The organism is Neorhizobium sp. S3-V5DH (assembly GCF_004343065.1).
GTDB lineage: Bacteria > Pseudomonadota > Alphaproteobacteria > Rhizobiales > Rhizobiaceae > Neorhizobium > Neorhizobium huautlense.
This window is the reverse complement of sequence record NZ_SMCL01000002.1, coordinates 446,350-501,544: the sequence shown is the minus strand read 5'-3', so window position 1 is coordinate 501,544 and position 55,195 is coordinate 446,350. Positions and strand designations below refer to the sequence as shown.

Here is a 55,195-nt window from a genome sequence, read left to right as displayed (position 1 = left end):
CCCCCGGCAGTTCCTTGCCTTCCATCCATTCCAGGAACGCGCCGCCGGCCGTCGAGACATAGGAGAAGTCGTCAGCCACACCGGCATGATTGAGGGCCGCTACCGTATCGCCGCCACCGGCGACCGAGGTGAGCCTGCCGGCCCTGGTTTCGGCGGCGGCATGCTGCGCGGCGGAGACCGTCGCCTTATCGAAGGGTTCGATCTCGAAGGCGCCGAGCGGTCCGTTCCAGACGAGCGTCGCGGCTTTGGAAATCCAGTCGTTCACAGCCGTCACCGACTTCGGCCCGACATCGAGCATCATGGCGTCAGCCGGGATTGCTTCGATGTCCACCACTTCGTTGGCAGCACCGGCCTTGAACTCGCGGGCGACGACGCCGTCGACGGGAAGCACGATCGCGCAATTGGCCGCTTCGGCCGCCTTCATGATTTCCCGTGCGGTTTCTGCAAGGTCATGTTCGCAGAGAGACTTGCCGACACTGATGCCCTTGGCGGCGACAAAGGTGTTGGCCATGCCGCCGCCGATGACCAGCGCATCGACTTTCGTGACCAGGTTCTGGAGGAGATCGATCTTGGTGGAGACTTTTGCGCCGCCGACGATCGCCACCACGGGACGGGCCGGATTGCCGAGGCCCTTTTCCAGCGCCTCAAGCTCTTCCTGCATGGTGCGGCCGGCATAGGCGGGGAGGTGATGGGCCAGGCCTTCGGTGGATGCATGTGCGCGGTGGGCGGCGGAGAAGGCGTCGTTGACGAAGATGTCGCCGTTTTTGGCGAGCGCTTCGGTGAAGCCGGGGTCGTTCTTTTCCTCGCCCTTGTGGAAGCGGGTGTTTTCGAGAAGCAGAATGTCGCCGTTCGCCATCCTGGCGACGGCCTGTTCGGCCTCCGGGCCGATGCAATCGGCGGCAAAGAGGATCTTCTTGCCGAGCACGGCATTGACGGCCGAGACGATCAGCGACAGCGACATCTCGGCGACCGGCTCACCCTTAGGACGGCCGAAATGGGCGAGCAGGATGACTTTGGCGCCCTTGCCGGAAAGTTCCAGGATTGTCGGTGCGACGCGTTCGATCCGGGTCGCATCGGTCACCTTGCCATCGGCGACGGGCACGTTGAGGTCGACGCGCACGAGCACGCGCTTGCCTGCGATATCGGAAAGGTCGTCGAGAGTTTTAAAGGCCGGCATGAGCTGATCCATCTGCTTGGGAAAGTCGCAGCGGACCATACTATGGTTGACCGGTGACGCAAGCGGTTGATCGGCCGGACGTGCATTCCCCGTTAACCGGCGGTCGCCGCCATGGGGCGTCTAGCCCTTTTTCTCCGGCACCGGTCTGCCGCGGTATTTGCGCAGCAGATCGCGAATCCGGTGGGCGATCTCGCGCATGTTGATGAAGATCGGCAGGTTTGTGGCGGGCTCGACCGGCTCCAGCGAAATTCCGATGCTTTTGACATGCTCGTGTTCATCGAGATCGCGGACGATCAGGATGATCGAACCGAAACGGATGCGGTCGGCGTAATCCGCCCGGCCGCCGAGTCGCGAAGTGATAAGGTCGCCGACGGTCATGTTCTGCTCATTGGCGGAGAGCAGGCCCGGGCCATAGGCCGCATCGAGCTCCCTGGCCGGACGGGTCGGTGAGATCGCGAAGGCGCCGAAGAATTCCGCGTCGTCCTCGTCGACCGGCACCTGGCTTGCAAAGATGCGGTCGAGCAGTTTCGAATAGGCCGGCGAGATGAAGAGATAGACCTGGTCGTTCTCCTTCAACCGGCCGGCATATTGGTAACGCATGCTGCGGCCGTCGCGGATGACGAGCGAGGGCATGGCCCAGCGCGGGATGCGCTCGCCGCCCAGGATCGGGCTGTCCTTCATGACGCGGTAGGAGATCAGTTCGTGATGGGCGGTACCCGGCAGGTCGAGCTCGATCTTGTCGACGGCGCCGATACGCGGCGGAATGATGAGGCCGAGCTTCTGGGCGACGGGCTTGATCGTCCAGCCCTGAACCAGGAGAGACACCAGCACGATGATGAATGTGGTATTGAAGAAGATCGAGCCGTTCTCGACGCCGCTCAGGATCGGCATGATGGCGAGCAGAATGGAGACTGCGCCGCGCAGGCCGACCCAGGCGACGAAGCCGGTTTCCTGCTGGGTGAAGTCGTAGGGAAGCAGGCTGAGCCACACCGCGATCGGCCGGGCGACGAAGATCAGGAAAAAGGCAAGGCCGACCGCCGGCAGCAGGATGACCGGGAATTGCGATGGCGTGGCGAGCAGGCCGAGCACCAGGAACATGATGATCTGCGCGAGCCAGGTCAGCCCCTCGTTGAAGCGGACGATCTGCGCCTTGGCAAACATCTTCCGGTTGCCGGAATAGATGCCGGCGACATAAACCGCCAGGAAGCCGCTGCCGCCCATGGCGCCGGTGAAGGAAAAGACCAGCAGCGCCAGCGTCAGCACGAAGATCGGCGCCAGGCCGCGGTCGGAGGTGAAGCGGTTCAGCACCCAGACGATCATCATGCCGCCGAGCAGGCCGAAGAGCACACCAAGGCCCATTTCTTCGATGAACAGCAGCAGAAAATGCGCGTTCAGCCCGGAAAAGCCCTGGCCGGTCGCGACGAGTTCCGCCAGCGCCACCGTCAGGAAGATCGCCATCGGATCGTTGGTGCCGGACTCCACCTCCAGCGTCGAACGCACCTTGTCGCGGATGTTGATGCCGCCGATGCGCAGCAGGAAAAAGACGGCGGCCGCATCCGTGGAGGCGACGATCGCGCCGAGCAGCAGGCCTTCGAGCCATGTGAAGCCGAGAAGCAGGACCGCGCCGATCGAGACGATCCCGGATGTCAGCACGACGCCTGCCGAGGCGAGCGTCAAGGCCGGCGCCGCGGCGATGCGGAACGAATGAACGGGCGTCATGAAGCCGGAATCGAAGAGCACGATCGCCAGAGCAAGCGATCCCAGCATGAAGGTGAAGGAGTAGTTCTCGAACTGGATGCCGAGCCCATCGACACCGGCGGCGAGCCCGATCGCCAGGAAGACAAGCAGCAATGGCGCGCCGAACCGGAAGGCGAGGAGACTCGAAAGGGCGGCCACCAGCACCAGGACCGTGCCGACCAGCAGGATGATGTAGAACGCCTCCACCTATACGGTCCCTTCCTTTACCCCTTGCCCGTCACACGTTCCCCGCCCGCAGCCCCGGAACCGGAACTGTGCCCCGCCGCGAAGCGGCTTCTGAAGAATGAGACAGATCCCGGCTCGACGCCAGGCGAATCGATAGAACACATTGATTAGGCGGGAACAATTCCGGCAAGAGAAGGGCAGGGCGGAAAAAAGACGGATTCGTGCCTTGGTGCCGATGGCTTTTTACTTTTCTGCCCGGCGTCTTGTCCCAAAAACGGGTGCTACTTTTGGGGACGCTGGAGGATCGGAGAGCCCACACGAATGCGGAACCTCAGGTGAGTTTAGTAATGTGGCTCCGCATTCGCGTGGCCTTCGGCGTCTTGTCGAGGCTTCCGGCCTCTACAGGTGATCACCTCGCCTCGCTGCGTGGCTTTGTTCGCGATTTCCTTTCGGGAAACCTCACCACTTGCACGGCTCAACCGAACCTGGCCCGGCGGCCAGGGGGAGGCTTGATAGGGTTCGGGTTGCCCCTTGCCCATGGCTTTCACCTCTTCCACCGTCCCCGCACGTTACGGTTTTGATGAAAGCGCCGGCCCCGCCTGCCCGCGAACGTCTCGCGAAACACTCCGGTGGTGGGAGCGGGAGGATTGTAGGCATGGGTTGGAGGGGTGGGGAAATGGGAGGGTGAAAAAATCTGAGGGAGAGGTGCGGGGCGGGGCTTTGAAGCCTTCGCTACACGCGTCGAAGCCCTGAATAGGTAGTTATCCATCTGACGCCACACGTTAGATTTCACGGCTAAGCAAGCTTTCTCTCTGCGTGAAGTCGCATTATCGCGCCGATGCTCATTTTCAAATCAGTTTTTGCTATCAGCCGTTCGTCATTGACATTTAGGCCGCTAGCAACCTGATCAAAGACAATAAGCGCTGAAGCTAAAGCGATCACTGTCGGAGAGAGTTTTGGAATGGTCATTTCAGTCACGACATGGCCATGGGCAGCGATTGTCCGTAATTCTAGAATGTTTCGAACAAGAACACGCTGTTCGTTGCTGGATATGAGTGGTGATATGGTGGAGAATATCTCCTTCAATCGAGTAGGCAGAGACCTCTGGTTCAATTGCTTAATAAGGCCCGTAATACGTTCGACAGAGACGTTTAGCCCGAGTAGTTCCGCTTCTTTAAACGCAGCGAGTGTGACTTTTTCGATTGCTTCTTCCGAATAGGCGCTTATTCCCCCCTTTGAAATACTCTCAACCGCTGCGCATAAATCAACAATGTCGCTCAGATTATATCGCGTATGCATCGTGGAAATGACGCCATTGAGCAAAACCCGGAAACGGCGCCTGTCAGGCTCGCCTAGCAGCCAAGACTGCATCAAATCTGATAATTTGCTACGCTCATTCCATTCACGGAAAGGAACGTTTGCTGGTCCAAAATTCCATGGGTTTGGCCTATGTGAAACGCCGATCAAGTTGGGGAGGTACAAGCTTGCTGATACGGTACGCCTTGAGGTGCCATTGGCTCGTACCCCAACTTTAGAAGGTTCTAACTCCTCGCTAGCGATCTGGGAAAAGAATCGCTTCCAAGACCACGCAGCATCCAACGCATCGTCCAAATTTACGAGTTTGCTCCAATATATACGCGCATAAAATCGAGTCTGAAGATGCAAGCTATTGCCACCGAATCCTGACGATCCTGCACTCACTATCTCATAGCGAGCGTCATCTACGGTAAAGCTGATTATCTTTTTGGGACCGTGAGATATGTAGACCATATCAGGACTAAAAAAGTCATGCGTCCGCACGTAATCTTGGTATTGATTGATCTTATCGGCAGCCGATCTGATCTGCATAAGCTTGTTGAGGATATTTTTTGGAGCTTTATAAAGAGAATGAGATTCTATAAAGTCGTAGCGGAAGAAATCCCCAAATTTATCAATGCTGAATACGATCGGATTTACTTTATTCTGTTTCGATAAAGCCTCGGCGTCAACGCAGACAATGTTAGGAAATATAGTTTCCGTGATTTTTTCGGAATGTATTTGTGATTTCTGAAATCCCATATTTATGCAGTTATGCAAAAAGATCTTTCTTCCGTTTTCTGCTGTGGTCGAAAAAGAAAAAAAGCCCTGACTGTTACTGTATGACCGCGCAGGCTGATGCGAGGTTATCCGTACCAAAGTATCTTTACCCGAAACCGTGAGGGTTCCGGTAGCGTTTGGGTCACGATGATGACCGTGTAAAAGCGTGCCCGAGAAGTCTTTCGCGATTTCGTCAAAGGTCTGCATATTATACCCAGTTTTCAACCAGTTTGAAATTGTCACCCTCGCCAGTGCTTGCGGCAAGGTCAAACACAGCGTTCACTCGAATGTATTTCAGGCCATATTAAAATTGGTGATGCCGAAAACGGCAACGTCCTCTTGTGGCGCTATGGGTGCTTCACGTCTGCTGCGCACAGTTCCCGACGCATTTTATCGCGGCCATCGCCCTCTCCGCCACCCACAAACAAAAACCCCCTCCCTTGCGGGGAGGGGGCGATATCCTGCCGGTGCCGCCCGAAGGCGGCCACTCTAATCCTTAGATCAGCTTGGCGAATGCCACGGCCGTATCCGACATGCGGTTGGAGAAGCCCCATTCGTTGTCGTACCAGGAGAGGATGCGGACGAAATTGCCTTCGAGCACCTTGGTCTGGTCGATCGCGAAGATCGAGGAGTGGCTATCGTGGTTGAAGTCGCGGCTGACGAGCGGTTCGTCGGTGTAGCCGAGGATGCCCTTGAGCTTGCCGTTCGAAGCGGCCTTGATCGCTTCGTTGATTTCGGCGGCCGAGGTCGTCTTCTTGGCGACGAACTTGAAGTCGACGACGGAGACGTTCGGGGTCGGAACGCGGATCGAGGTGCCGTCGAGCTTGCCCTTCAGATGCGGCAGGACGAGTCCGACGGCCTTGGCGGCACCCGTCGAGGTCGGGATCATCGACAGCGCGGCTGCGCGGGCGCGGTAGAGATCCTTGTGCATCGTGTCGAGCGTCGGCTGGTCGCCTGTATAGGAATGGATCGTGGTCATGAAGCCATGATCGATGCCGACGGCGTCGTCGAGGACCTTGACGACCGGAACCAGGCAGTTGGTCGTGCAGGACGCGTTGGAGATGACCAGGTGATCCTTGGTCAGCTGGTCGTGGTTGACACCGTAGACGACGGTCAGGTCGGCGCCGTCGGCAGGCGCCGAGACGATGACGCGCTTGGCGCCGGCCGTCAGGTGGGCGGCGGCCTTGTCGCGGGCGGTGAAGATGCCCGTGCATTCGAGAGCGATGTCGACGCCGAGTTCCTTGTGGGGGAGGGTGGCCGGATCCTTGACGGCGGTGACCTTGATCGGCTTGCCGCCGCCGACGATGATCGTGTCGCCTTCGACCTTCACCTCGGCCGGGAACTTGTTGTGGATCGAATCGTAACGCAGCAGGTGGGCGTTGGTCTCAACCGGGCCGAGATCGTTGATGGCCACGACTTCGATGTCGGTGCGGCCCGATTCCACGATGGCGCGCAGAACGTTGCGGCCGATGCGGCCGAACCCGTTGATGGCAACCTTGACAGTCATTTTACATACTCCCGCTTTTGGCTTGTCTTCGAATGAATGGTTTGGCTCAGGCGAGCTCTTTCTCGGCCGCAGCGACGACCGCTTCGGCGGTGATGCCGAAGTGCTTGTAGAGGTCCTTGGCCGGACCGGAAGCGCCGAAGGACTTCATGCCGATAAAGGTGCCCTTCGGGCCGATGAAATGATCCCAACCTTCGCGCACCGCCGCTTCGACCGCGATCTTGACGGGCGAATTGCCGATGATCGCCTGCTGATAGTCTTCCGACTGGTCCATGAAGAGCTCGACGCAGGGAACCGAAACGACACGGGTGGAGATGCCCTTGCCGTCCAGGATGGCCTGCGCCTTGAGGGCGATTTCCACTTCCGAACCGGACGCGAAGATCGTCACCCTGGCATCGGCCGACGAAACGAGCTCGTAAGCGCCATTGGCGCAGAGGTTCTTCTCTTCGTAGGTCTTGCGGGCCGGCGCCAGGTTCTGGCGGGTCAGCGCCAGGCCCGACGGGCGATGCTTTTCCTTGAGCGCCAGCTGCCAGCACTCGGCGGTTTCGGTCTCGTCGGCCGGGCGGAAGACGAGCAGGTTCGGGATGGCGCGCAGTGCTGCAAGATGTTCGACCGGCTGGTGGGTCGGGCCGTCTTCGCCGACGCCGATCGAGTCATGCGTCCAGACATGCACGACGCGGATGCCCATCAGGGCCGCAAGGCGAACGGAGGGGCGGCAATAATCGGAAAAGATCAGGAAGCCGCCGGAATAGGGGATGAGGCCGCCGTGAAGCGCAATGCCGTTCATCGCCGCGGCGGTCGCATGTTCGCGGATGCCCCAGTGCATGTAGCGGCCGGAGAAGTCGGCGGGCGTGATCGCCTTCATCTGGCTCGTCTTGGTGTTGTTCGACGGCGTCAGGTCGGCGGAGCCGCCGAGCGTTTCCGGAACAAGGCCGTTGATGACTTCGAGCGCGTCTTCGGAGGCCTTGCGGGTCGCGACCGTCGGGTTGTTTTCGGCGATCTTCTTCTTGAAGGCGTCGATGGCGCTGTCGAAACTGCCCGGCAGATCGCCGGCGAAGCGGCGCACGAACTCGGCCTTCTTTTCCGACGGAGTCTGGGCAAGACGGTCTTCCCATTCCTTGCGGGTCTTGGTGGAGCGCAGGCCCGCAAGACGCCAGGCATCGAGCACGTCTGCCGGGACGACGAAGGCTTCCGCTTCCCAGTTGAGCGCCTTGCGGGTGGCGGCGATTTCTTTGGCGCCGAGCGGCGAGCCGTGAACCTTGTGGGTGCCGGCCTTGTTCGGGGCGCCGAAGCCGATGATGGTCTTGGCGGCGATGAAGGTCGGGCGGTCGGACTTCTGCGCGGCTTCGATCGCGGCTGCGATCTGGTCGGTGTCGTGGCCGTCGATCTCGATCGTGTTCCAGTGGGCCGCCTTGAAGCGCATGATCTGGTCGGTGGAGTCCGACAGGCTGACCGGGCCGTCGATGGTGATGTTGTTATTGTCCCAGAAGAGAACGAGCTTGTTGAGCTTCAGGTGGCCGGCGAGCGCAATCGCTTCCTGGCTGATGCCTTCCATCAAGCAGCCGTCGCCGCAGAGCGCGTAGGTGAAGTGGCTCTGCAGGTCGGAGCCGAATTCCAGCTCGAGCTTCTTTTCGGCGATCGCCATGCCGACGGCATTGGCGATGCCCTGGCCGAGCGGGCCGGTGGTGGTTTCGATGCCGGAGGCATGGCCGTATTCCGGATGGCCGGCTGTTTTGGAACCGAGCTGGCGGAACTGCTTGATGTCCTCGATCGTCATGTCCTCGTAGCCCGTCAGGTAGAGGAGCGCGTAGAGCAGCATGGAGCCATGGCCGGCGGAGAGGACGAAACGGTCGCGATCCGGCCACAGCGGGTTCTTCGGATCGAATTTGAGGTAGCGGGTAAAGAGCACGGTCGCGATGTCGGCAGCGCCCATCGGCAGGCCGGGATGGCCGGAATTGGCCTTCTCCACAGCATCCATGGCAAGGAATCGGATCGCATTCGCCATCCGGTTATGTTTGTCGCGAGAGATCATGGCTTATCCGCTTTTTACGGGTGTCGATCACGGTCCCGGTATGGACCGTCTGAGAGCGGGTGATCCTTAGCAGGTGCAACGCGCAAGTCAACAAAAGCGGGGCTTGAACCAAGGCGGAATGGGCAAGTTTCCCGCATACTGCCTCCGCATTGTGCAACGGCATCTTTAAAGCGGGGACATCATCGGCGATCCACAGTTAGGACATGTTCGGGGCGCTTGGATTGATTGACCGCCTCGCGGACGGTGAATAGTCTGCGGAGCTTGTTGGAGAGGTGAACTGTTTCGATTCGGTCCACCTTGCGTATCGACGGAAGGCGTTTCATGCCGGGGGAAAAAACGATCGAAATGGTGATTTCGGAACTCAGGGCTGCCATCGGCGGCCTGGAGAGCGCCGTCGATGCCCGCATCGAGCGCCAGCGGGAAGCCCAGGACGTCGAAGGCGAGGTCCGCCGTGTCCATGCGGATCGTGCGCGCCTTGCCCAGGAGCTCGACCAGTCGCAATTCCGTGCCAACCGCCTTGAAGAGGTCAATCGCGAGGTCTCCCGGCGCCTGGTGACGGCGATGGAAACCATTCGCGCCGTTCTGGATCGCTGACGCCAGAGAACAAAGGGAAGCCCATGGCCCAGGTAACGGTAACGATCGACGGCAAGGCCTATCGCATGGCCTGCGAAGAAGGACAGGAAGACCACCTGACCGATCTCGCCGAGCGTTTCGACCGCTATGTCGGGCATCTGAAGAGCCAGTTCGGCGAAATCGGCGATCTCAGGATCACGGTCATGGCCGGAATCATGATCATGGACGAATTGTCCGAGACGAACCGTCGCATCGCCGCCCTCGAAGCGGAGGTCGCGTCGCTCAAGACGAACAGCGACGGCGTTCTGGAAAATCAGCGCCAAAACGAACAGGTCGTCGTCTCGGCGCTCGGCGAACTCGCCACGCGGCTGGAAAGTCTTACCGCCAAGCTGAACGGACGGGCGCCCGCCTCGGTCAATTGAGATTCGATAAAAAGCTCCGGGACGCCACTGGCGCGGAGTGAAGTCAGGCCTTATATTGCGGCTGCGATCTGCGCCTCTCGACAGGAACCACAATCCCTGGGGCCATACTCGATCCAAAGGGAGCTGTCCCTGACCAGGCCCGTGGGCTTGGTCACACGGTGCCCACCTACGTTTGTAGGCGCCCAGGATCGTAAATCTCCATCGGTTGCCGCGGATCGCACTCTTTCCCAAGCTGTTTTCGGTTTTTCAGGCGCGATACCGAGCCTCTGTTTGAGCGTTCCGGCGGTGCCGATCCCGCTGATTTTGTTCCAGCCATTGCAAAGGGTCGAACCGGACCCTATGATTTCCCGGTGCGAGCGAAGGTGCATAGCTCCGAGAACCGGGCTCCGGTTTTCCGATCTGTGCGCGAGACTTTGCCGATGCGGCGTTCCGGCGCCATCTTCTGGCGAGGCCGTTCTCGAGACGGCTTCTTTGTTTTGCGTGCAGGAATAGTGTCCTAGCTGATGAGCTCCCTTTGTTAACCGAAATCCTCATCGTCATTGCACTCACCGTTCTGAACGGTGTCCTGGCAATGTCGGAACTCGCCGTCGTTTCCTCCCGCCCGGTGCGCCTCAGGGTGATGGCCGAGGCGGGCAATCGCGGAGCGGCGAAGGCGATCGAGCTCGCCGAAGACCCTGGCCGCTTCCTCTCCACGGTCCAGATCGGCATTACCCTTGTCGGCGTGCTGTCGGGTGCGTTTTCCGGCGCCACGCTTGGCGCGCGCTTCACCATCTGGCTGCAAAGCCAAGGATTGACCGAAAATCTTGCCGGCTGGCTCGGGGTTGGCACGGTGGTCGTCGCCATCACCTATCTCTCGCTGATCGTCGGCGAACTGGTGCCGAAGCAGATCGCCTTACGTGCACCGGAAACCGTTGCCGCACGCGTCGCGCCGGCCATGATGCTGCTTTCGAAAGTCGGCGCGCCGCTCGTCTGGTTTCTCGATGTATCCGGCCGCCTGTTGCTGAGCCTGCTCGGCCAGAGGGGCGAATCCAGCGACCGCGTCACCGACGAGGAAATCCGCACAGTGCTTGCGGAAGCCCAGAGCGCCGGCGTGATCGAGACGGAGGAATCCGCCATGATCTCCGGCGTGATGCGGCTTGCGGACCGCACCGCCCGCGGCCTCATGACCCCGCGCCGCGAGGTCGAGGTGATCGATATCGAGGATGACCTCAACGAGATCCGCGCACAGCTGCGCGCCACCCCCCGTTCACGTCTGCCCGTGCGCAACGGCAGTTCCGACGAGATTCTCGGCGTCCTCTTCGTCAAGGACCTTTATGCCTTCATGGCTGGAGACAAACAGTTCGACGTAAAGGCGATCATGCGGGACGCTCCTGTTGTCTCCGACCTCACGGGAGCGCTGGACGTCATCCAGGCGTTGCGGCGGGCGCCCGCGCATATGGTGCTCGTTTATGATGAGTATGGCCATTTCGAAGGTATCATCACCTCCGGCGACATCCTGGAGGCGATAACGGGTGTCTTCCAGGAGGACGAGAAGGAGGAGCCGGCGATCGTTGCGCGCGACGATGGCTCGTTCCTTATTGCCGGTTGGATGCCGGTCGACGAGTTCGCCGACCAGATGGGCCTGCCCATCGGAGACGATCCCGGTTACGAGACCGTTGCCGGTTTCGTGCTCGATGAACTGAAGCACCTGCCGGAACTGGGCGAGAGCTTCACCACCCATGGCTGGACATTCGAGGTGATAGACCTCGACGGCCGTCGCATCGACAAGCTGCTCGTCAGCCGGGCGCTGGAAAAGGCGTGATGTCGAGCGGCCGAGTGAAAGCGCTGCTGCGCAGCGAACGGCTGGCGGCCCGGGATGCCGTACCGCCGGAGGAACGCATCGAAAAAAGCCTTTCGATCGCCTCCCACGGAGCGGCAGCCATCTCTCCGGAGCCTGGCGCCATCGTATCGGGTTTCCTGCCGATCCGATCCGAGGTTGACCTGCGGCCCCTCATGGCGCTTTTGAGGGACAAGGGAGCCAGGCTTTGCGTGCCGGTCATCCTCGACAAACAGACGATCGTGTTCCGCGAACTCGTCAAGGGCGCGGAGCTGGTCGCTGGAACTTTCGGAACCTTCGGGCCGGGCCCGGAGGCGGAAGAACTCGATCCCGACATGATGCTGGTGCCGCTCTCGGCCTTCGATGTGGTTGGTCACCGGATCGGCTACGGCGGCGGTTATTACGATCGGGCCATTCACCGGCTGCAGCAAAAAGGCCTGGACCCGACGCTGATCGGCGTTGCCTTCGACTGCCAGGAAGTGGCATCTGTTCCCGCTGAAACTCACGATATCAGACTTCACGCGATCCTGACGGAGAGCGGCTACCGGCCTTTCGGATAGGCAGGCCAGACAGAGATTGGACAAGAATGCGCCTTTTGTTTCTCGGTGACATGGTGGGCAAGACCGGACGTACGGCGGTCTGGGAAAAGCTACCCGGCCTCGTCTCCGACCTGAAGCTCGACTTCGTCATCGTCAACGGCGAGAATGCCGCCGGCGGCTTCGGCATCACCGAAGATATCTTCCTCGAGACGATCAATGCCGGCGCTGATGTGGTGACGACCGGCAACCATGTCTGGGACCAGAAGGACGCGGTCGGTTTTGCGGGCCGTCACGACCAATTCCTCAGGCCCGCCAACTATCCGGCCGGCACGCCGGGCAGGGGTTCCGGCCTTTATTACGGCCGGAACGGCGCTCGGGTGCTCGTCGCCAACATCATGGGTCGGGTGTTCATGCATCCGGAACTCGACGATCCGTTCAAAAGTGCCGAAGCTATTCTTGCCGCCTGTCCCCTCAAGGAACAGGCGGACGCGATCGTCTTCGATTTCCATGCGGAAGCGACCAGCGAAAAACAGTGTTTCGGCCATTTCGTCGATGGCCGCGCCAGCCTTGTCGTGGGTACGCATACGCATGTCCCGACGGCCGACTGCCAGATCCTGAACGGCGGCACGGGCTACATGTCGGATGCCGGCATGTGCGGGGACTACGACTCCTCGCTTGGCATGGACAAGGAGGAACCGCTCAACCGCTTCATCTCGAAGATGCCGAAAGGCCGGTTCGAGGCGGCAACCGGGCCGGCCACGATCTGCGGCCTCGGCATCGACATCTCCGATTCCACCGGTCTTGCCGAAAGGATCGCGCCCTTGCGGATCGGCCCGCGGCTGGCCGAGACGGTTCCGTCTTTCTGGAATTAAAGGGCTGTAATTGAGGGATGGTCTAAGGCCCAGCCCCCGACCTGAATGTGGGAATGCTTTCAAAATCTCTGTCGCGAAACTTTGACTTTCGCGACAGGATTTTCCGAAAGGATCAGCCACCCCGTTTTTGTCGGAGAAGTTAGGAGTTGCGCAACCTGACGGCCATAGGCTGGCCGTGTGGGAAGCTGACAACCTGCTCTGGTAAAGGCCAATCCGCGATGGCTTCCGGCTCGTCCTCCCCATCAACAGTGGCGGTCTCGAGCCGTGAAGCGAGATGATCTAGCATCGTCCTTGCCTGATGCGACAATTCGGTTGAAACGGGGGAGAGGTCCTTTGATAGACCCCAGTAATCCCACGGTTTCAGTTCCAGTTTACGCAGGGCTGCGATTTCTCGAAGCAGGCTTCCCACGACGAACCATCCTCCGCCAAGGCCGAGGCTCGACACGCCAAATCGCGAGGCGATCTCCGGCTCGTCTTTGACCCGAAACCATGCCTCGCTTGCCGTCAGAAACCGCTCGCGTGGCACATCCAGAGGATCGAAAGAAACTCCTCCTATAGCTGCAAACTCCACATCAAGCCTTTTCCAACGCTCGCCGTCATGCCACTCGCAAAGCCAATGATCCTCCCAATGGTCTTGAACCAGATAATCCGCGAACCCGACACGGAGGCGAGCTGGAGTGCCGCACTCACGAAATCTGCTGACAGCCAGAAGAGCAAAATCCCGACATACACCGCCAACCTTGAGCCGGGAATCGCTTTCGAGGACGTCGCGTTCTACAGCAACAGACAGAATCTCTGCCACGGAACGAAGCTCCAGATCGGCGGCCTGTTCAGGTGTGAAGCCTCGTTCTTCGGATTCGGCCCCGCGAGGATGCTGCATGAATGAGCCAATCCAACGGGCATTAAATCCGGTTCACTACCACCGCGCATCAACGTTTCGCGATAGGGCCCGGGTTCGGAATAGATGCTATGGGAAGCATAGAAGGTTTTGCGCATTGTCGTCCCTTTCCAGTTGAGGATTGAGACACGACAAGGAGGGCAAATTTTCAAAAATTGTCAATCAGGCGCTGGTCGCAAATCCCGCCTAAAGCGACTGTTTCGCGATTGGGTTCTGCGGCGTCGCTAGGATGGATATCCCGTGACAGTGAGCGGAATGTGTCACGAAGATAATTCGGAAGATGCCCCACCTGAGACAGCCGCGCCGCAAGCGGACTCGGTATCGACATCCGCTTGAATTCCATATTTCTGTGAGGGGCGGTCCGAGCCGCCGCCTCTTTTCCTTTCGTGACTTCGGAAAGCGCCCTTAACTTTCGTCCCCGGTCTCCAGCGGCGCACCTGGAAGATAGAGCATAATCGGGCGTATTTCATATACGGCTGTCGGATTGGCGCGTCGCAGTTCGCGGGCGGCGGCGACGGCGTCGTCCAGCGTGGGGAAGTCAACGACATAAAGGCCAAGCAACTGCTCCTTGGTTTCGGCGAAAGGACCGTCGATGACCAGGCCGTCGCCCGGCCCTCTTAAAGTCACGGCGCCCTGCGTGGGGCCGAGTCTTGCGGCGGGTCCGAGATGCTTCTCGCGAACGAGGCGATCGTTGATCCGCAGCAGCTCCGTCATCAGCGCGTCGTCCTCCTCCTTGCTCCAGGATGAGACCACGCCTTCTTCGTGATAGGCGAGAATGGCATAATACATGGAATTCTTCCTCCCTCGTGTCCCGTCGGTCCGGCAATCTGTTTGAGATTTATAGCGCTTCCTCAAGCAGCGTCAGCAGGCGCCTGAAATGCCGTTCGGAGCCGGCTCTGTCATAAACATTGTGGTCGGGGACGGTCCAGCCATGCGCCATCCCCGCATAGTTTTCGATCGCGTAGTCAACGCCGCCGATGCGTAGCGCCTCGGCAAGGCGGGCGGACTGTTCGGGCGGGAAGCTGTTGTCGACACCCGCCATGCCTACATAGACGCGTGCCTTGATCTTCTCGGCCAGCCGGTGCGGACTGTCTTCCGCGTCGCTGGCAAGATTGCCGCCATGGAAGCTGGCTGCCGCCTTGATGCGGTCGGGATATAGGGCCGCGGCGGTCAGAGCGCGGGCGCCGCCCATGCAATAGCCGACGACGCCGATCGGGCCTGTGACGCCTTCTGCTTCGAGCGCCTCGATGAAGGCCGCGCCGTCACGGGCGGTGAGTTCCTGGCTGGTCGCCTGCATCATGGAGCGGATCTTCGTTTTGGACCCCTCCTCGCTGAACGCAGTCTTTGCGTCGAACGGTTCGTAGGGGCCCGATCGATAATAGAGATCGGGTACGAGCACGATGTAGCCCGCATCGGCGATCCTCTGGCCCATATCGTAAAGGGCCTGGCGCGGACCGAAGGCGTCCATGTAGATGATGATGCCCTTGTCCGTCCGGCTGCTGCCGTGGGCCCTGATGACCGTGGCCTTGGCAACGCCATCGGCAGTCCTGATCTCAATGTCATGCTTCATCAGAGGCTCCACTCAAGACGTGATGGTTCAAGCGCCGGGCGAGCTACATCCGGCGTGGTTCGGCTTGTCAATAGTCAATTCCAGGTGCCGCACCAATGACAGAATTGTGAGACGTTGCGGGATACTTCGGTCTGGACCGGCCTTCAGCATTGCCGCATCTTTCGCGCGGGAATGAACAGGAACGCAGTCCTTGGGAGTGGCATGATGCTACGGGCTCTCGCATTCGGCCTAGCCGGTTTTTTCCTTTGGGCCTTCGCCGCGCCGGCGCAGGACGGCGGACTGCCCGTCAGCCAGTGCCAGGCGATAGCTCAAAAGCTTCCCGGCGTCATGTTTGCGAGTTTCAAGCCCACTAACATGCAACTCGCCCAAGTACAGAAGAACCTTGCCCTTTCGGAAAGGGAGGAGGTTGAGATCACCTTCGTCGGCCATTCCACCTATTTCATCGAAACGCCTGAAGGCATAGGCATCGCCACGGACTACAGCGGCGTCTACCAGCCGACGCGGCTGCCGGACGTGGTAACAATGAACAAGGCCCATTCCACTCATTATTCCCTCCAGCCGGACCCGCAGATCCCGCATGTCCTGCATGGCTGGAGCGACGTTCCGGGTGAGAAGGCCGAGCATCGGCTGATGGTGGGAGATGCCTATATCCGCAATGTCGTTTCCGACATCCGCTCCTGGGGAGGCGGCGTCGAGGAAAACGCCAATTCGATCTTCATCTTCGAAATCGCCGGTCTTTGCATCGGTCATCTCGGCCATCTGCATTTCGAACTGACCGAGGCCCAATATACCGAGATCGGCAGACTGGATATCCTGATGGTGCCGGTCGATGGCGGCTTGACCATGGGGGCGGACAGCATGAGCCGTGTCGTGCAGCGGCTGCGCTCGTCGCTGATCCTGCCGATGCATCGCTGGGGGCCGCCGCTCGACAATTTCCTCGCCATGTTCGACGGTCGGTTCGATATCGCCTATGCGAGAGAAAAAACCCTCAAGGTCTCGATGCGCAGTCTGCCGAAGAAGCCGACGATCATGGTGCCGCAGGGGCTTTGAGCCCCTGCAGGCGTATTCGGCAGCTCAGTGGAACTGCGGGAAGGCGAGGTGCTGCTTGACGCCGACCTCGGGCATCTTCTCGTCCTGGAGGTTGGCCTTGGCGATCTCCCAGCCGAATTTCAGCGAACTGTCGGTCGATGCCCAGATTTCCGCATCCTCGACCCGCAGGGCGAGCATGGTCAACATCGGATCGTCCTTGCCGTTCTCGTACCAGGCCGCTGTGACGGCGCTCCAGTATTCATCGATCTTGGCGGGGTCCTTTCGGATTTCGAGGGTGCCCATGAGGCAGGCGTGGTAGTCGTGATCCTTGCCGACGACGCAGAAATGCGCCTTGGAGCCTGCGCGGACCGCTCGGGCCAGATGCGTGTCGGTCTTGGTGAAGAACCAGATCGTGTTGGTCTTGCGGTCGACATTCGGCGCCATCGGCTGGAAATGCATATGCGAACCTTCGATGCCGAGCATGCCGGCATGGATATTGCTGATCTCGTCCCAGAGCTGACGTTCCGGCGCTTCGCGGGCTTCGGTAAGGCTGGCCATCGAGTGTCTCCTTGTTGTCTGCCAAGGTGACAAAACGACGAGCTTTTGGCTTTGTTCCGGCATCCAGCAGCGCGAAAAGCCTTCTGATCCGCCGCAAAATGCCTTGAACGGCCAAGGCTTCGAAATTATAAGGCGCCATTCCAAACAAGCTAAAGTGTCAGGGGTGCCATGGCTGGCCATTCACAGTTCAAAAACATCATGCACCGCAAGGGCAAGCAGGACTCGATCCGCTCGAAGATGTTCTCCAAGCTCGCCCGCGAAATCACGGTTGCGGCGAAGGCAGGTCTGCCCGACCCGGCGATGAATGCTGCGCTGCGTCTGGCGATCCAGAACGCCAAGGCGCAGTCGATGCCGAAGGACAATATCGACCGCGCCATCAAGAAGGCATCCGGTGCGGACGCGGAAAACTACGATTCCGTCCGCTACGAGGGTTACGGTCCGGGCGGTACGGCCGTCATCGTCGAGGCGCTGACCGACAACCGCAATCGCACCGCCTCCAACGTCCGCTCGATCTTTACCAAGGCCGGCGGTGCACTTGGCGAAACCGGTTCGGTTTCGTTCTCCTTCGACCATGTGGGCGAGATCACCTACAAGGCGAGCGTCGGTGACGCCGACAAGGTGATGGAAGCGGCGATCGAAGCAGGCGCCGACGACGTAACCTCTGACGAGGAGGGCCACACGATCATCTGCGCTTTCGAAAGCCTCGGCGAAGTGTCGAAGGCACTCGAAGCGACACTCGGCCAAGCCGAGACGGTCAAGGTGATCTGGCGGCCGCAGAACACGATCGAGGTGGACGAGGAGAAGGCGCAGTCGCTGCTGAAGCTGATCGACAACCTGGAAGACGATGACGACGTACAGAGCGTCTATTCGAATTTCGAGGTTTCCGACGAGGTCATGGCCAAACTGTCTGCTTGATCCACCGATGAATTCAGGGCCGGCTTTGACCGGCCCTTTTTCGTTCAGGCCCCGACTTTTTCCATCATCGGCAGGCTCGCGAACAGTTCAACCGAGCGGAGCCGGGCCTCGACGTCGTGGATCGGCATGGAGATGATCAGTTCGTCGGCTTGCGTCTCTTCGAGGAAACCCTTCAGCTTCGCCGTAATCGTCGGCACGGAACCGACTGCGGCATAACGAAGCGTATGCTCGACGCTCATCTTCTCCATCGGCGTCCAGATGCCCTCCATGCTGTCGACGGGCTTGGGGAAACGGGTGCGAACATTCTTGCGCAGGTTTACGAACTGCTGTTGTGACGATGTAAAGAGCCGTTCGGCCTCCTCGTCCGTCTCCGCCGCGACGCCCATGACGCCGACCATGACATAGGGCTTGTCGAGTTGGGCCGAGGGCTGGAAGCGCTCACGATAGATGGCAATTGCATCCAAGAGCATGTCCGGCGCGAAATGCGAGGCGAACGCATAGGGCAGGCCGAGAGCGGCGGCGAGATGCGCGCTGTAAAGACTGGAGCCCAGCAACCAGATCGGCACATGCGCATCCATGCCTGGAACGGCAAGCAACGCCTGGTCATCTTCAGGCGCGCCGAGCAACCGCTGCAGTTCGAGGATGTCGTGCGGGAAGTTTTCCGCGCCTGCGTCGAGATTGCGGCGAAGGGCGCTTGCCGTGCGCATATCGGTACCTGGGGCGCGACCAAGACCCAAGTCGACACGGCCGGGCAGCAGGGCCTCCAGCGTTCCGAACTGTTCGGCGATGACGAGCGGCGAGTGGTTGGGCAGCATGATGCCGCCTGAACCGACACGGATGGTTTTCGTCGCCGCGCCGACATGCGAAATCACCAGAGAGGTGGCAGCACTTGCAATGCCCGGCATGCCGTGGTGCTCGGCAAGCCAGACCCGCTTGTAGCCTTGTTCCTCCGCTTTGATCGCCAGGCGGCGGGACTGCTCAAGCGCGTCACGCACGGAATAACCTTCACCAATCGGTGAAAGATCTAGAATGGAAAAGGGAATCATCGGCACGTCCTGGGAGGCGGGATAAGTGACAATAGGCTCGACTTATCTAGGCAGCCCGATGCGGGAATACGACCCCGCCGATCGAAAATGGAAGCAAGAAAAAAGGGCCGCGTCAGCGGCCCCTCGGGATTACGATTTGACGAGCCTCAGATGAAGGCCCCGCGGACCTGAACCGTGCGGGCCGGAACCATGCGGATCGGGATCGTGCGGCGGCTGGACAATGACCGTGACGCGGGCAAAACGGCTGGCCTTCTGATCGATCTCGGCGATTTGCCGGTCAACTCGGTCAAGTGTCAGCGTCGCCATGTCGGCCTTCAGGCCCACGCTGCGTCGCGATTTTGCGGTCTCGTTCAGGTCATCGTAGATGGAGGAGGCGGCATCAGCCTGGCCTTGTGCCGTCTCCGACAGCGTACCGAGATGGTCGGTCAGGGCGTCCAGGTAGAGGCAAAGGGCGTCCAGTTCCCGGCCGATCTGTTGTGTCGCCGAAGACAGCGCTTCCCTGCTTTCGACGGACATAGGACCGGCTTGATTTTCATCCATTTCCGCGATGAGCTTCAGTGCGGTTTCCACCGCTTCCTTAGGTCTGCGGATGTCGACTTGGGCGTTCTGGGCGATCGCTGCTGCGTGTTGCGCGCGAATCTTCTGTTCACGAAGACGCTGAGTGAGGCTGCCGACGTCGGCGAGCGTCCTGGACAGTTGGCGGGTATGCTCCGCGTCGGTTTCGGCGGCCTGCTTAACCCCTTTTCGCAGCGAATCGGATTCCTCACGGAGAAGGCGGGCATTGCCGACGACCGAGTCCATCGTGCCGTTCAAGGTATTCAGACCGCGATTGAAGTCCCGGCGCATTCCCTCCCATTGAGCGGGAAAAAGAGTATCCAGCGTTGTGCCCAGGTCGCCGGCGGCAAAGCGTCTCAGGCCGCCGTCCAGCGCGTTGACGACGACGCGCATCTGCTGCAGTTCCAGTTCATTCCGATCTCGATCCCGTATCATTCGGGCGGCTCCTTATGCTTCGGCCCCCCTTTCTGACCAAGCAACGCGGTGAAAGAAAGTCGGTTGCCCAATTTGGAGCGGTTCTGCCCAAAAGCTTTTCGATATGGTTAACGACGACAGGGCATCAACGGAGGGCATCGCCGGACCATCTGGGGTCGACATGGCGCCTTCTGCGGCAAGGCGGTAGTGTAGCCGGATGACACAAACGATTCGCATCATCGGCATCGATCCGGGACTTCGCCGAACCGGTTGGGGCATTATCGAAACGCTGGGAAACAGCCTGCGCTTCGTCGCTTCAGGCACGGTCACGTCTGACGGAGACATGGATCTCGCATCCCGCCTCTGCCAGCTGCATGACGGGCTGGCCGAAGTGGTGCATGCCTACAAGCCAGATGAGGCGGCGGTCGAGCAGACTTTTGTCAACAAGGATGCGGTGGCGACCCTGAAACTGGGGCAGGCGAGGGGTGTCGTGATGCTGGTGCCGGCGCGGGCCGGCCTGCCGGTCGCCGAATATGCGCCAAATGCCGTCAAGAAGTCCGTCATCGGGGTTGGCCACGGCGAAAAGCAGCAGATCCACATGATGTTGAAGATCCTGATGCCCAAGGCCGAATTCAAGGGCAATGACGCCGCCGACGCCTTGGCGATCGCCATCTGCCATGCCCACAACCGCGGCGGCCACCGCATGCGCGCCGCGCTTGCCGGGTAAGTTTGTTCTTGACTTGTTCTTGTTTCGCGGATAAGTAATACCGCAGAGGTATTACCATGCGCGTCACTGAAAAAGGCCAGGTTACGATCCCGAAGAATGTCCGCTCCAACCTGGGGATCGAGGCGGGCAGCGAGGTGGAGTTTGTTCTTCGCGAGGGGGAGGCCGTACTTCGGCGCGTCGAGCCGTCAAGGGAGGAAGTCGAGCGCGATATACGCGAGCTTGTTGCTCATCTGAGGCGGCATCAGGGTTCCATGTCTCTTGGCGATATGAGCGGCGAGGAATTCTATCGGCTGCTGAGAGACTGACCCCATGGCAACTCTTGTCGATACGAACATCCTCATCGACGTGTTCCATACCCGGACTGCCTTTACCGAATGGTCGACCGAACAGTTGGCGGCGGCCCGGGCCAAGGGGCTCTTGCTGATAAATCCTTTGATTTATGCGGAAATGGCCGCCGGCTACGCGACGAGCGAGGAACTGGAAGCGGCGCTTGCGCCCAGTCTCTTCCGGCGGGAGGATCTTCCTTGGGAAGCGGCGTATGCAGCCGGCCACGCCTTTCTGCAATATCGCCGCGCTGGCGGGGACAAACGTTCGCCACTTCCCGATTTCTATATCGGTGCCCACGCAGTGGTCAGAGGCTATCGGCTGCTCAGCCGGGATGTTGCCAAATACCGGACCTATTTCCCACTGATCTCCATCATCTCTCCCGAAACTCATCCCTTGTAACCTTAATCGTTGGCGGACTTCTTCCATGATCGGCAAGCTTAAAGGCACCATCGACGAAATCGGCGACGACTACGTGCTCGTCGACGTGCATGGCGTCTGCTACGAGGTCTTCTGTTCGTCGCGGGTGCTGTCGAAGATGGGTTCGGTCGGCGAGGCGGTGGTGCTGTTCATCGAGACCTATGTGCGCGAGGACCAGTTCAAGCTCTTCGGTTTCCTGACGGCGCTGGAGCGGGAATGGTTCAACCTGCTGCAGAGCGTGCAGGGTGTCGGCGCCAAGGTGGCGCTTGCCGTACTTTCCGTTTTGACGCCATCCGAACTCGCCAACGCGATCGCGCTGCAGGACAGGACAACCGTTTCGCGCGCTCCGGGGGTCGGCCCGAAGGTGGCAATGCGCATCGTGACCGAATTGAAGAACAAGGCTCCGGCTTTTGCCGGCGAGGCTTCCGGCAATATCGGCCTCAAGCAGGAGATCGGCGAGGGCGTGGCTTCTGCTCCCGTGGCTGACGCAGTTTCGGCCCTGACCAATCTCGGTTATTCCCGCGACCAGGCTGCGAACGCGGTGGCGGCGGCTCTCAAGAACGGCGGCGAAGGGGCAGACAGCGCCAAACTCATTAGATTGGGGCTGAAGGAATTGGCACGGTAGTGTTGGATGAGCAATTTCTTACTGATATAGTTTGGTAAGAAATGGCAAGAAAGGTAAGAAAAATGGGCGCGCTTACGACCATGACATCCAAGGGACAATTGACCATTCCGAAGGATGTGCGCGAGCAGTTGAAGCTCACGCCCGGTACCCGCTTCTATGTCACTGTCCGCAATGGTGAGGTCGTAGCAATCCCGAAGAACAAAAAGCTTGCGGATCTGGCCGGCATTTTGGGAAATCCCCCTAATGGCAAGGGTTTCACGATCGAGGAGATCGATGAGGCCATCATGGCAGCCGTAGCCGAAGATGACGAACGCATCCGTCGCGAGTGGCAAGAAGGTCAGAAATGATCGGAATTGACACGAATGTCCTGTTGCGATTTCTCGTTCACGATGATCCGGAGCAGGGTGAAAAAGCACGTCAATTCATGACGGAACGCACAGCGGAAGATCCTGCTTATGTCAGCGCGGTGGTGCTGGCTGAAGTCATCTGGTTTCTGCGGCAACGGCTGAATTATTCAAAAGCCCAGATCGTCGATATGCTTCGCCTCCTCATCGCGTCTTCGGAGATAGTCATCGAGCACACGGAAGAACTGGAACTGCTTCTTGCCGGTTCAACATTTCCCGCTGGGGACGTCGCCGACTATCTTGTGGCTTGGAGCGCCGGCAGGGTCGGTTGCCGCAAAGTCATCACCTTTGACCGTAAGGCTGCTCAGGCCGTACCCGGAATGGAACTTCTCGCATGACCGAACCTGCCCGCCTGATAACGCCGGAAAAGCGGGGCGAAGACCTGGATACGACACTGCGTCCGCAGTCGCTGGACGAGTTTACCGGCCAGGCGGAGGCGCGCGCCAACCTCAAAGTCTTCATCGAAGCGGCCAGGAATCGCGGCGAGGCGCTCGACCACGTTCTCTTCGTCGGTCCGCCGGGCCTCGGCAAAACAACGCTCGCCCAGATCATGGCGAAAGAACTTGGTGTGAACTTCCGCTCCACATCCGGCCCCGTCATCGCCAAGGCGGGAGATCTTGCAGCACTGCTGACCAATCTCGAAGAGCGCGACGTGCTGTTCATCGACGAAATTCACCGGCTCAATCCGGCGGTCGAGGAAATCCTCTATCCCGCTATGGAGGATTTCCAGCTCGACCTCATCATCGGCGAAGGACCGGCCGCCCGCTCAGTAAAGATCGACCTGTCGAAATTTACGCTGGTCGCAGCCACCACCCGTCTCGGTCTTCTGACGACACCGCTCCGCGACCGCTTCGGCATTCCGGTACGGCTGGCGTTCTACACGGTCGAGGAACTGGAACTGATCGTCAGGCGCGGCGCGCGGCTGATGAACCTGCCGATGACCGATGACGGTGCGCGCGAAATCGCCCGCCGTGCCCGTGGTACGCCCCGCATCGCCGGCCGGCTGTTGCGGCGGGTGCGCGATTTTGCTGAAGTGGCGAAGGCCGAAGCCGTGACCCGCGAGATTGCCGACGAGGCGCTGACGCGGCTTCTGGTCGACAATATGGGCCTCGACCAGCTCGACAAGCGTTACCTCAACATGATCGCGGTGAATTTCGGCGGCGGGCCTGTCGGCATTGAGACGATTGCGGCTGGGCTTTCCGAGCCCCGAGACGCGATTGAGGATATCATCGAGCCCTATATGATCCAGCAGGGTTTTATCCAGCGCACCCCGCGCGGCCGTGTTTTGACCGCAACGGCGTGGAAACATCTGGGACTTCAGCCGCCCAAGGATCTCGAAGCGGCGCAGTTCAGGATGAATCTCGAGGATGACTGAGTGATTACTCGCCGCGGCTTCTTCAAGACGCTGGGCGCCAGCTTCGCGGCGATGGTGGCGTTTGGTGGTTATGCCGTGGCGGAGCCGCTGGTCCGCCTGCGGGCCACCTATTATGCGCTAACGCCGCCTGAATGGACGCCCGGCCTGAAACTGCGCGTGGTGGCCCTGGCGGATTTCCATGCGTGCCAGCCCTGGATGACTGCCGAGCGGATCGCCGCCATCTGCCGGCAGGCGAATGCGCTTCAGCCGGACGTGATCCTGTTGCTCGGCGACTATGTCTCCGGCATGCGCCTCGTGCTGGACCGAGTGAGCCCCGACCTCTGGGCCAAGGCGCTATCGATCCTGCAGGCGCCGCTCGGCGTGCATGCGGTGCTTGGCAACCACGACTGGTGGGAAGATCCGGAAGTCCAGGCGAATGGCGGCGGCATTCCCTTCGCCCGCCGAGCCTTGGAGGGGGTGGGCATTCCCGTTTACAGCAATCGTTCGGTTCGGCTCGAAAAGGACGGCAGAGCTTTCTGGCTGGCAGGCCTCGAGGATCAGATCGGTCTTCTGCCGGACCGAAAGATCGGCCGCTGGGGGCAGGGCAAACATGATCTTGCCGGCACGCTCGCCCAGGTGAGTGACGACGCGCCGATCATCCTCATGGCGCACGAGCCGGATATCTTCCCGATGGTGCCGGAACGCGTCGCTCTCACCCTTTCCGGCCACACCCATGGTGGCCAGGTGCGGTTGTTCGGCTATGCGCCGGTCGTGCCGTCGCGTTTTGGCGATCGGTATGTTTACGGCCATGTGCAGGAGGGGCGCCGCAATATCATCATCTCCGGTGGGCTTGGCTGTTCCGGCCTGCCGATCCGCGTCGGCGCCCCGCCGGAAATCGTCGTCATTGAGCTCGGGTGATAGCGTGAAGGACAGGATCCTCATTCGCATCGAAACGGATGCTCGTCGTGTTTTCCAGATGCGCGTTGCCGGACTTTGCTTTCGCGATGGCCATGTCCTGGTGCATCGCGCTGTCCATGAAACCTTCTGGACCTTACCCGGCGGACGCGCCGAAATCGGAGAGACTTCGGAAGAGACCCTCAAACGGGAAATGATCGAGGAACTCGGGGTTACTGTCACGGTTGGACGCCTTCTCTGGGCGGTCGAGAATTTCTTTCACTACGAAATCAGGGACTGCCACGAATTAGGGCTTTATTACCTGATGGAGCTACCGCCCTCGTTTCCATTCCATCCGCGCGACATCGTCCATCGGGTCATTGACGGGCACGAGTTGGAGTTCAAGTGGGTGCCGGCGACCACGGCAGCGTTGAGAGCACTCGACATCCTGCCCTATTTCGTCGCGGAAGAGATAGAGCGACTGCCGGAGAGCCCTCGCCATCTGGTCTGGCGCGATAGTGATCTCGATCTTAAGCCGTAATCTCTGGAACATCTGAGCACGGCAGCCCGTTCTTCTGCGCAAGAAGGAGAAGGCCATGCAAGACATCAGCGTCGGACATGAAGTGAAATGGAAATGGGGCCGCGGTGAAGCCGAAGGCAAAGTAACCGAGAAGTTTACCGAGGACGTCGAGCGGAAGATCAAAGGCAAGACGGTCAAGAGAAAAGGGGACAAAAAGGAGCCTGTCTTTCTAATCGAGCGGAAAAGCGGTGATCGTGTGCTGAAAAGCCAGTCCGAGCTGGGGAAGAGCCATGGCTGAGGAACGTCCCGATCGTATCCCCCCGGTGGAGGTCGCGGCTGCCGCCGAGAAGGGCCTGAAATTGCGGGCGCAGTATCGGCGCGGCGGAACGACTGCCGGTATCGCACGTGCCAAGGATCTGAAAAACCGGAAACCGGTTTCGGAGCAGACCATCCGCAAAATGGTCAGCTATTTTTCCCGGCATCGGACCGAAAAACGAGCCGACAATTTCGGCGACGAGGAAAACGCCTCGACTGGCTACATAGCCTGGCTGCTCTGGGGCGGTGACGCCGGAGCGAAATGGGCGGAGCAGCACAAGAAGGCGCTGGATAAAGCCAAAGAGGAGGCGAAGATGCGGCGCTTCAGGCCGCGGCACCAGGAGAATTCGCCAAATCCCTGACGGTCTCCCGCAGAAGTGCCAGCCCGCCCGGCTCCCAGCCCAGTGCATTGATCCTGGCAGTGGACATCACGTTGACCGCCGCGCGATCGCCAGGCGGCGGGAGTGGATGAGGACGGTGCGGCAGGCAGCCGAGGATTTCACGAGTATCGGTGAGGATGTCGGAAACGTTGAAGACCTGCCCGTCGATCACGCCCGCTTCGGTTTCCAGCATCAGGCGCACCGCCGCGGCCACATCGCGGCCGTGAACCTCCGTTCCAGCGCGGGACGGGACGGGTCGACCAGCGAGATAGTCCGCAATCAGCGGGTCCCATTTGTTCGGTTGCCGATTGCCGTAAACGCCGGTCAGCCTCAGGCTTGCGGTCGTAAAGCCCGGTTGGGAAAGAGCCGACAGCGCCCGTTCGCCGTCAAGCTTTATTTCACCGTAAAGACTGTCCGGCTGCAGCAGGAGGTTTTCGGTGAGTTCCGTGCCGGAGGGCAGGCCGTCATAGACGGCGCGGCTGGAGAGAAAGACGGCGCGCCGCGTACCGGCCCGGCGTGCCGTTTCGAAGAGCTTGACGCTGCCGTCGAGGTTCAGCCGGCGGAATTGGACGGGATCGCCTCCTTCGCCGCCGCGGTATTTTCCCGGGACATGATCAAACGCCGCGTGAACGAAAAAATAGGCGTCATCGAAGGCTTCGGTCTGGTCGAGGTCCGGTTCAAGGAAAAGCGGCACGAAGCCGACCGGTTTCGAAAAGGCTTCCGGATCGGGCGGTACGCGGCCACCGACGATCACCTTATATCCGGCGCCAAGCAATCCCTCGACGACATGGCGACCAACCAGGCCTGTTCCTCCCGAGACCAAGACCTTCATGCCGCCCCTCCCGGTTTCGGCAGCGAGCCGAGATCTGGCAAGTCGCGGTCTTCGTAAAAGGCATGCCAGAGGTCGATCAGGGGGCCCAGCCGGTCGGCTTTCGGATGGTGCTTTTCCCAGGGCTTTTCATATTGGTAGTGGAGGACGGCAATGCTCTGCCAATCCCAGAGGGCCGGCATGTTAAACCACACATATTGCAGCATGTTCATGAAGACCGGCAGGCCGTGCCAGTCGGGAAAGAACGTTTCCAAAAAGGTCTGGTCGGTGCGCCGCCAGAAGGCGTCCGGCTGGTCGAGTGCCGCCAGCATTTCGGCAAATGTGTCCGCCGAAGGTTTTGCGACGAAGACGCCGGAATTCAGCCGGTGAAAGTCGGCGAGGCTTTCGTAGACATTCGGAGCGGCGGAAAATTCCGGGTAGGCGAACAGTTTGTCGATGGGTTTCAGCACCAGCGCGTCGGCGTCGATGAAGACCACCTTGTCATACTCGACGAGCTGCCAGAGCCGGAGCTTGCAGAAATTGTCGAGCGGCGTGTGGAAGTCCGGCTTGCGCCCCTTGGTGAAGGGGGCTGATCCGTGCAGCCTGTCTTTGCCGTGGCGTTCGTTGAAGGCGTCCGAGAGCGGCAGGTGGTCGGTTTCGACAAGGCGGCAGCCCAGAGCTTCGAGCGGGGAGAGAGAGGGGCGCTCGACGCCGCCGGTATGGAGGATGACGATATCGGCGCCCGTGCCGGTGCGGCGGATGGAGCGGGCCAGCGCAGTGGCGCCCATGGCATAGTCGGCATTGGTGACGAGGGTGACGAAAGCGTTGGTCATGAAGGGTAGTGCCCCGTTGCGATCCCTCTCCTTCGTCATGCTCGGGACAAGCCCGAGGAATGACGAAAGCTGATGTGATAGATGAGGAGACCTATCGGCGCTCCCTGGTCGAATTTTACGAAACCGATTTCAGCCGCTTGCCTTCGGGATCGTGCTCGACCTTGGTCGCGATATCCCTGGTCCAGGCGGAAACGGCCGGAACGCGAGTCCTGTCAACACGATAGGCGTATTTCTTCGCAACATCGACGATCTCGCCCAATAGTCCTTCGCCAAGCGTGGTGGGCTCGAGGCCGAGGCCCAGAAACTTTTCGTTCTTGACGATCAACTCGTTTTCCGGCGCTTCCTTGCGTGGGTTCGGCAGCCAGGCGATCTTCGAACCGGTCATTTTCGCGATCATTTCGGCCAGGTCGCGGACCCGGTGGGTCTCCGTCATCTGGTTGAAGATCTCGACGCGGCTGCCGCGGGCAGGCGGGTTCTTCAGCGCAATCTCGATGCAGCGGACCGAATCCTGAATGTGGATGAAGGCGCGCGTCTGACCGCCGGTGCCGTGGACGGTGAGGGGATAACCGATCGCCGCCTGGATGAGAAAACGATTCAAGACCGTCCCGTAATCCCCGTCATAATCGAATCTATTGATCAATTGCGTATGGCGTCGGGTCTGTTCGGTGTGGGTGCCCCAGACGATGCCCTGGTGCAAATCGGTGATCCTGAGACCGTCGTTCTTTGCGTAGAACTGGAAGAGCAACTGATCCAGGCATTTGGTCATGTGGTAGATCGAGCCGGGATTGGCGGGGTAGAGGATTTCCTGGGAGACTTCACGTCCGTCCGCCGTCTCGATGCCGACCGGCAGATAGCCTTCCGGGATTGCCGCACCGACCGTCGAATAGCCGTAGACGCCCATGGTTCCGAGATGGACCAGATGCGCATCGAGGTCGAGTTCGACCAGCGCATTCAGAAGATTATGGGTGGCGTTGACGTTGTTGTTGACCGTGTAGTTCTTGTGGCGGTCGCTTTTCATGGAATAGGGCGCCGCACGTTGCTCGGCGAAATGGACGATTGCATCCGGACGATGTTTAGCGAGCCAGCCCTTGAGGAGCTCGTAGTCCCTGGCAAGGTCGATCAGATGGAAGTGGATGCGCCGGCCGGTCTCGGCATGCCAGATCCGGGTGCGCTCCTGGATGGAGTCCATCGGGGTCAGCGACTGGACACCGAGCTCGGTATCGATCCAGCGGCGCGAGAGGTTGTCGAGGATATGGACCTCGTGGCCGCACTCGGACAGGTGGAGCGATGTCGGCCAGCCGACAAAACCGTCGCCGCCCAGGACTGCTATCTTCATGATGGAGTCTCCGCTGGTTTTTGGAACATTTCCTGATAGGGAGGAAGTATGACAGGACTTAGTTCGGTCCACAGAAACTGGAACAGTGCTTGACGTTCATCCAGTGGGTGAACAGGAATTTTTCAAGGCAAGCTTATGCAGGAACACAATTTTTTGCTATCGGGCGAATTGATTGAAGGCGGCCATCGGCTTCTCCAGCGCGTCTATTACGAAGACACCGATTTTTCCGGCCTCGTCTATCATGCCCGTTATCTGCACTTCCTGGAACGCGGCCGCACCGACTATCTGCGCTGCCTCGGCTGCGAGCAGAGCGCGCTTCTTTCCGCCGATGAAGAGGGCCTCGTCTTCGTCGTCCACCGGATGGAGATCGACTTCAAGCAGCCTGCCCGCATGGATGATATCCTGACGATCCAGACGGTGACGGAAAAGGCAGGCGGCGCCAAGATGGTGCTCAACCAGGAAATCAGACGCGGCGAAACGCTGCTGATTGCCGCCAAGGTCGTGATCGCCGTCATCAACAAGCACGGTCGTCCGCGCCGTTTGCCGGAAGCGATCGCGGAGAAGTTTCTGGGGCATCCGGTTTAGCCTGTGAAAGTATAGCAGACCTCCCGCCTGTAACGCATTCTTAACGATAATGATGTCTTACTGGCTTGTGAGGAATTTGTGCAACGCACGCCTTCCTTTGACCAAAATTGAAAGCGAGAAGCCAAGCTGGAAACTCAGGGTATCTTGGGGTTAAGGCGGGCGCACCCGGCGATCAACGACATTCTCGCGAGAGCGCGCTTTTGAACCCGCCCGGTCCTTAAAAGCCGGGCGTTTGGATTCGGGGATAGTAGATGGAACACGAAGTTTTGGCGGCAGCGGCGAGCGACGTCAGCCTCTGGTCGCTGTTCATGCAGGCCGGGCTGGTCGTCAAGCTGGTCATGATCGGTCTGATCGGCGCGTCGGTATGGACCTGGGCGATCGTCATCGACAAGTATGTGAGCTTCGGCAAGGCCAAGCGCCAGTTCGACCAGTTCGAGCAGGTGTTCTGGTCCGGCCAGTCGCTCGAGGAGCTCTACCGCACGCTATCGGAGCGGACGAACAACGGGCTTGCCGCCATCTTCGTCGCCGCCATGCGCGAGTGGAAAAAGAGCTTCGAACGCGGCGCGCGCTCGCCGATCGGCCTTCAGATGCGTATCGACCGGGCAATGGACGTCACCATGGCTCGCGAGGCGGAAACCTATGAAGCCCGCCTCGGTTCGCTTGCAACGATCGGCTCGGCCGGTCCGTTCATCGGACTCTTCGGTACCGTCGTCGGCATCATGACCTCGTTCCAGGCGATCGCCGGTTCGAAATCCACCAATCTTGCGGTCGTGGCGCCCGGTATCGCCGAAGCGCTGCTCGCCACCGCGATCGGCCTCGTCGCCGCTATCCCCGCGGTCATCGCCTACAACAAATTCACTGCCGATGCCGGCAAGCTTTCTGCCCGCATGGAAGGTTTCGCCGACGAATTCTCGGCCATACTGTCGCGTCAGATCGACGAGAAGCTGCAGCCGCGACAGGCGGCGCAATAACGGTTCGGGCCAAGGAGTAATCTCTCATGGGTATGTCGGCCGGAGGAGCAAAGGCATCGGGTGGCGGGCGTCGCAGGCGCGGCGGCCGTCGCGGCGGAGCAATCAGCGAAATCAACGTGACGCCGCTTGTCGACGTCATGCTCGTGCTGCTTATCATCTTCATGGTGGCGGCGCCGATGATGACGGTCGGGGTGCCGATCGACCTGCCTGAAACGCAGGCAAAGGCCATGAATGCGGATACGCAGCCGATCACCGTATCGGTCAATCCGCAGGGCGAAATCTATCTGCAGGAAACGCCGATCGCCATCGACGAGATCGTGCCGAAGCTGCAGGCAATCGCCACCACCGGCTATAACGAGCGCATCTATGTGCGCGGCGATACCACAGCCGCCTACGGCGTCGTCATGAAGGTGATGGCCCGCATTTCTGCAGCAGGTTACAAGAACCTCGGTCTTGTAACTCTGCAGGAACAGGAGAAGTGATCGCGGCGCCATGAAAGGTAGTCTCGGCACATCGCTGATCCTGCATACGCTGGTGCTCGGTGCTGCACTGGTGTCGCTGAGCGCGCCCGCTTCTTTCGAGGTGGCCGATGTCGAAGCCTTGCCGGTCGATATCATACCGGTCGAATCCATTACCCAGATGCAGCAGGGCGACAAGAAGGCGCCCATGTCTGAAAAACCTTCTCCCAAGGAGACCAAGAATCAGAAGGTCGTGGAAAACGCCGAGAATGCCGGCGAGAACGATCTCGATCTGAAGACACCACCGACGCCGGCCAAAAAGCCGACGCCGACGGAGGCTGCCGCGGCGCCGAAGCCCGTCGAACGGCCGATGCCGACGCCGACGCCCGAACAGAACGATGTGAAGGACATCGTTCCGGAAGAGACTGCGCCGAAGCCGACCGAGATGGCCGCGCTGCCGCAGCCGAAGCCGGAGATCGCGCCGACACCTCCAAAGCCCGAGCCGACTCCGCCGCCGAAACCCGAGCCGACGCCTGCGCCCGCCGAAGCGAAGTCCGAAGACATCCCGCTTCCGGATGCGGTGCCGCTGCCGGCCGCCAAGCCGAAGCCGGAACCGCCGAAGGAAGAGGCGAAGCCCGTCGAGAAGCCGGCTGAAAAGCCCGCCGAGAAAAAACCGGAAACGGCAAAGCCGACGGAAACCGCCAAGGCTGCCGAGAAGCCGACGGACAAGAAGGAAGGCAAGAAGCAGGAGACCGCCAAGTCCTCGTCTTCGAAAGCGAGCGACTTCAACGCCGACGAGATTGCCTCGCTGCTCAACAAGCAGGAAGCGTCCGGGGGCGGGGCCAAGCGCTCGTCGTCGCCGGCGTCAACGGGCAGCACCAAGCCCTCGACCGGTGCCAAGCTCAGCCAGAGCGAGATGGACGCGCTGCGCGGCCAGATCCAGAAGAACTGGTCGGTGATTGCCGGCATCGAGGGTGCTGACGGCGTGCTGATCCGCGTGACGATGAGGCTCGATCAGACTGGTGAAATCGTCGGTGAGCCGGAAGTGGAAGCCTCTGGTGGCTCAGACAACGCCCGCCGTACGCTCGAGGCGAGCGCTCTCCGCGCGGTTCGCAGGTCCGCGCCGTTCAAGAACCTGCCTGCCGACAAATACGACGCCTGGAGTGAAGTTGTCGTCAACTTCGATCCGAGCGAATTGCTTTGAAAGGCTTTAGTAACATGATGAAACGTTCTTTCATCCGCCTCGTGCTTGCGCTTGCCGGCATGGCCGTGATGTTTGCCGCGCCCGCACAGGCTCGCGTAGAAATCAACATCAACAAAGGCAATGTCGAGCCGCTGCCGATCGCGGTGACGGACTTCCTGTCGAACAACGAGCTGGGGCCGCAGATCTCCCACGTCATTGCTGCGGACCTTCAGCGTTCCGGCCTTTTTGCGCCGATCAACAAGAGCGCCTTTATCGAGAAGATCTCCGACCCGAACCGGGCGCCGCGTTTCGAGGACTGGAAAGTCATCAACGCGCAGGCGCTGGTGACCGGCCGCATCACCCGTGAAGGCGATGGGCGGCTTCGGGCGGAATTTCGTCTCTGGGACACGTTTTCTGGCCAGCAGATGACCGGCCAGCAGTTCTTCACCCAGCCGGAAAACTGGCGCCGGGTGGCCCACATCATCGCCGACGCGATCTACAAGCAGATCACCGGCGAAAATGGTTATTTCGACACCCGCGTCGTCTTCGTTTCCGAAAGCGGGCCGAAGAATGCCCGCCAGCGCCAGCTTGCGATCATGGACCAGGACGGCTTCAACGTCCGCATGCTCACCAATTCGAAGGACATCGTGCTGACTCCGCGCTTCTCGCCGAGCCGTCAGGAAATCACCTACATGTCCTTCGAAGGCAACCAGCCGCGCGTCTATCTGCTGCAACTGGAGACCGGGCAGCGCGAGGTCGTGGGCAATTTCCCCGGCATGACCTTCTCGCCGCGCTTCTCGCCGGATGGCCAGAAGGTGATCATGAGCCTTCAGCAGGAAGGCAATTCCAACATCTATACGATGGACCTGCGCTCCCGCACCACGACGCGGCTGACCTCCACCCAGGCGATCGACACGTCGCCTTCCTATGCGCCTGATGGTGCGCGGATCGCCTTCGAGAGCGACCGCGGCGGAAGGCCACAGATCTATGTCATGAATGCCGACGGTTCCGGCCAGACCCGCATTTCCTTCGGTGACGGTTCCTATTCGACGCCGGTTTGGTCGCCGCGCGGGGACCTGATCGCCTTTACGAAGCAGTCGGGCGGCAAGTTCTCGATCGGCGTGATGAAGCCGGACGGTTCGGGCGAGCGTATCCTGACGAGCGGCTTCCACAACGAGGGTCCGACATGGGCACCGAACGGTCGCGTGCTGATGTTCTTCCGTCAGAATGCCGGCGCCGGTGGGCCGCAGCTCTATTCGATCGACCTGACCGGTTACAACGAGCAACAGGTCAAGACCCCGTCCTACGCATCCGACCCCGCCTGGTCGCCGCTTCTGGAATAGCGGCAGTTAACGGGAAAGAGGCGGCTTTCCGCCTCTTTCCGGCCTTATTCTGTTGAGAAAGGGCCAATAAAGGGACATCGGAATAATTCGTTAACCATAAGTGTTTGATCGTGGTTAACCGAGCCCGGTTAGAGTCTGGCAACTCTGATAATTAGTGATCAAGGAGAGACCGGCCATGAGCCGCATTGAAATTTCGGCGATGAGCCGCATGCAGACCCTCGCTCGCAACCCCGCCGTCATCGCTCTGACGCTCGCGCTTGCGCTCGCGGGCTGCGCCAACAAGAAGAACCTGCCGAACAGTGCCGGGGAACTCGGCCTTGGCGGGGCTGGTGCCGCGACGCCCGGCTCGAGCCAGGACTTCACCGTCAATGTCGGCGACCGCATCTTCTTCGATACCGACTCGACCTCGATCCGCGCCGACGCCCAGCAGACGCTCGACCGCCAGGCCCAGTGGCTGCAGCGCTATCCGAACTACGCGATCACCGTCGAAGGCCATGCCGACGAACGCGGCACGCGCGAATATAACCTTGCCCTCGGCGCACGTCGTGCTGCTGCCACCAAGGAATATCTCGCTTCCCGCGGCGTACCGGCGAATCGCATGAAGACGATCTCCTACGGCAAGGAACGCCCGGTCGCCGTGTGCGACGACATTTCCTGCTGGTCGCAGAACCGTCGTGCAGTGACGGTTCTCGGCGGCGCCGGCATGTAATGCGGGCCACTCGCCCCAACAAAAGGCGGTCTTCGGGCCGCCTTTTTCTTTTTTCCATAGTTTAGCCCTGTTTTCGGGGATTTTTCATTGGTGACTTGGTTGCTTTTTGGCGGCAGTTGGAAAAATCTCCCCTCGCGCCAAATCGGTGCACACTAGAGAGCAGGACGAACACTCATGAAGAAACTTGTCTTGGCAGTGATGCTGGGGCTCATGGCAACGGGCGGCCCGGCTGGAGCCTTCTCGCTGCCGAAACTTTTTCAGGGCGGCAGTCAGTCTGCTGTAGAACAGCCGCGGGCCGATAATCCGCCGGTTGTTCTCGCACAGGCCAACGAGGCAGTCCGTGTCCAGCAACTCCAGGAAGAGATCCGGCAGTTGAATGGCCGCATCGAGGAAATGAGTTTTCAGCTGCTGCAGATGCAGGAGCAACTGCGCAAGACGCAGGAAGACAACGAGTTCCGTTTCCAGGACCTGGAAAAAAAGAAGAGAAGCGAAGCTGACACCACGGCCGGGGGACCGGCCGTGGCGTCCAACCGCGCTCCGCCTGCGCAAGCTGCTCCTCCGGCTCAATCCTCGGATGACGTTGCCCGCATCATCGGATCGCCTGCCGACAGCGATATCGGCCAGCAGCAGGGGGGCGACAGCCGGACGGCGCCGCCGCCCACGACGCTCGGCTCCATCGATTTTGACCAGAACGGTAATCCCCGCGCCGCCACCCGTAACGACCGCAGCAATTCGGCGGCGCTTCCGGGCGTCGATACCGGCCCCGCACTGCCCGGCAAAACTGCCACCCCAGGCCGGACCGATCCGCAGCAGACCGCATCGCTGGGCAACGAGAACGACGCCTATCAGATTGCCTACAATCACGTGCTGTCCGGCGACTATACGCTCGCGGAAAAGGAATTTTTGGCCTACATCCAGGCTTATCCGAAGGGTGGACGCATTGCCGACGCGAATTTCTGGCTCGGCGAGGCGCAGTATTCGCAGGAAAAATACAACGAAGCGGCAAAGACGTTTCTGAACGCCCACCAGAACTACGGCAAGTCGGCCAAGGCGCCTGAAATGCTGCTGAAGCTCGGCATGTCGCTGGCAGCCCTCGACAACACCGAAACCGCCTGTGCGACGCTCCGCGAAGTGCCGAAGCGCTATCCGAGCGCATCCAAGGCGGTGCTCGCCAAGGTCGGCAGCGAACAGAAGCGGCTGCGCTGCAGCTGACGGCGCCCTCCGTGGCTGCCGCAGCCTTCATCCTGTCGCCGGACGAGGCGATCCAACGCCTTTGTCGCGATCTTGTCAGACCGGCCCGTCTTCTCGTCGCCGTTTCCGGCGGCAGCGATTCGACCGGCCTCCTCGTCAGCCTTTCGAAAGCGGCTCGGGAAGATGCCGGCATTACCCTTTTTGCCGCGACTGTGGACCATGCCCTCCGACCGGAGTCGGCCGATGAGGCAAAGGCGGTGTTGGCCCTTTGTGTGGATCTTGGCATTCCCCATGTGACGCGGCGCTGGGAGGGTGCCAAACCCGCCACCGGAGTTTCCGCCGCCGCGCGTGAGGCGCGTTACCGCCTCCTGTTGGAGGTCGCGGACGAGGTAGACGCCACTGCCATCCTTACCGGTCACACGCTTGACGACCAAGCCGAAACGGTGACGATGCGGGCTGCCCGCAGCGAGGCAGAGGACGGGCGGGGCCTCGCGGGCATGGCGGAAGCGGTGCTTCTCGATCGACGGCGCTGGCTCGTTCGTCCCTTCCTCAGGACCCGCCGCGCCGACATTCGTGCATGGCTGGCGTCGCAGGGTCAGGGGTGGATCGAAGATCCCAGCAATCTCGATTCCCATTACGAGCGGGTGAGGGTGCGCGGAAAGCTGACGGGGCAGGGATCGTTTGATCCGGGCCAGTGGTTGCGGGCGGTGGAGCGGCGAACCAGCTTGTCGGATGCCGCCGCCATGTTCTTGCGCGATCATGTGACGATCCGGCATGGGGTGCTGGCCCGGCTCTCACCGGAAGGGTTGAAGACGGAAGCGGCTTTGCGCCGACACGCGCTCTCCCTGCTCGCCGCGGTTTTAGGAGGCAGAACACACGCACTCGGCGCCGACAGCTTGGAGCGGGTCATGGCCTTTGTCGAGAGCGGGCAGTCGGGGCGCGTGACGGCCGGGCGGGTGATCTTCGATCTTCGTCGGGACGGCCTTTATTTCGTTCGCGAAAACCGCGGCATGCTGCCGCTTCATATTCGGCCGAGTGAGGCCGATATATGGGACGGCCGCTACCGGATCGACAACGGATGCCCTCAAGAGATCGTTGTCGGCCCGACGGCGCCGGATCGGGAGGAGGCATCCACCTTGTTTCCCGATGTACCGCCTGCCATCGCCATGCGGGCCGCCTCGGCCATGCCGCATATCGAAGCGGCCCTGTCATTTCCGCCCGACGAAAGAAACGGGGAGATCGCAGCCAGTTTGTCCGAAAAGACATCTGCAGCCGGCATAGATGTCGAGCCGGTGCTGGCGCCGTTCGACCGTTTTTTGCCGCAGTTTGATCTTAGGCTCGGCAGCGAAATTGCGGTTTTGCTCGGATGCGACGTTTTTCCCCCGCTGCCAATTAAGGATTCTGCGCGGAAAAGCTAGGTGGCGGCTCCGGTTCGCCTTGGCAAGGACTTCCCGCAACCCTATGTTATGCGGCAAGCAAGGCGGCCGCCTTTAGAGTTGGTCGTCACAGTCCGGGGAGTTCAATGAACCCAAACATTCGCAATATCGCCCTCTGGGTCATCATAGCCCTCTTGCTGGTCGCATTGTTCAGCATGTTCCAGACGGCACCGACACAGTCCAACTCGCGTGAGGTTCCTTATTCGCAGTTTCTGCGCGATGTGGATTCGGGGCGGGTGCGGGATGTCGTCGTTACCGGAAACCGGGTGATGGGCACCTACACGGAAAGCGGCTCTGGGTTTCAGACCTATTCGCCCGTCATCGATGATTCGCTGATGGAGAAGCTGCAGGCCAAGAACGTCACCATCGTGGCCCGCCCGGAAACGGACGGGTCTTCCGGTTTCCTGAGCTATATCGGCACGCTTCTGCCGATGCTTCTGATCCTCGGCGTCTGGCTCTTCTTCATGCGGCAGATGCAAGGCGGCTCGCGCGGGGCGATGGGCTTCGGCAAGTCCAAGGCCAAGCTTCTGACCGAGGCGCATGGCCGCGTGACTTTCGAGGACGTCGCAGGCGTCGACGAAGCCAAGCAGGATCTCGAGGAAATCGTCGAATTCCTGCGCGACCCGCAGAAGTTCCAGCGGCTTGGCGGACGAATCCCGCGCGGCGTGCTGCTGGTCGGCCCGCCCGGCACCGGCAAAACGCTGCTCGCCCGCGCCATTGCCGGCGAGGCGAACGTGCCCTTCTTCACCATTTCCGGTTCGGATTTCGTCGAAATGTTCGTCGGCGTCGGTGCAAGCCGTGTCCGCGACATGTTCGAACAGGCCAAGAAGAATGCGCCCTGCATCATCTTCATCGACGAAATCGACGCGGTCGGTCGTCATCGCGGCGCCGGCCTCGGCGGGGGCAATGACGAACGCGAGCAGACGCTCAACCAGTTGCTCGTCGAAATGGACGGCTTCGAAGCCAATGAAGGCATTATCCTGATCGCTGCGACCAACCGTCCGGACGTTCTCGACCCGGCACTGCTGCGTCCCGGCCGCTTCGACCGTCAGGTCGTCGTGCCGAACCCGGACATCATCGGCCGCGAGCGCATTCTCAAGGTGCATGCCCGCAACGTGCCGCTGGCGCCGAATGTCGACCTCAAGGTTCTTGCCCGCGGTACGCCCGGTTTCTCCGGCGCCGACCTCATGAACCTCGTCAACGAAGCAGCCCTGATGGCAGCGCGCCGCAACAAGCGCCTCGTCACCATGAGCGAGTTCGAAGACGCCAAGGACAAGATCATGATGGGCGCCGAGCGCCGCTCTTCGGCCATGACCGAGGCGGAGAAGAAGCTCACCGCCTATCACGAGGCCGGCCACGCGATAACCGCACTCAACGTGCCGGTCGCGGATCCGCTGCACAAGGCGACGATCATTCCGCGCGGCCGTGCGCTTGGCATGGTCATGCAGCTTCCGGAAGGCGACCGCTATTCGATGAGCTACAAGTGGATGGTGTCGCGCCTGGTCATCATGATGGGTGGCCGCGTTGCCGAGGAGCTGACCTTCGGCAAGGAGAACATCACTTCCGGCGCGTCCTCCGACATCGAGCAGGCCACCAAGCTCGCCCGTGCGATGGTCACGCAGTGGGGCTTTTCCGATGTGCTGGGCCAGGTCGCCTATGGCGAAAACCAGCAGGAAGTCTTCCTCGGCCATTCCGTCTCGCAGACGAGAAACGTATCCGAATCGACTGCCCAGAAGATCGATACGGAAGTTCGCCGCCTGATCGACGAGGCCTATACCGAGGCCCGGCGCATCCTGACGGAGAAACACGACGAGTTCGTAACGCTGGCAGAAGGCCTTCTCGAATACGAAACCATGTCCGGCGAGGAGATCAAGGCGCTGCTCAAGGGACACAAACCGTCGCGTGATCTTGGCGACGATGCGCCGCCTGCTCGTGGCTCGGCAGTTCCTGCTACCGGCTCCAAGAAGGATGAGCCGAAGGGCGGGGAGCCGGAAAGCGGGCTTGAGCCTCAGCCCCATTGAAGGCAAGGACAGGGATAGAAGAAGCCGCTGCGGGTAGCTCCGCGGCGGCTTTTGTTTGTGGCCGGCCTGCCGGCAGTCCGTCAGTAACGGGATATAAGCGATTTTGACGCTAATTTATGTGCTTGCGCCCTGGAACTGTGGCATGAGCCAAATGATGAAGGCCGGTCTGGCCGTCGACAGACCCGCGGGTGGGATCCCGCTACAGCGGCTCGCGTCATTTCCGACGCGCAGAAGATGCTGTAAATTTTGGATTTGCGCATAGTCCTTCCTCCAAACCGAGTTCGAAGGGCTGTGCGGCAGACCGCGCCGGGCAGGCGCGACGACAAGGAGCTTATATGACACGCCGCTATTTTGGCACTGATGGCATTCGCGGACAGTCCAACATCTTTCCGATGACGCCGGACCTGGCGATGCGCGTCGGCATTGCCGTCGGCACGATCTTTCGCAACGGCAGCCACCGCCACCGCGTCGTGATCGGCAAGGATACGCGTCTTTCCGGCTACATGCTGGAAAATGCCTTGGTGGCGGGCTTTACCGCTGCCGGTCTGGACGTCTTCCTGCTCGGCCCGATCCCGACGCCGGCTGTGGCCATGCTGACCCGTTCGTTGCGCGCCGATGTGGGCGTGATGATCTCGGCCTCGCACAATCCTTACCAGGACAACGGGATCAAGCTGTTCGGCCCGGATGGCTACAAGCTTTCCGACGAACTGGAGATACGCATAGAGGATCTGCTCGACAGCGATCTGCATGCCCAGCTTGCCAAGTCCGCGGATATCGGCCGGGCGAAGCGCGTCGAGGGTGATATTTACCGCTATATCGAACATGCCAAGCGCACGTTGCCGCGCGACGTCACGCTGCATGGGCTGAGAGTGGCGATCGATTGCGCCAATGGCGCGGCCTACAAGGTGGCTCCGCTCGCACTCTGGGAACTCGGGGCTGAAGTGGTGACGATCGGTAACGAGCCGAACGGCACGAACATCAACCTGGACTGCGGCTCGACGAGCCCCGAGGCGCTTCAGAAGAAGGTGCATGAGGTGCGTGCCGATATCGGTATAGCACTCGACGGCGACGCAGACCGGGTCATCATCGTCGACGAGTGTGGCGAGATCGTCGACGGCGACCAGCTGATGGCGGTGATCGGGGAAAGCTGGGCCGAGGAAGAGAAATTGAGGGGCGGCGGCATCGTCGCTACCGTCATGTCCAATCTCGGTCTCGAGCGCTTTCTGAAGGGCAAGGGCCTTGAACTTGCCCGCACCAAGGTCGGCGACCGTTACGTGGTCGAGCATATGCGTCACAACGATTTCAACGTGGGCGGCGAGCAGTCCGGCCACATCGTCCTTTCGGACTTCGGCACCACCGGTGACGGCCTTGTTGCGGCCCTTCAAATTCTGGCGCGCGTAAAACGCCTCGGGCGGCCGGTGAGCGAGGTTTGCCGCCGATTCGAGCCGGTGCCGCAGCTTCTGAAGAATGTCCGCTTCCAGGGCGGCAAGCCGCTCGAGGACATCATCGTACGTCAGGCCATTGCGGACGCGGAAGCCGAGCTTGCTTCGAAGGGGCGCCTGGTCATTCGTCCGTCCGGCACCGAGCCGCTGATCCGCGTGATGGCGGAAGGCGACGATCGGGCCCAAATCGAGCGGGTCGTAGAAGGGCTCGTCGGCGTCATTGCCAACGCCCGCACCGTCGCCTGAGTTTTCCGCTTGAGAAAAAGCCGGCAGCGATGCCGGCTTTTTTGTTTCGCGGTATGGGAAAGCGGGCGGCAGCTATATCCCTGCTGGGTTCAGGGGCGTGCCTGGCCTGTCAACGAGAAATAGACGAAGGCCGCGATGAAGAAGGCGGCGACCCCAAGGACGATCAGCACGCGCTTCAGCCATGGTGGCGTCTGCCGCGGGGGCTTCGGTTTGGGCGGGCGCTGGAACTTGATAACATTGTCTGACATGCCTGCGTATTTAGAGCATCCGGCTTAAATTTGCACTCGAATCTCTTCGTTCAGGAAAGGATCAACAGTTCCTTTTCTTGGTGGTGTCGAGCCAAATTCGGACGCTTCGAGGAAAACATGCGGTAAACAGGCATGGTTAAGTCGGACTTAACTTTTTTCCTTCATTATCCATCGCGATCAACCCGTTGGCTGCGCGCTTGCCTGCCATACGCGATATGAGCTTTGGAGATGAAGCCATGAAGAAAACCCTGGCCAGTATGTTTGCGCTGGCGCTGACGGTGAGCGCAGCCCAATCGGCAGATCTTTATCAGCCGCAGCCCGAACCGATCCTCGATGCCCCGGAAGTCGCCATTCAGGAGGCGAGCGGCTGGTATCTGCGCGGCGATGTGGGCTATTCCTTCAACGACATGCGCGGCGCGGAATATTTCCAGGGCTCCAACGGCACGCTGGTAGATTTTGATAGCGCGTCGCTCAAGGACAGCTTTCTTCTCGGCGGCGGCGTCGGTTACCAGATCAACAACTACCTGCGTACGGACGTCACCTTCGACTACCTGACCTCAGCGGACTTCCGCGGCTCGACCACGGGTCTTTGCGGCGGGGTGACCTGCACCTCCAGCGACAAGTCCTACATGCATGCCTATTCGCTGATGGCGAACGTCTATGTCGACCTCGGCACCTACGGCTATTTCACGCCCTATGTCGGCGGTGGTATCGGCGGTACCTATGTCAAGTGGGGCAAGCTGCGCAACACCATCTGCGACGACCCGGCGGTGCCCGGCTGCTACTCTACCGACCACAAGGGCGAAAAGAGCTGGCGCTTCAGCTATGCCCTTATGGCCGGCGCGTCCATTGACATCACCTGTAACCTCAAGGCGGATGTGGGCTACCGCTATCGCCATATCGTCGGTGGCGATATGTTCGGCTACAATCTCGGTGGCGGACCCGGCCGGGACAAGGGTTTCGACATGCACGAAGCGCGCGTCGGCGCCCGCTACGTATTCGGTGGCTGCGACACTCCCGTCGCCTACGAGCCGCCGCCGGAGCCCATCGTCTACAAGTAAGTTTCCAATATCTTCCAGCGAAAGCCGCCTTCGAGGCGGCTTTCTGCATTCGGCCGATAGGTGGCGTATTGCGGATTAACGATATATCCGATTTCAATTTCAAAATTCGCGTTTGAGTTGCTATCAAGCGCCCGATGTGACGATGGGGCAGCTCATGGTGCCGGTTTTCAAGATTTCCATCTTCGACAACCTCGACGATCTCTCGCAGGATTGGCCTCGCGGTTCTGCGGCGGAGGGAGCGCATTTCCACGTGTTTCAGAGCGTGACCTTTCTTCAAGTGTGGCTCGCCAGTTTCGGGCGCTCGGGAGAACGCAGCCTGCATTTCGTCGAGGTGCGCGATGCGGAGGATCGGCCGGTCATCTTCATTCCGCTTTGCATCACGCGCCGCAACGGAACTCGAATTCTCGAATTCGTCGACGCCGACGCGGCCGATTACAATGCCCCGATACTTTTTACGACGTCGATCTCCTGGACGCCGGAGCTTGCGGAGCGCCTTTGGCACGAGATCGCCAGTCAGTTGCCGCCGTTCGATCTCCTCATATTCAGTAAGATGCCGGCAGATATCGACGGTCTTGCCAATCCCTTGAGCTTGATGAGTGACCAAGCGAACGAGGCTTCTTGTCACGCCAACGATCTGCGGCGACCCTGGGCGGACATCGAGGCGGCGATCCCGCAACGAAAGACACTCGCCCGCAAGATGCGCAACCTGGAGAAGATCACGCCGCTCGAATTCCGCATTGCCGATGGTGATGAAGAGCGCCGGGAGGCAACTGCCGCATTCCTGCGCCAGAAGCAGTGGCGCTTCGAACAGACCCGCGTGCCCGGCTTCGATGTCGATACCGACAAGCACGATTTCTTTCGCGATGGCACGGAAATCTTCGCGAAAGAGCAGATGCTGAAGCTCTTCTACCTCCAGTCCGGTGACAGGATCATCGCGACGATCTGGGGGCTGACGGCCGGCAGACGGTATTACGCGATCATGCTCTCTTTCGAGGCAGGGGAATGGGCGAAATTTTCACCGGGCAGCGTACTTTACTACCGTACGCTGCAATGGCTTCACGGCAACGGATATGAGTGGCTGGATCTCGGCATCGGCGATGAGGCGTGGAAGATCGAAAGCTGCGAGACGACGTTTCCACTGACGGCGAAACAGGCAGCTCTGACACTTCGAGGGCAGGTCTATCTGTTGCGGCAAAGGTCGGTCGCTGCGCTTCGCTCCACCAGACTGTGGCGATCACTCCGGCCGCTCAAATGGGTAATCCGGCGCCGGTTGCGGCAGACGATGATGACGATATCAAGCTATGGTGCGGTATCCGAGCTTCTTTTGCCAATGATGGCAATCGCTTGAGCGAAACAAGCGGCGTAAGCGCATCGGGTCTGCGGCAAAAATTTGTCTTTGCGCGACGCAATCCTCTTGACTGTAAAGGCGGAGAAGAATACCCACAGCGGCGGGACACCTCTCCCCAACGAGAGGCCATCTATCTGGAAGGATAGCACAATGGCGGATACCGCAAAGCCGGACGTACGTCCGAACAATACCCATTTTTCTTCTGGCCCTTGCTCGAAGCGCCCCGGTTGGACGCTCGAAGCGCTTTCCGATGCCCCGCTCGGTCGTTCGCACCGCGCCAAGGTCGGCAAGGCAAAGCTCAAGCAGGCCATCGATCTTACCCGTGAAATTCTGAACGTGCCGGCGGATTACCGCATCGGCATCGTGCCGGCCTCCGATACCGGCGCCGTCGAAATGGCGCTCTGGTCGCTGCTCGGCGAGCGCGGCGTGGACATGCTGTCCTGGGAAAGCTTCGGTGCCGGCTGGGTCACCGATGTCGTCAAGCAACTGAAGCTCAAGGATGTGCGCAAGTTCGAGGCCGATTACGGCCTGCTGCCGAACCTCTCCGAAGTCGATTTCGACCGCGACGTGGTCTTCACCTGGAACGGCACCACCTCCGGCGTCCGCGTCCCGAACGCCGACTTCATCCCGGCCGACCGCAAGGGCCTGACGATCTGCGACGCCACCTCCGCGGCGTTTGCGCAGGACATGGATTTTACCAAGCTCGATGTCGTCACCTTCTCCTGGCAGAAGGTGTTGGGCGGCGAGGGCGGTCATGGCATGCTGATCCTGTCGCCGCGCGCCGTTGCGCGTCTGGAGAGCTACACGCCCGCCTGGCCGCTGCCGAAGATCTTCCGCATGACCAAGGGCGGCAAGCTGATCGAAGGCATCTTCACCGGCGAGACGATCAACACGCCCTCGATGCTCTGCGTCGAGGATTATATCGATGCGCTCAACTGGGCGAAGTCGGTCGGCGGCCTGAAGGCGCTGATGGCGCGCGCCGACGCCAATGCAAAGGTGATCTTCGATTTCGTCGACGCCAATGACTGGATCGACAATCTTGCCGTCGAGCCGGCGACGCGTTCCAACACTTCGGTCTGCCTCAAGATCGTCGATCCCGCCGTCACCGCGCTCGATGCGGATGCCCAGGCGGCCTTCGCCAAGGGAATCGTCTCGATTCTCGAGAAAGAGGGCGTGGCGCTCGATATCGGCGCCTACCGCGACGCTCCTTCAGGCCTTCGCATCTGGGCTGGCGCCACGATCGATGCAGCCGACATGAAGGCTCTGATGCCTTGGCTTTCTTACGCCTTCAATACCCAGAAGGCCGCGCTCGCCAAGGCTGCCGCCTGATCGCCGCATATCGGCTCCGCTCCTGAAGCGGGGCCTCTTCCAATCCCAGACAGAACCCCTTTTTAGGAGCCCGTGACCCATGGCACCTCGCGTTCTCGTATCCGACGAACTCTCGGAAACCGCCGTCCAGATCTTCCGCGATCGCGGCGTTGAAGTCGATTTCCAGCCGAAGCTCGGCAAAGACAAGGAGAAACTCCTTGAAATCATCGGCAATTACGATGGCCTTGCCATCCGTTCCGCCACCAAGGCGACGGAAAAGCTGATCGCTGCAGCGACCAATCTCAAGGTCATCGGCCGCGCCGGCATCGGCGTCGACAATGTCGATATCCCGGCAGCCTCGCGCCGCGGCATCATCGTCATGAACACGCCCTTCGGCAACTCGATCACCACCGCCGAGCATGCCATCGCGCTGATGTTCGCGGTCGCCCGCCAGCTTCCGCAAGCCGATACCTCGACCCAGGCCGGCAAGTGGGAGAAGTCGAAGTTCATGGGCGTCGAAATTACCGGCAAGGTGCTCGGCGTGATCGGTGCCGGCAATATCGGCGGTATCGTCTGCAAGAAGGCCATCGGGCTCGGAATGCATGTCATCGCCTATGATCCCTTCCTCTCCGTCGAGCGCGCCCAGGAAATGGGTGTCGAGAAGGTGGAACTGGACGATCTCCTGGCGCGCGCCGATTTCATCACGCTGCATGTGCCGATGACCGACAAGACACGCGGGATCCTCGGCAAGGAGAACCTCGCCAAGACGAAGAAGGGCGTGCGCATCATCAACTGCGCCCGTGGCGGTCTGGTCGATGAGGCCGCTCTTGCCGAAGCTATCAAGTCCGGCCACGTCGCCGGCGCCGGCTTCGACGTCTTCGAAGTCGAGCCAGCCACCGAAAGCCCGCTGTTTGGTCTGGAAAACGTGGTCTGCACGCCGCATCTCGGCGCTTCGACGACCGAAGCTCAGGAAAACGTCGCGCTGCAGGTCGCCGAGCAGATGTCGGACTACCTGGTCAAGGGCGCCGTCTCGAACGCGATCAACATGCCCTCTATCACTGCAGAGGAGGCGCCGATCCTGAAGCCCTTCATCCGTCTCGCAGACGTGCTGGGCGCTTTCGTCGGCCAGGTCACCGAAAGCCCGATCAAGGAAATCGAGATACTCTACGATGGCGTGACCGCCAACATGAACACCAAGGCGCTGACCAGCGCGCTGCTCGCCGGCCTCATCCGCAACCAGGTGGCCGACGTCAACATGGTTTCGGCGCCGATTATGATCAAGGAAAAGGGCATCATCCTTTCCGAGGTGAAGCGCGACAAGACGGGCGTCTATGACGGCTACATCAAGCTTACCGTCACGACCGAAAACCAGACCCGCTCGGTCGCCGGTACCGTATTCTCGGACGGCAAGCCGCGCTTCATCCAGATCAAGGGCATCAACATGGACGCCGATGTCGGCGCCAACATGATCTACATCGCCAACACCGACGTACCCGGCATGATCGGTTTCATGGGCACGACGCTTGGCAATGCGGGCGTCAACATCGCCAACTTCCAGCTCGGCCGCGACAAGCAGGGCGGCGATGCGATCGCACTGCTCTATGTAGATGGCCCGGTTGCTCCCGATGTGCTCGCCAAGTTGACTGCCAATCCGGCAATCCGCCAGGCCAAGCCGCTGGTGTTCAATATCGACTGAGTGCTCCTCCCAGGAGTTCAGACGGAAAGCCCGGCGCCCTCGCGCCGGGCTTTCTGTTTCCTGCATGAGCGGGGCCAACCGCTCCGACCATTCCTCAAGGTTGTATTTTTGGAACTTGGCTCCCCCTTTGAAGTTCGTTATCTACTTCGGCGGGAAAAATCGGCAGCGCCACTAAAATCGAATGCTGCCCGTCGCTATATAGACCGGGAATGCCGCAACCCTGCGGCCATGAGGAGAAAATGATGTTATCCAAGCTTCGGCGTTTCCAGAAACTGTTCGCGATCCTTGCGGTCGGCATGGCGGTTTCGCTGACCGCCGTCGATATGGCCGAGGCGCGCCGCGCTGGCGGTGGCGGGTTCGGCAGCCGCGGGACGCGCACCTATTCGGCGCCGGCGACCACCAACACGGCCCCCACGGCGCCGACCGGGATCAACCGCTCGATGACGCCAAATACGCAGCAGAACGCGACAACGCCGCAGAGCGGGTTTGGCCAGCAGGCGGCGCAGCAGCCGCGTCGCGGGCTGTTTGGTGGCTTGGCCGGCGGCCTGCTCGGCGGTCTCGCGCTTGGCGGCCTCCTGGGCATGATGATGGGCACGGGCTTCGGCGGCATGGCCGGCTTCTTCGGCATGTTGTTGCAGATCGCGTTGATTGCCGGTCTCGCCATGCTGGCTTTCCGTTTCTTCGGTCGCCGCCAGCAGCAGCCGGCAGGCCCTGCCGGCGGTTACGGCCAGCAGCGCAATGCCTATGAGCCGCCGCGGCAAAGCCAGTCGGGGTTCCAGATCCCGAAGATAGGTTCGCTGGGCGGTGGCGCCGCGACGGGCGAATACGCCGCCGCGCCGCGTCAGGCAGGCCCTGAGACCGACGAGATCGGCATCACCAATCGCGACCTCGACCAGTTCGAGAAGCTGCTGACGCAGGTGCAGTCCGCCTACGCCGCCGAGGATTATGCCAAGCTACGCAACCTGACGACCCCGGAAGCGATGTCCTATCTGGCGGAAGAGCTCGGCGAGAACGCCACCAACGGGCTCAAGAACGAGGTCAAGGACGTGAAACTGCTGCAGGGCGATCTTGCCGAAGCCTGGCGCGAGAACGGCCAGGACTACGCAACCGTCGCGATGCGCTATTCCAGCGTCGATTTCATGCGGGACCGCAATACCGGCGCCGTCGCCGAGGGAGATCCCGACAAGGTGACCGAGACAGTCGAGGTCTGGACCTTCGTGCGCAAGCCGGCCAACGACTGGAAGCTTTCGGCGATCCAGGCTGCCGCCTAACGTTCCAGCAGCGCGAGCGTTTTTTCGTCGCGCTGGCCATGATAGAACTGGACGAGGGCTCGCTCGAAAGGCGAGCCCTTTTTGCTGACCATATCGAACAGCGTCATCGAACTTCTGAACTTCGTGTCGTCAGGAGAACCGAGGATGGCATGGGCGGAGAGGTGCTTGTGGAGCAGCATCGCTTCGGTGCATTCGATCAGCCGCACGCCCAACAGCGGATGATCGAGGTAGGCGGCGGCCTCTGCCTTCGAACCGATCGCGAAACGCTGCGACATGATCGAGAAGCCAAGCCCGGCAACCTGGGGAAATATGTACCACATCCAATGGGAGCGCTTCTGGCCGCGCCGCAGTTCATCCAGGACCTGAGCATAGACCGGCGCCTGCGCATCGACGAAGCGCATGAGATCGAATTGCATGCATTATTCTCCGCCCTGTTCGTGGTTTATCCACCCCGCGCCCATGAAGAGCCTCAAACGTGATATTTTTGGGGCCGGCCTTTCCTGTGTTGCATCGCACACTAGGTGAGGGCACATGGAACGCTTCATTCAGGAATTCCGCAACGACACGGCATGGCTGCCGAACGGGGTCGTCAGCATCGGCGTGCTCGCCGTCGCCTTCCTGGTCGGCCTCGCCATCCAGCGCTTCGGCTTCCGCTTCCTGACGCGCCTGGTCGAGAGCAAGGATCTTTTCTGGAGGTCGCTGGTCGCCCGTACGCGGCGGCCGATGCGGCTTGCAATCCTCACCTGGACCTTGTCTTTCGGTGCCGCGATCGCCCCCTTGACCGAGGATCAATCCACGTTCCTCCGGCATGTCCTGCTGCTCTGCTTCATCATCGTCGTCGGATGGATGGCGAAGATCGTCCTGCATGTCTGGATGATCGTATATCTTCGCCGCTTCAAGCTCGATGCAGAAGACAACCTGCTGGCCCGTGCGCATGTCACCCAGTCGCGGATCGCCGAGCGCATCGCCGGTTCGATGATCGTGGCAATCACCATTGCGGCCATGCTGATGACGTTTCCGACCGTTCAGCAATACGGGGTCAGCCTGCTCGCATCGGCAGGCGTTGCCGGTATCGTGCTCGGTCTTGCGCTGCAGCCGGTGCTGAAGAACATTCTCGCCGGCATCCAGCTCGCCATCACCCAGCCGATCCGGATAGACGACGCCTTGATCGTCGAGGGCGAGTGGGGGAATGTCGAGGAGATCACGTCGACCTATGTGGTCATCAAGCTCTGGGACTGGCGGCGGATGATCCTGCCGCTCAGCTATTTCATCGAACGGCCTTTCCAGAACTGGACGCGCGAAGGGGCAGCCCTGATCGGCACCGTGATGATCTATCTCGACTATGCGGTTCCCGTTTCGGCCATTCGCCGCAAGGCGGAGGAGATCGCGGCAGCGTCACAGCTATGGGACAGGCGGGTTGTGGCGGTGCAGATCACGGATTTCAGGGAAAACGTCATGGAGATCCGGGTTCTCATTTCTGCTTCCAATGCACCGAAGACTTTTGATCTCCGCTGCGAGATGCGGGAAAAAATGATCGAATTCATCCAGAAGGAATATCCGGCAAGCCTGCCGCGTGTCCGGGCGGAGACCTTTGGCAATTCAAACGGCGCGATTGCTGCCGAAGCGATGCGGCAGCCTTCACTGCAGTCGTGAGTTGTCTAAAAAATAATACTCTAGGTCGCTAGATTCTTTAAATCTTTTAGTTAATTCGAAATGAAGCATGTGCCAGTAATTTGATTCATTACAGATGGCTCGCGAAGAGAGCCCCGAAATTGAGACGCAGCCATGGAACAGGTCGAGAATTTAATGCCGCTCATTCTCTTCTTTTGTGTGGTCTATGGCTTCTTCCGCTGGGTCGTTCATGACATGAACCGTTCCTCGGACTGACACGGCGCAGCGCACTCTCTGCTCCTGGCGGCGAGATAAAGTGTGTTGCATTGCTGCACTGCGTTAACCTTTATTTTAGCATTATCTTGCGTAGTCCGTGTGGTGTGCGATGCTCTCCCCAGGTTGGGAGACCAGGCACATGACCGAAAAACATCCCACGCAAGATGAACCCTATGATCCGCTGACCATCAATCGCTTCAAAATCGAGGCGGCGATGTTGGACCTGATCGATCAGTTGCAGCGGCAAGGGCTTGATAAGCTGGAGATCGCGCTGGCGCTTGCCGATGCCGCGGAAGACTATGTCATGCGTCTCGCCAGCACGACCCCCGACGAACCGGAAGACGATATCCGGCCGCACGGATACCAGTAGGAAGAACCTTCCGATCTCCACAGATCGACCGGGGGACAAGTCCCGAGATCATTGGTCCGTTTCCGTTGATGGCCATACTCCTTGCGCTGGCACGCAATCCTTTCTATATCCCCCAAGAATTGCCTGACGCGCGGCCGATCCCGCACCGGGCCGGATATTCCGCCCTTTGACTTCGGCATCGGCGGTTTGAGAGACCGAGAGAGTTACCCGTGAATACGCTGGATTTCGACAAAAGGCCGGAAGACACACGCGTTGTCGTTGCCATGTCGGGGGGAGTTGATTCCTCCGTCGTCGCAGGTCTGCTCAAACGTCAGGGCTATGATGTGCTCGGCATCACGCTGCAGCTCTACGATCACGGCGCGGCGGTGCACCGGGCAGGTTCCTGCTGCGCCGGCCAAGACATTGACGACGCGCGCCGCGTTTCCGAAACGCTCGGCATTCCACATTACGTGCTCGACTACGAAAAGCGGTTCCGGGAAACGGTGATCAATCCGTTTGCGGAAGCCTATGCCATGGGCGAGACGCCGATCCCCTGCGTCGCCTGCAACCAGACGGTCAAATTTGCCGATCTCCTGGCGACGGCGAAGGAACTGGGTGCCGATGCGCTGGCGACCGGCCATTACATCCGCTCGCGACCCAACCCGACCCCCGACAACCCGACCCGGCGTGCGCTCTTCCGTCCGGTCGACAGCGACCGCGACCAGAGCTGGTTCCTGTTTGCGACCACCCAGGAGCAGATCGACTATCTACGCTTTCCGCTCGGCGGCATGCCGAAGGCGGAGGTGAGGGCGCTTGCCGAAGACATGGGGCTCGTCGTCGCCAAGAAGGCTGACAGCCAGGACATCTGTTTCGTGCCGCAGGGCCGGTATGCCGACATCATCAGCAAGGTGAAGCCGAATGCCGCGCTTGCAGGCGAGATCGTCCATATCGACGGGCGTGTGCTCGGCCGGCACGAAGGTATCGTGCACTACACGATCGGCCAGCGCAAAGGCCTCGGGGTGGCAACCGGCGAACCGCTTTATGTCGTCTATCTCGACGCCCGCTCCCGCCGCGTGATCGTGGGGCCTAGAGAAGCGCTCGACACTCACCGGGTCTACCTGCGCGACGTCAACTGGATCGGTGACGGTTCGCTCGAAGCCGATGCCAGGGATGGTTTTGCCTGCTTCGCCAAGGTGCGCTCGACCCGTCCGCCGGCGCCTGCCGTCGTCCATTGCGACGATCGCGGCGTCTATGTCGACCTCGCCGTCGGGGAGGCGGGCGTGGCGCCCGGCCAAGCTTGTGTGCTCTATTCGGCGGAAGGGCCGGATGCGCGGGTCTATGGCGGCGGCTTCATCGAACGCTCGGAACGTGCCGCCGATGCGGAAGCCTCTCTGAAGGCATTGCTTTCCACGCCTGTCGCGGCCTGATCGGGCAACTTCCGGCGGCGCGGAAAATAGCCGCCGGATTTGCCAAAAGGCTGCTTGACACTTTGGTGACGGGGGTCTTATAAGCCGCACGACCGAAGCGGACTGGGCTCTTCAAGAGCTTTCCGCGGACCCTGTGGCGGGGTAGCTCAGTTGGTGAGAGCGCAGGATTCATAACCCTGAGGTCGGCGGTTCAATTCCGCCCCCCGCTACCACTTCCTATCCCCTGATGATGTCCTCGTATGCCATGGCCGCCTGGAGCAGGCCGTCGTCGTGATTGGCATTGGCCGAGAGCAGGAAGCCCACCGGCATGTCGGCATCGCCGGTCCCGCACGGGATGGAAACGCCGCACCAGTCGAGGAAATTGCCGAGCATCGTGTTGCGCAGTGTTTTTCCGTTTGCAGCAAAGAACGTATCGTCGTCAGCAAGATCGGCGATCTTCGGCGCCACGTGGGCGACCGACGGCATGGCGACGAAGCGGTTGCCGATCAGCGCTTCCGTCTCGGCGATCAGCCGTGCGCGGGTCTCCAGGATGGCGAGATAGTCGGGCAGCGTTATCTTTTCGCCGAGCCTGGTGCGGGCGACAACCCGCTGGTCCATATCGGCGGCTTCCGGTCCCCTCAGTCTTTCCTGATGAAGCCCAAAAGCTTCGGCGGTGACCAGGGCGCCCCGCGTGGACATCAGCCGCAGGATTTCGCCGAAGGCGGGGATGGCTATGCGAGTCACCGTGCAGCCAGCCTTCTCCAGCCGCTGGATCGCCGCTTCGAAGGCCAGGGCCACTCCCGGTTCGGCGCCGTCGAAGACGATATTGGTCGGGACGACGATATCGAGCGGCACGGCCGGCTGTCTTGCGATCTGCGAGGCGGCAAGCCCGCGCATTGCCGCGTCTATCCAGACCGCATCCTGCACCGTGCGGCAGAGAGGACCAAGCGAGTCGAGGCTTTTCGCGAGAGGGTAGACGCCCTGCATGAGATGGCGGCCGCGGGTCGCCTTGTAGCCGACGACGCCGTTCAGGGCTGACGGAATGCGGACCGAGCCGCCGGTGTCGGTGCCCATCGCGACAGGCACGAGCCCTGCGGCGACCGCAACGCCCGCAGCGGAGGAGGAACCACCCGGAATCCGCGGCCCATCCTTGCTGCGCGGATTATGCGGCGTGCCGTAGTGCGGGTTGATGCCGATGCCGGAGAAGGCGAATTCGCTCATGTTGGTGCGGCCGATGGCAACCATTCCGGCCTGCTTGAGAAGATCCACCACGGCGGCGTCATTCTTGGCCGGTTCGGCAGCCTTCAGCACCCTGGAACCGGCCGTGGTCGGCAGGCCCTCGATGTCGAACAGGTCCTTCCACGCGATCGGGATACCGTCAAGGAGGCCAAGCGAACGGCCCTGCTTGAGGCGCTTCGAGGATGCCGAGGCTTCGGCCAAAGCCCGATCCTTGAAAAGTGTGATGAAAACCGCCTTGTCCGGATAGGCTTCGATGCCGGCGAATACCGTTTCGGTCACTTCGACCGGGTCGGCCGCGCCCGTCTGGATAAGCGCGGAGAGTTCGGCGATCGACATGGCTCCAAAAGACTTCGTCACGGCAGCTATTCCCCTCTTTCACTCCTGGCGGTTCACAGGTGTAGCCGATATTTTCCCGATGGACAGGAGATTTGTTGCGTCGCAACGGCGCAAAGGAACTTCAAGCGGCTAAAAGCAGTTCAGCGAGTCCCCGCTCAAACGGGAACAATCAGAGGATCGTCCCATGAAGAACATCGTCGCCATTGCCGGTCTTGCCGTTATGCTGGCCGGCTGCAGCACGGCTACAGGCAGCTTCAATACTGGTGGCGGGCTGGAGCCCATCCCCGGCAGCATCACCTATGGTGGCCAGCCGCGCACCCGATTGAAAAAGGCGCCCGTCGGCAGTCTCGTGCCGCATACGTTCCGCAATTCCTTCGGCCAACGGGTGGATGAGGAATATATCATCCAGCCGGACCGCAGCCTGAAGCTGGTCAGCCGCCGGGTCTATCGGGGGCCGTTCTGGGACGATTGACAGATATCAGTCGGAGATCCTCGCCCAGGCCCGTTCGGTAGCAGGCGCCTCGTCGGTGGTGATCTGATCCGGTTTCAACGCCATCAAAGTCCTGAAGGCGTGGGCTTCGGTTTCGCTGAAGCCTGTTTCGGGGTTCTTGAGGTTGAAGGTCCAGGCATCGACCAGCTTGCCGGCATCGTGGCAGAGGGCGATCAGGTCGAGCCCGTCGCGGGCGGCCTGCAACAGGAGTTCCCAGGCAAGATAGATGGTGTCCGGCTCGGTCGGCCCGGCGAGATCGGAGCGAAGGTCTGTTTCCACAGCCTTGAGGCCCTGATGCCGATAAATCTCGACGAGCTTGTCGGTGGGGTCGATGCCGCGCTTGAGATCCGGCAGCCTTTCCTTCACTGCAAGGATGAGGTCGAGATCGGCGCCGCTGACGATGATCGAGGAACCGGCACCGGCGAAATGGTGGGCGAGATGATCGAGGCCTCGGTCGCCGATTACCGCCAGTTCATCCTTCATGTCGAATTGCAGCAGCGCGTCAGGATGCGCCGCTTCGAGCATGGTTGCCAGATCCTCGCTAAGGATCGGCGGGGTGCCGGCTTTTTTCATCCGCAGACGTCTGATGTCCTGCGCGGAAGCTTGGCGGACGAGGCCGCTGCCGTCCGTCTCGCCCTCCAGTTCCCCGTCGTGCAGCACAACGAAGCCGCCGTCGGCGCGGACCCTGAGGTCGAGTTCGGTCGAGGCGCCCAGGCGGAACCCATCCGCCATCACGCTGGCGGAAAATAGCGGATCGCTCATGCTGCGGCGCAGGCGATGCCATTTGAGACGTGTGAAATGATCGCGATAGGCGATGCCCAGGCCTGAATATTCGGATGTCATACCGGTCCGCAAAGGTGAGAGGCGATTCGGGAAGAGCCCCAGACTATGCTCTTCTGTTTCCCCTGCCACAGATCGATGACAGAATTCTGAACACCTCCTGCAATCTTCCATTCGGATTGAAGCCCGCAACAGGCGGCATGATTGGCGGCAGATTGACGCGCAACGGGGGAACATGTTGCGATGGGGGCGGGTTTGGCGGTAATCCCGCAAGGATATAGCCCGCCCTATGTCACGAAAGGCAGATATCATGGCTTATGAAGCGAACTGGGCGCCTCTTTCCCCGTACACCACCGGGATACGCGGCCGCTGCCCGCGCTGCGGCCAGGGCCATCTCTTTAACGGCTTTCTGACTTTGAAGCCGAGCTGCGAGGTCTGCGGCCTCGATTATTCTTTTGCCGATCCTGCCGATGGTCCTGCATTCTTCGTCATCTGCTTCGCCTGCGTGCCGAGCGTCGCGCTGGCGGTGTGGATCGAGGTGATGTTCCAGCCGCCGTTCTGGGTGCACCTGCTGATCTCGCTGCCCGTGCTGTTGATTACCTGCCTGCTGCCCCTCAGGCCGCTCAAGGGCTGGCTGGTCAATAGCCAGTATTTCTACAAGGCGGAGCAGGGAAAGATCGACAGAGGCCCTGGCGGAACTCAGGCGGGCGACCGGCAAAAGGACGGCAGCTGACCGGCAGTTTGCCGAACGGGCTCCATGTGCCGATCGAATTCAGGAACAATTTTCTCCTGAAGCCATTCGAGAGGTTAGAATTCAAGGAGCCCGCAATGACTGATACCGCCGAAATCGAAATGGAAGTTCACCGACGATCATTGGCCGTCGAGGGAGCGCTGCTCGTCCTGATCGACGGTCTCGCCGCGCGCGGCACGATCTCAGCGGACGAGGCGGAGGAGATGCTGCAGATATTGTCGAAGAGTTCGGATTTCTCCGCCACCCGCGCTTCGAGTTCTCTGAGGATCGTCACCCAATTGAAGCGTCTTCGTGGAGGAGATGGTGCGGCGACCCCCGGAGCTTAAGGTGGTGAACTGCAGGAAGGTGCGTTTCGGCGCGCCTTTTTCTTTTTCAGCAAGGTCTTGCTCTAAAGTGGAACATCCCGCTGTGAGGCTAGTTGGAAGATAAAACTTTCCAACGAAAAACACGGAGCTTTCCATGCCCCAGTATCCCACCCCACCTTTTCCCGAGCAGCAGCAGCCGATGCCTGGCTTTACCGGCCGTATGGACCCGGTGCCGGACCACGGCGAACTTTCTTATCGCGGTGCAGGGCGGTTAAC

General features: G+C 60.6%; 58 protein-coding genes, 1 tRNA gene and 1 other RNA gene (2 of these 60 running past the window's edge). 42 read left to right on the top strand and 18 right to left on the bottom strand.

Going from position 1 to position 55,195, the window contains the following annotated elements; translation table 11 throughout:
* The 5 genes from EDE09_RS05975 to tkt form a co-directional block, all read right to left on the bottom strand.
* Positions 1-1,177, bottom strand: the 5' portion of a protein-coding gene (locus EDE09_RS05975) for a phosphoglycerate kinase (RefSeq protein WP_105375046.1). The gene continues 26 nt to the left of window position 1, outside the view; the window shows 1,177 of its 1,203 coding nt (coding positions 1-1,177); the start codon lies at positions 1,175-1,177; its stop codon lies off the left edge, out of view.
* A 120-nt stretch (positions 1,178-1,297) separates the two neighbouring features.
* Entirely contained in the window at positions 1,298-3,121 is a 1,824-nt protein-coding gene (locus EDE09_RS05970) for a potassium/proton antiporter (protein ID WP_105375038.1), read from the bottom strand.
* 774 nt (positions 3,122-3,895) lie between these two features.
* Complete coding sequence (locus EDE09_RS05965; protein ID WP_132409311.1) at positions 3,896-5,383, bottom strand: hypothetical protein; 1,488 nt, start codon at positions 5,381-5,383, stop codon at positions 3,896-3,898.
* Between the two features lie 289 nt (positions 5,384-5,672).
* A complete protein-coding gene (gap, locus tag EDE09_RS05960) occupies positions 5,673-6,683 on the bottom strand; it encodes a type I glyceraldehyde-3-phosphate dehydrogenase (RefSeq protein ID WP_105374753.1) in 1,011 nt (336 codons plus the stop codon).
* A 46-nt stretch (positions 6,684-6,729) separates the two neighbouring features.
* On the bottom strand, positions 6,730-8,712 hold the full coding sequence (gene tkt, locus EDE09_RS05955; protein WP_132409309.1) for a transketolase: 1,983 nt from the start codon (positions 8,710-8,712) through the stop codon (positions 6,730-6,732).
* Positions 8,713-9,033: 321 nt separating this feature from the next.
* On the opposite strand from tkt, the gene EDE09_RS05950 reads away from it, so the two are divergent.
* From EDE09_RS05950 to EDE09_RS05925, 6 genes are all read left to right on the top strand, one after another.
* On the top strand, positions 9,034-9,306 hold the full coding sequence (locus EDE09_RS05950; protein ID WP_112741533.1) for a DUF4164 domain-containing protein: 273 nt from the start codon (positions 9,034-9,036) through the stop codon (positions 9,304-9,306).
* Positions 9,307-9,329: 23 nt separating this feature from the next.
* Complete coding sequence (locus tag EDE09_RS05945) at positions 9,330-9,707, top strand: cell division protein ZapA (RefSeq protein WP_132409307.1); 378 nt, start codon at positions 9,330-9,332, stop codon at positions 9,705-9,707.
* A 62-nt stretch (positions 9,708-9,769) separates the two neighbouring features.
* Positions 9,770-9,928, top strand: a non-coding RNA gene (gene ssrS / locus EDE09_RS05940) — 6S RNA.
* Between the two features lie 293 nt (positions 9,929-10,221).
* A complete protein-coding gene (locus EDE09_RS05935) occupies positions 10,222-11,508 on the top strand; it encodes a hemolysin family protein (protein ID WP_105374757.1) in 1,287 nt (428 codons plus the stop codon).
* Complete coding sequence (locus EDE09_RS05930) at positions 11,508-12,083, top strand: 5-formyltetrahydrofolate cyclo-ligase (protein WP_105374758.1); 576 nt, start codon at positions 11,508-11,510, stop codon at positions 12,081-12,083. The genes EDE09_RS05935 and EDE09_RS05930 overlap by 1 nt, the downstream gene beginning before the upstream one ends.
* A gap of 26 nt (positions 12,084-12,109) precedes the next feature.
* Entirely contained in the window at positions 12,110-12,934 is an 825-nt protein-coding gene (locus EDE09_RS05925) for a YmdB family metallophosphoesterase (RefSeq protein WP_105374759.1), read from the top strand.
* A gap of 139 nt (positions 12,935-13,073) precedes the next feature.
* On the opposite strand, the gene EDE09_RS05920 is transcribed toward EDE09_RS05925, so the two are convergent.
* The 3 genes from EDE09_RS05920 to EDE09_RS05910 form a co-directional block, all read right to left on the bottom strand.
* The gene (locus tag EDE09_RS05920) at positions 13,074-13,814 is read right to left on the bottom strand and encodes a transglutaminase-like domain-containing protein (protein ID WP_245505074.1); all 741 of its coding nucleotides are present in this window, start codon (positions 13,812-13,814) and stop codon (positions 13,074-13,076) included.
* A gap of 423 nt (positions 13,815-14,237) precedes the next feature.
* Positions 14,238-14,621 (bottom strand): YciI family protein, encoded by a 384-nt coding sequence (locus EDE09_RS05915; protein ID WP_105374761.1) that lies wholly within the window; start codon positions 14,619-14,621, stop codon positions 14,238-14,240.
* Between the two features lie 49 nt (positions 14,622-14,670).
* Positions 14,671-15,402 (bottom strand): dienelactone hydrolase family protein, encoded by a 732-nt coding sequence (locus tag EDE09_RS05910; protein WP_105374762.1) that lies wholly within the window; start codon positions 15,400-15,402, stop codon positions 14,671-14,673.
* A 201-nt stretch (positions 15,403-15,603) separates the two neighbouring features.
* Between EDE09_RS05910 and EDE09_RS05905 the strand changes: the two genes are divergently transcribed.
* Positions 15,604-16,452 carry an MBL fold metallo-hydrolase gene (locus EDE09_RS05905; protein WP_105374763.1) on the top strand — a complete coding sequence of 283 codons (849 nt, stop codon included), beginning with the start codon at positions 15,604-15,606 and terminating at the stop codon, positions 16,450-16,452.
* 24 nt (positions 16,453-16,476) lie between these two features.
* Here EDE09_RS05905 and EDE09_RS05900 read toward each other — a convergent pair whose 3' ends face one another.
* A complete protein-coding gene (locus EDE09_RS05900; RefSeq protein ID WP_105374764.1) occupies positions 16,477-16,989 on the bottom strand; it encodes a pyridoxamine 5'-phosphate oxidase family protein in 513 nt (170 codons plus the stop codon).
* 168 nt (positions 16,990-17,157) lie between these two features.
* Between EDE09_RS05900 and EDE09_RS05895 the strand changes: the two genes are divergently transcribed.
* Complete coding sequence (locus EDE09_RS05895; RefSeq protein WP_105374765.1) at positions 17,158-17,904, top strand: YebC/PmpR family DNA-binding transcriptional regulator; 747 nt, start codon at positions 17,158-17,160, stop codon at positions 17,902-17,904.
* A gap of 44 nt (positions 17,905-17,948) precedes the next feature.
* Here EDE09_RS05895 and EDE09_RS05890 read toward each other — a convergent pair whose 3' ends face one another.
* Together EDE09_RS05890 and EDE09_RS05885 are read right to left on the bottom strand one after the other, a co-directional pair.
* Positions 17,949-18,950: an LLM class flavin-dependent oxidoreductase gene (locus EDE09_RS05890; RefSeq protein WP_105374766.1), complete on the bottom strand. Its 1,002-nt coding sequence runs from the start codon at positions 18,948-18,950 to the stop codon at positions 17,949-17,951.
* A 129-nt stretch (positions 18,951-19,079) separates the two neighbouring features.
* A complete protein-coding gene (locus tag EDE09_RS05885) occupies positions 19,080-19,940 on the bottom strand; it encodes a methyl-accepting chemotaxis protein (protein ID WP_105374767.1) in 861 nt (286 codons plus the stop codon).
* Positions 19,941-20,136: 196 nt separating this feature from the next.
* On the opposite strand from EDE09_RS05885, the gene ruvC reads away from it, so the two are divergent.
* The 11 genes from ruvC to EDE09_RS05830 all read left to right on the top strand — a co-directional run bounded on the left by ruvC (position 20,137) and on the right by EDE09_RS05830 (position 25,864).
* A complete protein-coding gene (ruvC, locus tag EDE09_RS05880) occupies positions 20,137-20,646 on the top strand; it encodes a crossover junction endodeoxyribonuclease RuvC (protein ID WP_105374768.1) in 510 nt (169 codons plus the stop codon).
* A gap of 56 nt (positions 20,647-20,702) precedes the next feature.
* Positions 20,703-20,951: an AbrB/MazE/SpoVT family DNA-binding domain-containing protein gene (locus EDE09_RS05875; RefSeq protein WP_105374769.1), complete on the top strand. Its 249-nt coding sequence runs from the start codon at positions 20,703-20,705 to the stop codon at positions 20,949-20,951.
* A 4-nt stretch (positions 20,952-20,955) separates the two neighbouring features.
* A complete protein-coding gene (locus EDE09_RS05870; protein ID WP_112798877.1) occupies positions 20,956-21,372 on the top strand; it encodes a type II toxin-antitoxin system VapC family toxin in 417 nt (138 codons plus the stop codon).
* A gap of 25 nt (positions 21,373-21,397) precedes the next feature.
* Positions 21,398-22,015 carry a Holliday junction branch migration protein RuvA gene (ruvA, locus tag EDE09_RS05865; protein ID WP_105374771.1) on the top strand — a complete coding sequence of 206 codons (618 nt, stop codon included), beginning with the start codon at positions 21,398-21,400 and terminating at the stop codon, positions 22,013-22,015.
* 62 nt (positions 22,016-22,077) lie between these two features.
* Positions 22,078-22,362, top strand: a complete 285-nt coding sequence (locus EDE09_RS05860) for an AbrB/MazE/SpoVT family DNA-binding domain-containing protein (RefSeq protein ID WP_105374772.1) — start codon at positions 22,078-22,080, stop codon at positions 22,360-22,362.
* Positions 22,359-22,757, top strand: coding sequence for a PIN domain-containing protein (locus tag EDE09_RS05855; protein WP_105374773.1), 399 nt, complete (start codon positions 22,359-22,361; stop codon positions 22,755-22,757). The genes EDE09_RS05860 and EDE09_RS05855 overlap by 4 nt, the downstream gene beginning before the upstream one ends.
* Positions 22,754-23,794 carry a Holliday junction branch migration DNA helicase RuvB gene (gene ruvB / locus EDE09_RS05850; protein WP_105374774.1) on the top strand — a complete coding sequence of 347 codons (1,041 nt, stop codon included), beginning with the start codon at positions 22,754-22,756 and terminating at the stop codon, positions 23,792-23,794. Before EDE09_RS05855 ends, ruvB begins: the two co-directional genes overlap by 4 nt.
* On the top strand, positions 23,795-24,691 hold the full coding sequence (locus EDE09_RS05845; protein WP_105374775.1) for a metallophosphoesterase: 897 nt from the start codon (positions 23,795-23,797) through the stop codon (positions 24,689-24,691).
* 58 nt (positions 24,692-24,749) lie between these two features.
* Entirely contained in the window at positions 24,750-25,208 is a 459-nt protein-coding gene (locus EDE09_RS05840; protein WP_105374790.1) for an NUDIX hydrolase, read from the top strand.
* A 55-nt stretch (positions 25,209-25,263) separates the two neighbouring features.
* Complete coding sequence (locus tag EDE09_RS05835) at positions 25,264-25,485, top strand: DUF2945 domain-containing protein (protein ID WP_105374776.1); 222 nt, start codon at positions 25,264-25,266, stop codon at positions 25,483-25,485.
* On the top strand, positions 25,478-25,864 hold the full coding sequence (locus tag EDE09_RS05830) for a hypothetical protein (RefSeq protein ID WP_105374777.1): 387 nt from the start codon (positions 25,478-25,480) through the stop codon (positions 25,862-25,864). The genes EDE09_RS05835 and EDE09_RS05830 overlap by 8 nt, the downstream gene beginning before the upstream one ends.
* Here EDE09_RS05830 and EDE09_RS05825 read toward each other — a convergent pair.
* The 3 genes from EDE09_RS05825 to EDE09_RS05815 all read right to left on the bottom strand — a co-directional run bounded on the left by EDE09_RS05825 (position 25,827) and on the right by EDE09_RS05815 (position 28,859).
* Positions 25,827-26,714, bottom strand: coding sequence for an NAD(P)-dependent oxidoreductase (locus EDE09_RS05825; RefSeq protein WP_105374778.1), 888 nt, complete (start codon positions 26,712-26,714; stop codon positions 25,827-25,829). The two genes, EDE09_RS05830 and EDE09_RS05825, sit on opposite strands and share 38 nt — an antisense overlap.
* On the bottom strand, positions 26,711-27,523 hold the full coding sequence (locus EDE09_RS05820) for a glycosyltransferase (protein ID WP_105374779.1): 813 nt from the start codon (positions 27,521-27,523) through the stop codon (positions 26,711-26,713). Before EDE09_RS05820 ends, EDE09_RS05825 begins: the two co-directional genes overlap by 4 nt.
* A 115-nt stretch (positions 27,524-27,638) precedes the next feature.
* Entirely contained in the window at positions 27,639-28,859 is a 1,221-nt protein-coding gene (locus EDE09_RS05815) for an NAD-dependent epimerase/dehydratase family protein (protein WP_105374780.1), read from the bottom strand.
* Between the two features lie 135 nt (positions 28,860-28,994).
* Here EDE09_RS05815 and ybgC point away from each other — a divergent pair, with 135 nt between their 5' ends.
* From ybgC to glmM, 10 genes are all read left to right on the top strand, one after another.
* Positions 28,995-29,444 carry a tol-pal system-associated acyl-CoA thioesterase gene (gene ybgC / locus EDE09_RS05810; protein ID WP_105374781.1) on the top strand — a complete coding sequence of 150 codons (450 nt, stop codon included), beginning with the start codon at positions 28,995-28,997 and terminating at the stop codon, positions 29,442-29,444.
* A gap of 251 nt (positions 29,445-29,695) precedes the next feature.
* Positions 29,696-30,415 carry a protein TolQ gene (gene tolQ / locus EDE09_RS05805; protein WP_105374782.1) on the top strand — a complete coding sequence of 240 codons (720 nt, stop codon included), beginning with the start codon at positions 29,696-29,698 and terminating at the stop codon, positions 30,413-30,415.
* A gap of 26 nt (positions 30,416-30,441) precedes the next feature.
* Positions 30,442-30,897 carry a protein TolR gene (tolR, locus tag EDE09_RS05800; RefSeq protein WP_105374783.1) on the top strand — a complete coding sequence of 152 codons (456 nt, stop codon included), beginning with the start codon at positions 30,442-30,444 and terminating at the stop codon, positions 30,895-30,897.
* 10 nt (positions 30,898-30,907) lie between these two features.
* Positions 30,908-32,077 (top strand): hypothetical protein, encoded by a 1,170-nt coding sequence (locus EDE09_RS05795; RefSeq protein ID WP_132409305.1) that lies wholly within the window; start codon positions 30,908-30,910, stop codon positions 32,075-32,077.
* A 14-nt stretch (positions 32,078-32,091) separates the two neighbouring features.
* Positions 32,092-33,399, top strand: coding sequence for a Tol-Pal system beta propeller repeat protein TolB (tolB, locus tag EDE09_RS05790; protein WP_105374785.1), 1,308 nt, complete (start codon positions 32,092-32,094; stop codon positions 33,397-33,399).
* Positions 33,400-33,574: 175 nt separating this feature from the next.
* On the top strand, positions 33,575-34,108 hold the full coding sequence (gene pal / locus EDE09_RS05785) for a peptidoglycan-associated lipoprotein Pal (RefSeq protein ID WP_105374786.1): 534 nt from the start codon (positions 33,575-33,577) through the stop codon (positions 34,106-34,108).
* A 174-nt stretch (positions 34,109-34,282) separates the two neighbouring features.
* Positions 34,283-35,320, top strand: a complete 1,038-nt coding sequence (gene ybgF / locus EDE09_RS05780; protein WP_105374787.1) for a tol-pal system protein YbgF — start codon at positions 34,283-34,285, stop codon at positions 35,318-35,320.
* 11 nt (positions 35,321-35,331) lie between these two features.
* Entirely contained in the window at positions 35,332-36,717 is a 1,386-nt protein-coding gene (gene tilS, locus EDE09_RS05775; protein ID WP_165924118.1) for a tRNA lysidine(34) synthetase TilS, read from the top strand.
* Positions 36,718-36,821: 104 nt separating this feature from the next.
* Positions 36,822-38,756 (top strand): ATP-dependent zinc metalloprotease FtsH, encoded by a 1,935-nt coding sequence (ftsH, locus tag EDE09_RS05770; RefSeq protein ID WP_105374789.1) that lies wholly within the window; start codon positions 36,822-36,824, stop codon positions 38,754-38,756.
* 335 nt (positions 38,757-39,091) lie between these two features.
* On the top strand, positions 39,092-40,444 hold the full coding sequence (gene glmM, locus EDE09_RS05765) for a phosphoglucosamine mutase (RefSeq protein ID WP_105375097.1): 1,353 nt from the start codon (positions 39,092-39,094) through the stop codon (positions 40,442-40,444).
* A gap of 89 nt (positions 40,445-40,533) precedes the next feature.
* Here glmM and EDE09_RS28090 read toward each other — a convergent pair whose 3' ends face one another.
* The gene (locus EDE09_RS28090; RefSeq protein ID WP_165924117.1) at positions 40,534-40,692 is read right to left on the bottom strand and encodes a hypothetical protein; all 159 of its coding nucleotides are present in this window, start codon (positions 40,690-40,692) and stop codon (positions 40,534-40,536) included.
* Between the two features lie 236 nt (positions 40,693-40,928).
* On the opposite strand from EDE09_RS28090, the gene EDE09_RS05760 reads away from it, so the two are divergent.
* The 5 genes from EDE09_RS05760 to EDE09_RS05740 all read left to right on the top strand — a co-directional run bounded on the left by EDE09_RS05760 (position 40,929) and on the right by EDE09_RS05740 (position 47,376).
* Positions 40,929-41,753, top strand: a complete 825-nt coding sequence (locus tag EDE09_RS05760; protein ID WP_105375098.1) for an outer membrane protein — start codon at positions 40,929-40,931, stop codon at positions 41,751-41,753.
* A gap of 154 nt (positions 41,754-41,907) precedes the next feature.
* The gene (locus EDE09_RS05755) at positions 41,908-43,101 is read left to right on the top strand and encodes a GNAT family N-acetyltransferase (RefSeq protein WP_157949133.1); all 1,194 of its coding nucleotides are present in this window, start codon (positions 41,908-41,910) and stop codon (positions 43,099-43,101) included.
* 150 nt (positions 43,102-43,251) lie between these two features.
* A complete protein-coding gene (locus EDE09_RS05750; protein WP_105375100.1) occupies positions 43,252-44,430 on the top strand; it encodes a phosphoserine transaminase in 1,179 nt (392 codons plus the stop codon).
* A gap of 79 nt (positions 44,431-44,509) precedes the next feature.
* The gene (serA, locus tag EDE09_RS05745; RefSeq protein ID WP_105375101.1) at positions 44,510-46,105 is read left to right on the top strand and encodes a phosphoglycerate dehydrogenase; all 1,596 of its coding nucleotides are present in this window, start codon (positions 44,510-44,512) and stop codon (positions 46,103-46,105) included.
* A 242-nt stretch (positions 46,106-46,347) separates the two neighbouring features.
* Positions 46,348-47,376 carry a Tim44 domain-containing protein gene (locus tag EDE09_RS05740; RefSeq protein ID WP_105373060.1) on the top strand — a complete coding sequence of 343 codons (1,029 nt, stop codon included), beginning with the start codon at positions 46,348-46,350 and terminating at the stop codon, positions 47,374-47,376.
* Here the strand turns inward: EDE09_RS05740 and EDE09_RS05735 are convergent.
* Complete coding sequence (locus EDE09_RS05735) at positions 47,373-47,792, bottom strand: DUF1810 domain-containing protein (RefSeq protein WP_105373059.1); 420 nt, start codon at positions 47,790-47,792, stop codon at positions 47,373-47,375. The genes EDE09_RS05740 and EDE09_RS05735 overlap by 4 nt on opposite strands.
* A 115-nt stretch (positions 47,793-47,907) precedes the next feature.
* Between EDE09_RS05735 and EDE09_RS05730 the strand changes: the two genes are divergently transcribed.
* From EDE09_RS05730 to EDE09_RS05715, 4 genes are all read left to right on the top strand, one after another.
* Positions 47,908-49,029: a mechanosensitive ion channel domain-containing protein gene (locus EDE09_RS05730; protein WP_105373058.1), complete on the top strand. Its 1,122-nt coding sequence runs from the start codon at positions 47,908-47,910 to the stop codon at positions 49,027-49,029.
* A 373-nt stretch (positions 49,030-49,402) separates the two neighbouring features.
* Entirely contained in the window at positions 49,403-49,633 is a 231-nt protein-coding gene (locus EDE09_RS05725) for a hypothetical protein (RefSeq protein ID WP_105373057.1), read from the top strand.
* Positions 49,634-49,842: 209 nt separating this feature from the next.
* A complete protein-coding gene (mnmA, locus tag EDE09_RS05720) occupies positions 49,843-51,039 on the top strand; it encodes a tRNA 2-thiouridine(34) synthase MnmA (RefSeq protein ID WP_105373056.1) in 1,197 nt (398 codons plus the stop codon).
* A gap of 135 nt (positions 51,040-51,174) precedes the next feature.
* Positions 51,175-51,251: transfer RNA gene (locus tag EDE09_RS05715), tRNA-Met, on the top strand.
* Between the two features lie 4 nt (positions 51,252-51,255).
* Here EDE09_RS05715 and EDE09_RS05710 read toward each other — a convergent pair.
* Positions 51,256-52,614 carry an amidase gene (locus tag EDE09_RS05710; RefSeq protein ID WP_105373055.1) on the bottom strand — a complete coding sequence of 453 codons (1,359 nt, stop codon included), beginning with the start codon at positions 52,612-52,614 and terminating at the stop codon, positions 51,256-51,258.
* Between the two features lie 163 nt (positions 52,615-52,777).
* Between EDE09_RS05710 and EDE09_RS05705 the strand changes: the two genes are divergently transcribed.
* A complete protein-coding gene (locus EDE09_RS05705; RefSeq protein WP_105373054.1) occupies positions 52,778-53,065 on the top strand; it encodes a hypothetical protein in 288 nt (95 codons plus the stop codon).
* 6 nt (positions 53,066-53,071) lie between these two features.
* Here the strand turns inward: EDE09_RS05705 and EDE09_RS05700 are convergent, their stop codons facing one another.
* The gene (locus EDE09_RS05700; RefSeq protein WP_105373053.1) at positions 53,072-53,926 is read right to left on the bottom strand and encodes a glycerophosphodiester phosphodiesterase family protein; all 855 of its coding nucleotides are present in this window, start codon (positions 53,924-53,926) and stop codon (positions 53,072-53,074) included.
* 247 nt (positions 53,927-54,173) lie between these two features.
* On the opposite strand from EDE09_RS05700, the gene EDE09_RS05695 reads away from it, so the two are divergent.
* The 3 genes from EDE09_RS05695 to EDE09_RS05685 form a co-directional block, all read left to right on the top strand.
* Entirely contained in the window at positions 54,174-54,596 is a 423-nt protein-coding gene (locus EDE09_RS05695; RefSeq protein WP_105373052.1) for a DUF983 domain-containing protein, read from the top strand.
* A gap of 95 nt (positions 54,597-54,691) precedes the next feature.
* Positions 54,692-54,940 carry a hypothetical protein gene (locus EDE09_RS05690; RefSeq protein WP_132409301.1) on the top strand — a complete coding sequence of 83 codons (249 nt, stop codon included), beginning with the start codon at positions 54,692-54,694 and terminating at the stop codon, positions 54,938-54,940.
* Between the two features lie 133 nt (positions 54,941-55,073).
* Positions 55,074-55,195, top strand: partial view of an SDR family oxidoreductase gene (locus tag EDE09_RS05685; protein ID WP_105373050.1) — the 5' end (the start) only. 736 nt of this gene lie beyond the right edge of the window; 122 of the gene's 858 nt are visible here — the first part of the coding sequence; it begins with the start codon at positions 55,074-55,076; its stop codon lies beyond the right edge, outside the window.

Bases quoted from the DNA above. Each gene is read 5' to 3' on its own strand.
- EDE09_RS05965 (WP_132409311.1), bottom strand. From the start codon at position 5,383: ATGCAGACCTTTGACGAAATCGCGAAAGACTTCTCGGGCACGCTTTTA.
- gap (WP_105374753.1), bottom strand. From the start codon at position 6,683: ATGACTGTCAAGGTTGCCATCAACGGGTTCGGCCGCATCGGCCGCAAC.
- tkt (WP_132409309.1), bottom strand. From the start codon at position 8,712: ATGATCTCTCGCGACAAACATAACCGGATGGCGAATGCGATCCGATTC.
- EDE09_RS05950 (WP_112741533.1), top strand. From the start codon at position 9,034: ATGCCGGGGGAAAAAACGATCGAAATGGTGATTTCGGAACTCAGGGCT.
- EDE09_RS05945 (WP_132409307.1), top strand. From the start codon at position 9,330: ATGGCCCAGGTAACGGTAACGATCGACGGCAAGGCCTATCGCATGGCC.
- EDE09_RS05930 (WP_105374758.1), top strand. From the start codon at position 11,508: ATGTCGAGCGGCCGAGTGAAAGCGCTGCTGCGCAGCGAACGGCTGGCG.
- EDE09_RS05925 (WP_105374759.1), top strand. From the start codon at position 12,110: ATGCGCCTTTTGTTTCTCGGTGACATGGTGGGCAAGACCGGACGTACG.
- EDE09_RS05920 (WP_245505074.1), bottom strand. From the start codon at position 13,814: ATGCAGCATCCTCGCGGGGCCGAATCCGAAGAACGAGGCTTCACACCT.
- EDE09_RS05915 (WP_105374761.1), bottom strand. From the start codon at position 14,621: ATGTATTATGCCATTCTCGCCTATCACGAAGAAGGCGTGGTCTCATCC.
- EDE09_RS05910 (WP_105374762.1), bottom strand. From the start codon at position 15,402: ATGAAGCATGACATTGAGATCAGGACTGCCGATGGCGTTGCCAAGGCC.
- EDE09_RS05905 (WP_105374763.1), top strand. From the start codon at position 15,604: ATGATGCTACGGGCTCTCGCATTCGGCCTAGCCGGTTTTTTCCTTTGG.
- EDE09_RS05900 (WP_105374764.1), bottom strand. From the start codon at position 16,989: ATGGCCAGCCTTACCGAAGCCCGCGAAGCGCCGGAACGTCAGCTCTGG.
- EDE09_RS05895 (WP_105374765.1), top strand. From the start codon at position 17,158: ATGGCTGGCCATTCACAGTTCAAAAACATCATGCACCGCAAGGGCAAG.
- EDE09_RS05890 (WP_105374766.1), bottom strand. From the start codon at position 18,950: ATGATTCCCTTTTCCATTCTAGATCTTTCACCGATTGGTGAAGGTTAT.
- EDE09_RS05885 (WP_105374767.1), bottom strand. From the start codon at position 19,940: ATGATACGGGATCGAGATCGGAATGAACTGGAACTGCAGCAGATGCGC.
- ruvC (WP_105374768.1), top strand. From the start codon at position 20,137: ATGACACAAACGATTCGCATCATCGGCATCGATCCGGGACTTCGCCGA.
- EDE09_RS05875 (WP_105374769.1), top strand. From the start codon at position 20,703: ATGCGCGTCACTGAAAAAGGCCAGGTTACGATCCCGAAGAATGTCCGC.
- EDE09_RS05870 (WP_112798877.1), top strand. From the start codon at position 20,956: ATGGCAACTCTTGTCGATACGAACATCCTCATCGACGTGTTCCATACC.
- ruvA (WP_105374771.1), top strand. From the start codon at position 21,398: ATGATCGGCAAGCTTAAAGGCACCATCGACGAAATCGGCGACGACTAC.
- EDE09_RS05860 (WP_105374772.1), top strand. From the start codon at position 22,078: ATGGGCGCGCTTACGACCATGACATCCAAGGGACAATTGACCATTCCG.
- EDE09_RS05855 (WP_105374773.1), top strand. From the start codon at position 22,359: ATGATCGGAATTGACACGAATGTCCTGTTGCGATTTCTCGTTCACGAT.
- ruvB (WP_105374774.1), top strand. From the start codon at position 22,754: ATGACCGAACCTGCCCGCCTGATAACGCCGGAAAAGCGGGGCGAAGAC.
- EDE09_RS05840 (WP_105374790.1), top strand. From the start codon at position 24,750: ATGCGCGTTGCCGGACTTTGCTTTCGCGATGGCCATGTCCTGGTGCAT.
- EDE09_RS05835 (WP_105374776.1), top strand. From the start codon at position 25,264: ATGCAAGACATCAGCGTCGGACATGAAGTGAAATGGAAATGGGGCCGC.
- EDE09_RS05830 (WP_105374777.1), top strand. From the start codon at position 25,478: ATGGCTGAGGAACGTCCCGATCGTATCCCCCCGGTGGAGGTCGCGGCT.
- EDE09_RS05825 (WP_105374778.1), bottom strand. From the start codon at position 26,714: ATGAAGGTCTTGGTCTCGGGAGGAACAGGCCTGGTTGGTCGCCATGTC.
- EDE09_RS05820 (WP_105374779.1), bottom strand. From the start codon at position 27,523: ATGACCAACGCTTTCGTCACCCTCGTCACCAATGCCGACTATGCCATG.
- EDE09_RS05815 (WP_105374780.1), bottom strand. From the start codon at position 28,859: ATGAAGATAGCAGTCCTGGGCGGCGACGGTTTTGTCGGCTGGCCGACA.
- ybgC (WP_105374781.1), top strand. From the start codon at position 28,995: ATGCAGGAACACAATTTTTTGCTATCGGGCGAATTGATTGAAGGCGGC.
- tolQ (WP_105374782.1), top strand. From the start codon at position 29,696: ATGGAACACGAAGTTTTGGCGGCAGCGGCGAGCGACGTCAGCCTCTGG.
- tolR (WP_105374783.1), top strand. From the start codon at position 30,442: ATGGGTATGTCGGCCGGAGGAGCAAAGGCATCGGGTGGCGGGCGTCGC.
- EDE09_RS05795 (WP_132409305.1), top strand. From the start codon at position 30,908: ATGAAAGGTAGTCTCGGCACATCGCTGATCCTGCATACGCTGGTGCTC.
- tolB (WP_105374785.1), top strand. From the start codon at position 32,092: ATGATGAAACGTTCTTTCATCCGCCTCGTGCTTGCGCTTGCCGGCATG.
- pal (WP_105374786.1), top strand. From the start codon at position 33,575: ATGAGCCGCATTGAAATTTCGGCGATGAGCCGCATGCAGACCCTCGCT.
- ybgF (WP_105374787.1), top strand. From the start codon at position 34,283: ATGAAGAAACTTGTCTTGGCAGTGATGCTGGGGCTCATGGCAACGGGC.
- ftsH (WP_105374789.1), top strand. From the start codon at position 36,822: ATGAACCCAAACATTCGCAATATCGCCCTCTGGGTCATCATAGCCCTC.
- glmM (WP_105375097.1), top strand. From the start codon at position 39,092: ATGACACGCCGCTATTTTGGCACTGATGGCATTCGCGGACAGTCCAAC.
- EDE09_RS28090 (WP_165924117.1), bottom strand. From the start codon at position 40,692: ATGTCAGACAATGTTATCAAGTTCCAGCGCCCGCCCAAACCGAAGCCC.
- EDE09_RS05760 (WP_105375098.1), top strand. From the start codon at position 40,929: ATGAAGAAAACCCTGGCCAGTATGTTTGCGCTGGCGCTGACGGTGAGC.
- EDE09_RS05755 (WP_157949133.1), top strand. From the start codon at position 41,908: ATGGTGCCGGTTTTCAAGATTTCCATCTTCGACAACCTCGACGATCTC.
- EDE09_RS05750 (WP_105375100.1), top strand. From the start codon at position 43,252: ATGGCGGATACCGCAAAGCCGGACGTACGTCCGAACAATACCCATTTT.
- serA (WP_105375101.1), top strand. From the start codon at position 44,510: ATGGCACCTCGCGTTCTCGTATCCGACGAACTCTCGGAAACCGCCGTC.
- EDE09_RS05740 (WP_105373060.1), top strand. From the start codon at position 46,348: ATGTTATCCAAGCTTCGGCGTTTCCAGAAACTGTTCGCGATCCTTGCG.
- EDE09_RS05735 (WP_105373059.1), bottom strand. From the start codon at position 47,792: ATGCAATTCGATCTCATGCGCTTCGTCGATGCGCAGGCGCCGGTCTAT.
- EDE09_RS05730 (WP_105373058.1), top strand. From the start codon at position 47,908: ATGGAACGCTTCATTCAGGAATTCCGCAACGACACGGCATGGCTGCCG.
- EDE09_RS05725 (WP_105373057.1), top strand. From the start codon at position 49,403: ATGACCGAAAAACATCCCACGCAAGATGAACCCTATGATCCGCTGACC.
- EDE09_RS05705 (WP_105373054.1), top strand. From the start codon at position 52,778: ATGAAGAACATCGTCGCCATTGCCGGTCTTGCCGTTATGCTGGCCGGC.
- EDE09_RS05700 (WP_105373053.1), bottom strand. From the start codon at position 53,926: ATGACATCCGAATATTCAGGCCTGGGCATCGCCTATCGCGATCATTTC.
- EDE09_RS05695 (WP_105373052.1), top strand. From the start codon at position 54,174: ATGGCTTATGAAGCGAACTGGGCGCCTCTTTCCCCGTACACCACCGGG.
- EDE09_RS05690 (WP_132409301.1), top strand. From the start codon at position 54,692: ATGACTGATACCGCCGAAATCGAAATGGAAGTTCACCGACGATCATTG.